Source organism: Kribbella sp. VKM Ac-2571, assembly GCF_004362255.1.
Classification (GTDB): Bacteria; Actinomycetota; Actinomycetes; order Propionibacteriales; family Kribbellaceae; genus Kribbella; species Kribbella pratensis.
In genome coordinates, this window is record NZ_SNWS01000012.1 from 57,672 (window position 1) to 115,342 (window position 57,671).

44 protein-coding genes and 4 pseudogenes (2 of these 48 cut by a window edge) are annotated in these 57,671 nt (G+C 66.7%); 28 read left to right on the forward strand and 20 right to left on the reverse strand.

What is annotated here, in order from left to right; all coding sequences use genetic code 11:
• Together istA and istB are read left to right on the forward strand one after the other, a co-directional pair.
• Window positions 1-1,173: pseudogene (istA, locus tag EV651_RS25260) on the forward strand (IS21 family transposase) (it extends 67 nt beyond the left edge of the window).
• A complete protein-coding gene (gene istB / locus EV651_RS25265) occupies window positions 1,173-1,991 on the forward strand; it encodes an IS21-like element helper ATPase IstB (protein WP_133787735.1) in 819 nt (272 codons plus the stop codon). The pseudogene istA and the gene istB overlap by 1 nt, the downstream one beginning before the upstream one ends.
• 619 nt (window positions 1,992-2,610) lie before the next feature.
• On the opposite strand, the pseudogene EV651_RS25270 reads toward istB, so the two are convergent.
• Window positions 2,611-3,928, reverse strand: a pseudogene (locus EV651_RS25270) (ISL3 family transposase).
• A gap of 1,426 nt (window positions 3,929-5,354) precedes the next feature.
• Entirely contained in the window at window positions 5,355-5,648 is a 294-nt protein-coding gene (locus tag EV651_RS25275; protein WP_133787736.1) for a DUF1330 domain-containing protein, read from the reverse strand.
• Window positions 5,649-5,869: 221 nt separating this feature from the next.
• Here EV651_RS25275 and EV651_RS25280 point away from each other — a divergent pair, with 221 nt between their 5' ends.
• The 6 genes from EV651_RS25280 to EV651_RS25305 all read left to right on the forward strand — a co-directional run bounded on the left by EV651_RS25280 (window position 5,870) and on the right by EV651_RS25305 (window position 17,828).
• A complete protein-coding gene (locus EV651_RS25280; RefSeq protein ID WP_133787737.1) occupies window positions 5,870-6,223 on the forward strand; it encodes a helix-turn-helix domain-containing protein in 354 nt (117 codons plus the stop codon).
• Window positions 6,224-8,303: 2,080 nt separating this feature from the next.
• Window positions 8,304-9,470, forward strand: a complete 1,167-nt coding sequence (locus EV651_RS25285) for a helix-turn-helix domain-containing protein (protein ID WP_133787738.1) — start codon at window positions 8,304-8,306, stop codon at window positions 9,468-9,470.
• A gap of 264 nt (window positions 9,471-9,734) precedes the next feature.
• On the forward strand, window positions 9,735-11,267 hold the full coding sequence (locus EV651_RS25290; protein ID WP_133787739.1) for a DUF2397 domain-containing protein: 1,533 nt from the start codon (window positions 9,735-9,737) through the stop codon (window positions 11,265-11,267).
• Window positions 11,264-12,403: a TIGR02678 family protein gene (locus EV651_RS25295; protein WP_133787740.1), complete on the forward strand. Its 1,140-nt coding sequence runs from the start codon at window positions 11,264-11,266 to the stop codon at window positions 12,401-12,403. Before EV651_RS25290 ends, EV651_RS25295 begins: the two co-directional genes overlap by 4 nt.
• The gene (locus tag EV651_RS25300; RefSeq protein WP_166658779.1) at window positions 12,400-16,584 is read left to right on the forward strand and encodes a TIGR02680 family protein; all 4,185 of its coding nucleotides are present in this window, start codon (window positions 12,400-12,402) and stop codon (window positions 16,582-16,584) included. Before EV651_RS25295 ends, EV651_RS25300 begins: the two co-directional genes overlap by 4 nt.
• Window positions 16,584-17,828 carry a DUF2399 domain-containing protein gene (locus EV651_RS25305; RefSeq protein ID WP_166658780.1) on the forward strand — a complete coding sequence of 415 codons (1,245 nt, stop codon included), beginning with the start codon at window positions 16,584-16,586 and terminating at the stop codon, window positions 17,826-17,828. Before EV651_RS25300 ends, EV651_RS25305 begins: the two co-directional genes overlap by 1 nt.
• Here EV651_RS25305 and EV651_RS43020 read toward each other — a convergent pair.
• Together EV651_RS43020 and EV651_RS43025 are read right to left on the reverse strand one after the other, a co-directional pair.
• Complete coding sequence (locus EV651_RS43020; RefSeq protein WP_166658781.1) at window positions 17,813-18,610, reverse strand: DUF6119 family protein; 798 nt, start codon at window positions 18,608-18,610, stop codon at window positions 17,813-17,815. The genes EV651_RS25305 and EV651_RS43020 overlap by 16 nt on opposite strands.
• 25 nt (window positions 18,611-18,635) lie before the next feature.
• Window positions 18,636-19,619, reverse strand: a complete 984-nt coding sequence (locus EV651_RS43025; RefSeq protein ID WP_133787744.1) for a DUF6119 family protein — start codon at window positions 19,617-19,619, stop codon at window positions 18,636-18,638.
• A 152-nt stretch (window positions 19,620-19,771) separates the two neighbouring features.
• Here EV651_RS43025 and EV651_RS25320 point away from each other — a divergent pair, with 152 nt between their 5' ends.
• The 3 genes from EV651_RS25320 (at window position 19,772) to EV651_RS41540 (ending at window position 22,398) form a co-directional block, all read left to right on the forward strand.
• Complete coding sequence (locus EV651_RS25320; RefSeq protein ID WP_238157179.1) at window positions 19,772-21,328, forward strand: DUF234 domain-containing protein; 1,557 nt, start codon at window positions 19,772-19,774, stop codon at window positions 21,326-21,328.
• Window positions 21,319-21,450: a hypothetical protein gene (locus EV651_RS43030; RefSeq protein WP_255512241.1), complete on the forward strand. Its 132-nt coding sequence runs from the start codon at window positions 21,319-21,321 to the stop codon at window positions 21,448-21,450. The genes EV651_RS25320 and EV651_RS43030 overlap by 10 nt, the downstream gene beginning before the upstream one ends.
• Window positions 21,451-22,260: 810 nt before the next feature.
• The gene (locus tag EV651_RS41540; protein WP_166658782.1) at window positions 22,261-22,398 is read left to right on the forward strand and encodes a hypothetical protein; all 138 of its coding nucleotides are present in this window, start codon (window positions 22,261-22,263) and stop codon (window positions 22,396-22,398) included.
• A 594-nt stretch (window positions 22,399-22,992) separates the two neighbouring features.
• Here the strand turns inward: EV651_RS41540 and EV651_RS41955 are convergent.
• Together EV651_RS41955 and EV651_RS25330 are read right to left on the reverse strand one after the other, a co-directional pair.
• A pseudogene (locus EV651_RS41955) lies at window positions 22,993-23,564 on the reverse strand (SDR family NAD(P)-dependent oxidoreductase).
• Window positions 23,565-23,660: 96 nt separating this feature from the next.
• The gene (locus tag EV651_RS25330; protein ID WP_202870501.1) at window positions 23,661-24,356 is read right to left on the reverse strand and encodes a DUF4386 domain-containing protein; all 696 of its coding nucleotides are present in this window, start codon (window positions 24,354-24,356) and stop codon (window positions 23,661-23,663) included.
• A 312-nt stretch (window positions 24,357-24,668) separates the two neighbouring features.
• Here EV651_RS25330 and EV651_RS25335 point away from each other — a divergent pair, with 312 nt between their 5' ends.
• The 3 genes from EV651_RS25335 to EV651_RS25345 all read left to right on the forward strand — a co-directional run bounded on the left by EV651_RS25335 (window position 24,669) and on the right by EV651_RS25345 (window position 28,891).
• Window positions 24,669-26,234 (forward strand): alpha/beta hydrolase, encoded by a 1,566-nt coding sequence (locus EV651_RS25335; protein WP_166658783.1) that lies wholly within the window; start codon window positions 24,669-24,671, stop codon window positions 26,232-26,234.
• Between the two features lie 629 nt (window positions 26,235-26,863).
• Complete coding sequence (locus EV651_RS25340) at window positions 26,864-27,433, forward strand: tyrosine-type recombinase/integrase (protein WP_255512245.1); 570 nt, start codon at window positions 26,864-26,866, stop codon at window positions 27,431-27,433.
• Between the two features lie 210 nt (window positions 27,434-27,643).
• Entirely contained in the window at window positions 27,644-28,891 is a 1,248-nt protein-coding gene (locus EV651_RS25345) for a hypothetical protein (protein WP_133787747.1), read from the forward strand.
• Window positions 28,892-28,973: 82 nt separating this feature from the next.
• On the opposite strand, the gene EV651_RS25350 is transcribed toward EV651_RS25345, so the two are convergent.
• The gene (locus EV651_RS25350) at window positions 28,974-29,459 is read right to left on the reverse strand and encodes a hypothetical protein (RefSeq protein WP_133787748.1); all 486 of its coding nucleotides are present in this window, start codon (window positions 29,457-29,459) and stop codon (window positions 28,974-28,976) included.
• A 175-nt stretch (window positions 29,460-29,634) separates the two neighbouring features.
• Between EV651_RS25350 and EV651_RS25355 the strand changes: the two genes are divergently transcribed.
• Together EV651_RS25355 and EV651_RS25360 are read left to right on the forward strand one after the other, a co-directional pair.
• Window positions 29,635-30,066 carry a MerR family transcriptional regulator gene (locus tag EV651_RS25355; RefSeq protein WP_133787749.1) on the forward strand — a complete coding sequence of 144 codons (432 nt, stop codon included), beginning with the start codon at window positions 29,635-29,637 and terminating at the stop codon, window positions 30,064-30,066.
• Window positions 30,063-31,016, forward strand: a complete 954-nt coding sequence (locus EV651_RS25360) for an alkylmercury lyase family protein (RefSeq protein ID WP_133787750.1) — start codon at window positions 30,063-30,065, stop codon at window positions 31,014-31,016. Before EV651_RS25355 ends, EV651_RS25360 begins: the two co-directional genes overlap by 4 nt.
• 5 nt (window positions 31,017-31,021) lie before the next feature.
• Here EV651_RS25360 and EV651_RS25365 read toward each other — a convergent pair whose 3' ends face one another.
• Window positions 31,022-31,321 carry a hypothetical protein gene (locus EV651_RS25365; protein ID WP_133787751.1) on the reverse strand — a complete coding sequence of 100 codons (300 nt, stop codon included), beginning with the start codon at window positions 31,319-31,321 and terminating at the stop codon, window positions 31,022-31,024.
• A gap of 111 nt (window positions 31,322-31,432) precedes the next feature.
• Between EV651_RS25365 and EV651_RS25370 the strand changes: the two genes are divergently transcribed.
• The 5 genes and pseudogenes from EV651_RS25370 to trxA all read left to right on the forward strand — a co-directional run bounded on the left by EV651_RS25370 (window position 31,433) and on the right by trxA (window position 34,482).
• The gene (locus tag EV651_RS25370; protein ID WP_133787752.1) at window positions 31,433-31,726 is read left to right on the forward strand and encodes a hypothetical protein; all 294 of its coding nucleotides are present in this window, start codon (window positions 31,433-31,435) and stop codon (window positions 31,724-31,726) included.
• A 211-nt stretch (window positions 31,727-31,937) separates the two neighbouring features.
• Window positions 31,938-32,624: a GAF and ANTAR domain-containing protein gene (locus tag EV651_RS25375; RefSeq protein WP_133787753.1), complete on the forward strand. Its 687-nt coding sequence runs from the start codon at window positions 31,938-31,940 to the stop codon at window positions 32,622-32,624.
• Window positions 32,625-33,027: 403 nt separating this feature from the next.
• Window positions 33,028-33,213, forward strand: coding sequence for a hypothetical protein (locus EV651_RS25380; protein ID WP_133787754.1), 186 nt, complete (start codon window positions 33,028-33,030; stop codon window positions 33,211-33,213).
• 854 nt (window positions 33,214-34,067) lie between these two features.
• Window positions 34,068-34,202, forward strand: a pseudogene (locus EV651_RS42570) (thioredoxin-disulfide reductase); the annotation flags it as partial.
• A 4-nt stretch (window positions 34,203-34,206) separates the two neighbouring features.
• On the forward strand, window positions 34,207-34,482 hold the full coding sequence (gene trxA / locus EV651_RS25390) for a thioredoxin (protein ID WP_133787755.1): 276 nt from the start codon (window positions 34,207-34,209) through the stop codon (window positions 34,480-34,482).
• Between the two features lie 21 nt (window positions 34,483-34,503).
• Here the strand turns inward: trxA and EV651_RS25395 are convergent, their stop codons facing one another.
• The gene (locus tag EV651_RS25395) at window positions 34,504-35,511 is read right to left on the reverse strand and encodes a GlxA family transcriptional regulator (protein ID WP_133787756.1); all 1,008 of its coding nucleotides are present in this window, start codon (window positions 35,509-35,511) and stop codon (window positions 34,504-34,506) included.
• 93 nt (window positions 35,512-35,604) lie between these two features.
• On the opposite strand from EV651_RS25395, the gene EV651_RS25400 reads away from it, so the two are divergent.
• The 5 genes from EV651_RS25400 to EV651_RS25420 all read left to right on the forward strand — a co-directional run bounded on the left by EV651_RS25400 (window position 35,605) and on the right by EV651_RS25420 (window position 39,864).
• On the forward strand, window positions 35,605-36,243 hold the full coding sequence (locus EV651_RS25400) for an HD domain-containing protein (protein WP_133787757.1): 639 nt from the start codon (window positions 35,605-35,607) through the stop codon (window positions 36,241-36,243).
• 113 nt (window positions 36,244-36,356) lie between these two features.
• A complete protein-coding gene (locus EV651_RS25405) occupies window positions 36,357-36,542 on the forward strand; it encodes a hypothetical protein (RefSeq protein ID WP_202870502.1) in 186 nt (61 codons plus the stop codon).
• Between the two features lie 207 nt (window positions 36,543-36,749).
• On the forward strand, window positions 36,750-38,018 hold the full coding sequence (locus EV651_RS25410; protein ID WP_238157181.1) for an NAD(P)/FAD-dependent oxidoreductase: 1,269 nt from the start codon (window positions 36,750-36,752) through the stop codon (window positions 38,016-38,018).
• Between the two features lie 202 nt (window positions 38,019-38,220).
• A complete protein-coding gene (locus EV651_RS25415) occupies window positions 38,221-38,604 on the forward strand; it encodes a hypothetical protein (protein WP_133787759.1) in 384 nt (127 codons plus the stop codon).
• Window positions 38,605-38,703: 99 nt separating this feature from the next.
• Complete coding sequence (locus EV651_RS25420) at window positions 38,704-39,864, forward strand: NADP-dependent oxidoreductase (protein WP_238157182.1); 1,161 nt, start codon at window positions 38,704-38,706, stop codon at window positions 39,862-39,864.
• 20 nt (window positions 39,865-39,884) lie between these two features.
• On the opposite strand, the gene EV651_RS43130 is transcribed toward EV651_RS25420, so the two are convergent.
• The 5 genes from EV651_RS43130 to EV651_RS25445 all read right to left on the reverse strand — a co-directional run bounded on the left by EV651_RS43130 (window position 39,885) and on the right by EV651_RS25445 (window position 46,653).
• A complete protein-coding gene (locus EV651_RS43130; RefSeq protein WP_305000129.1) occupies window positions 39,885-41,504 on the reverse strand; it encodes an ABC-F family ATP-binding cassette domain-containing protein in 1,620 nt (539 codons plus the stop codon).
• Complete coding sequence (gene abc-f, locus EV651_RS25430) at window positions 41,497-43,146, reverse strand: ribosomal protection-like ABC-F family protein (protein ID WP_133787761.1); 1,650 nt, start codon at window positions 43,144-43,146, stop codon at window positions 41,497-41,499. Before abc-f ends, EV651_RS43130 begins: the two co-directional genes overlap by 8 nt.
• A 285-nt stretch (window positions 43,147-43,431) precedes the next feature.
• A complete protein-coding gene (locus EV651_RS25435; RefSeq protein WP_133787762.1) occupies window positions 43,432-45,009 on the reverse strand; it encodes an ABC transporter permease in 1,578 nt (525 codons plus the stop codon).
• Complete coding sequence (locus tag EV651_RS25440; protein WP_238157183.1) at window positions 45,006-45,959, reverse strand: ABC transporter ATP-binding protein; 954 nt, start codon at window positions 45,957-45,959, stop codon at window positions 45,006-45,008. Before EV651_RS25440 ends, EV651_RS25435 begins: the two co-directional genes overlap by 4 nt.
• 49 nt (window positions 45,960-46,008) lie before the next feature.
• Window positions 46,009-46,653: a TetR/AcrR family transcriptional regulator gene (locus EV651_RS25445; RefSeq protein WP_202870504.1), complete on the reverse strand. Its 645-nt coding sequence runs from the start codon at window positions 46,651-46,653 to the stop codon at window positions 46,009-46,011.
• A 342-nt stretch (window positions 46,654-46,995) separates the two neighbouring features.
• Between EV651_RS25445 and EV651_RS25450 the strand changes: the two genes are divergently transcribed.
• Window positions 46,996-47,334, forward strand: coding sequence for a hypothetical protein (locus EV651_RS25450; protein WP_133787764.1), 339 nt, complete (start codon window positions 46,996-46,998; stop codon window positions 47,332-47,334).
• An 11-nt stretch (window positions 47,335-47,345) separates the two neighbouring features.
• On the opposite strand, the gene EV651_RS25455 is transcribed toward EV651_RS25450, so the two are convergent.
• Both EV651_RS25455 and EV651_RS25460 read right to left on the reverse strand, forming a co-directional pair.
• Window positions 47,346-49,907: a glycosyl hydrolase gene (locus EV651_RS25455; protein ID WP_133787765.1), complete on the reverse strand. Its 2,562-nt coding sequence runs from the start codon at window positions 49,905-49,907 to the stop codon at window positions 47,346-47,348.
• Between the two features lie 4 nt (window positions 49,908-49,911).
• Complete coding sequence (locus EV651_RS25460) at window positions 49,912-52,674, reverse strand: sugar-binding protein (protein WP_133787766.1); 2,763 nt, start codon at window positions 52,672-52,674, stop codon at window positions 49,912-49,914.
• 97 nt (window positions 52,675-52,771) lie between these two features.
• Between EV651_RS25460 and EV651_RS41545 the strand changes: the two genes are divergently transcribed.
• Window positions 52,772-53,767, forward strand: coding sequence for a LacI family DNA-binding transcriptional regulator (locus EV651_RS41545; protein WP_166658784.1), 996 nt, complete (start codon window positions 52,772-52,774; stop codon window positions 53,765-53,767).
• On the opposite strand, the gene EV651_RS25470 is transcribed toward EV651_RS41545, so the two are convergent.
• The 4 genes in view from EV651_RS25470 to EV651_RS25485 are tightly spaced (each overlapping or abutting the next) and all read right to left on the reverse strand, a layout consistent with a single transcriptional unit that may run on beyond the window.
• Window positions 53,740-54,609 carry an NAD(P)-dependent oxidoreductase gene (locus EV651_RS25470; RefSeq protein ID WP_202870505.1) on the reverse strand — a complete coding sequence of 290 codons (870 nt, stop codon included), beginning with the start codon at window positions 54,607-54,609 and terminating at the stop codon, window positions 53,740-53,742. The two genes, EV651_RS41545 and EV651_RS25470, sit on opposite strands and share 28 nt — an antisense overlap.
• On the reverse strand, window positions 54,606-55,490 hold the full coding sequence (locus EV651_RS25475; RefSeq protein WP_202870506.1) for a carbohydrate ABC transporter permease: 885 nt from the start codon (window positions 55,488-55,490) through the stop codon (window positions 54,606-54,608). Before EV651_RS25475 ends, EV651_RS25470 begins: the two co-directional genes overlap by 4 nt.
• The gene (locus EV651_RS25480) at window positions 55,487-56,383 is read right to left on the reverse strand and encodes a carbohydrate ABC transporter permease (protein ID WP_133787768.1); all 897 of its coding nucleotides are present in this window, start codon (window positions 56,381-56,383) and stop codon (window positions 55,487-55,489) included. The genes EV651_RS25475 and EV651_RS25480 overlap by 4 nt, the downstream gene beginning before the upstream one ends.
• Window positions 56,364-57,671: the 3' portion of an extracellular solute-binding protein gene (locus EV651_RS25485; RefSeq protein ID WP_133787769.1), read on the reverse strand. The gene runs 69 nt beyond the window's last position; 1,308 of the gene's 1,377 nt are visible here — the last part of the coding sequence; the start codon falls outside the window, past its right edge; its stop codon occupies window positions 56,364-56,366. Before EV651_RS25485 ends, EV651_RS25480 begins: the two co-directional genes overlap by 20 nt.

A 57,671-nucleotide genomic window follows, 5' to 3' on the forward strand; every position in this document is an offset into this window, starting at 1 on the left:
TCGCGCAGCGTTTGGGGATCTCGCGGACGACGGTGATCAAGGCGGTGAACTCGGATGCGCCGCCGCGGTATGTGCGCAGGCCGGGGCCGACGTCGTTCACGGCGTTCGAGCCGGCCGTGCGGGCGCTGCTAGAGGAGGTCCCGGACATGCCGGCGACGGTGCTGGCCGAGCGGGTGGGCTGGACGGGGTCGATCCGATGGTTCCGCGAGAACGTGAAGCGGTCGCGGCCTGAGCATCGGCCGGTCGATCCGGCTGACCGGTTGGTCTGGTTGCCGGGTGATGCAGCGCAGTGCGACCTGTGGTTCCCGCCGCGCAGGATCCCGCTCGAGGACGGCACCGCGAAGCTGTTGCCGGTGCTGGTGATCACTGCCGCGCACTCGCGGTTCAGCACCGCGCGGATGATCCCGACCCGTAAGACCGAAGACCTGTTGCTGGGCACGTGGGAGCTGATCCAGCAGCTCGGGAGGGTGCCACGACGGCTGATCTGGGACAACGAGCCCGGCATCGGCCGTGGCCAGCGCAGAGCCGAGGGCGTCGCATCGTTCATGGGCACCCTGGCCACCAAGCTGGTGCTGCTGCCGCCGAAGGACCCGGAGTCCAAGGGGGCGGTGCAGCGCCGCAACGGCTGGTTCGAGACCTCGTTCATGCCCGGCCGCAGGTTCACGTCGCCGGCGGACTTCAACGACCAGTTCACCGACTGGCTGACCAGGGCTAACGCTCGGGTGGTGCGCACCATCAAGGCCGCACCGGCCGACCAGATCGATGCCGATCGGGCGGCGATGCTGGCGTTGCCGCCGATCCCGCTGCACCTGGGCTGGCGCAACAAGATCCGGCTGGGCCGCGACTACTACGTCCGCCTTGACACCAACGACTACTCCGTCGACCCGGCCGCGATCGGCCGGATGGTCGACGTCACCGCAGACCTCGACCGGGTCCGGGTCCGCTGCGAGGGCCGGTTCGTTGCCGAGCGCCTCTGTGTCTGGGCCAGAGGAACCACCGTCACCGACCCCGGTCCATGTCGAGACAGCCGCCTGGCTACGCAAACAGTTCCAACAGCCGCGCGCCGTCGGTGCCGTCGCCTGCGCAGCAGACGACCTCGCCCGGGATCTCAGCGACTATGACCGCGCATTCGGGCTCAACGACCAACTCAACGACGCCGAGAGGATCAGCTGATGGCCGCCACCAAGCCAACCGCGAAAGCCGCTGCGAGCACCGAGGCGGTCAAGCAGATCACCTACCTCGCCGGCGCATTGAAGGCACCACGGATCACCGAGGCCGCCGCCCGGCTGGCCGACCAGTCCCGTGACGCGGGCTGGACCCATGAGGACTACCTCGCTGCAGTCCTCGAACGCGAAGTCAGTGCCCGCAGCGCCTCCGGGGCTCAGTTGCGGATCCGCGCAGCGGGCTTCCCAGCTCCCAAGACGCTGGAGGACTTCGACTTCGACGCCCAACCGACAGCACGTCAGCAGATCGCAGCCCTGGCCTCCGGCGGCTTCCTCACCGAGGCCCGCAACGTCGTCCTGCTCGGACCACCCGGCACCGGCAAGACCCACCTGGCCACCGCACTCGGAGTCGCGGCCGCCAGACACGGACACCGGGTGCTGTTCGCGACCGCGACCGACTGGGTCACCCAGCTCACCGACGCCCACCGCGCCGGCAAGCTACCCCAAGAGCTCACCCGGCTGCGGCGCTACGGGCTGATCATCGTCGACGAGGTCGGCTACCTCCCCTTCGAGCAAGACGCCGCGAACCTGTTCTTCCAGCTAGTGTCGTCCCGCTACGAACACGCCTCGCTGATCCTGACCTCGAACCTGCCGTTCTCCGGCTGGGGCGGCGTATTCGGAGACCAAGCCGTCGCCGCCGCGATGATCGACCGGATCGTCCACCACGCCGACGTCCTCACCCTGAAGGGCGCCAGCTACCGGCTCCGCGGACGCGGCATCGACAGCCTCCCCAGCAACCGCACCACCACAGACCAAACCGAGTCCTAAACTGCCAGCAACCGCTTACTTTCTGATGCGCCGGAACCGACCAGCTTTGGAGCGCCGTCGACAACACGGCCCCACATGGGAGGGTCAGGCCCTGGCCAGCAGCAGCCGGAAAACGCTCCGGCGATCCCGCGTCGAGATCAGCTCTCAGACCTCGAGTGGTACGCGCTACTTTCATCCAGGGCGACGATGCACTGATCGACGACGCCCGAAACGACGGCCATCGCCGACACCGTGGAATCCAATCGAGAACCTGCCAAGTCGATCATCAAGCGCCTCAACTATAAGGAGGAGCGACGACCGCTGACATCGGCAACTTCGCCGGTCGAGATAGCGGTCCAACCTTGAGCGGCTGTCACGTCGCCCAGGGAACGCAAACTGTTCACGCCCCGGGTCCGGGACTATTCAGGGTCGTTGCCTTCCGGTGCGCCGGACGGCCGCTTGAGATTCGGTGGCAGCGGGAGACCGTACTTCCCGGACAAGAGACTCGTCTGCGCAAATAGGGTGCCAACCAATGCTGCGCCAGCGGAGAGCCATCCGGCGAGTGAGGTCATCAAGTTCCTTGAGGTCGAGCGCCCGCAGGTCCATCAAGGCCGATACCTCATGCCCCTTTGCCGGCTCTTCAGAATCCAGGGTGTAGTTGAGGTCTGAAGCCGCCGGTCTCGAGCAGGGATCTGGCGATGTAGTTGGTGAGGTTGCGGAAGCCGAGGGCGGAGCCGCGGAGGTGTTCGAGGCGGCCGTTGATGGCCTCGGTCGGTCCGTTGGACGTGCCAGGCCGGTCGAAGTAGGCCAACACATCGGCGGCTCGCTTCTTCAACGTCCGGCCGAGGGTGATGACCTCGACCAGCGCCACCGGGACACCGTGGCTGACCGACTCGATCAGGCTGCTCATCATCGCGTGGCCTCGTGCGCGGTCGGGTTCGCGATAGGCGGCGATCATCTGCTGGTAGATCCCCCCAGGTGGCCTCGACCTCGACGTGCTCGTCGTCCGCGACCAGATCGGTTAGCCGGTTCTTCTGCTTGTCGGTGAGCAGCCCGGCGCCGGTGTGCAGGGTTCGCCTGGCCGCGTAGAGCGGGTCGCCTTTGCGGCCACGGTGGCCGTGGATGACCTGCTGGACCCGGCGGCGGCACTCATCGAGCGCGTCGCCGGCCAGGTGCACGACGTGGAAGGGGTCCATGACCGCGACCGCGTCGGGCAGTTCCTCGGTGGTGGCGGTCTTGAACCCGGTGAACCCGTCCATCGCGACCACCTCCACCGCCAGGCGCCAGGACTCGGGGCGGTCGGCGAGCCAGGTCTTGAAGGCCTGCTTGGAGCGGCCCTCGACCATGTCGAGCAGCCGGGCCGGACCGGTGCCGTCGCGGACGCCAGTGAGGTCGATGATCACCGTCACGTATTTGTCCCCGCGGCGCGTGTGCCTCCAGACGTGCTCGTCCACGCCGATCACGGCAACGCCGTCGAACCGGCCTGGATCGTCGATCAGCACGCGTTTGCCTTCGGCAAGAACCGCGTCGTTCGCGGTGTTCCACGACACCCCAAGACCCTCAGCCACCCGGGCCACGGTCAGGTGCTGAACGACGATGGCTTCCAGAGCCCACCGCAGCCCACGCCGCGACAGCTTCGCCCGCGGCTCAGCTGCCTTGGACGTGTCTTGGCGCCACACGCGCCCACACCCACTGCATCGGTAGCGGCGCACCGTCACGTGCAGGGTCGTGGGACGCCAGCCCATCGGTTCGTGGGCCAGCCGCCGGACCACGCTGTCGCGAACAGTTCCTTCGCAGCCGCAGCGCCGGCACCAGCCGTCAGCATCGTCGGTGCCGGCGACTCGGCAGGCCAGCACCGCCCGGCCGGGCTCGAGTCGCTGCCCGACGACTTCGAGACCGAGCTCGTCAAGGCGTGTGAACGTGGTCAGGTCAGGGCAGATGAAGGTAGCGTCAGACACGTCGAGGCCTTCTGGATGAGGCGTGTAGGAACCTTCATCTTCGGAAGGCCTCGACCCCTACCCCGGCAACGACGCGCCCACCCGCTCTACACCCTCAACTGCGAAGAGCCCCTTTGCCCCGTGTGCGCCAACACCTTTTGGGGTTCATGAGTTCGGCCGTCCAGTCGGTGGCAAGCTCCAGGAGATGGACAGCGCCCTTCGCAACTGGAGCAATCGCGGCGCCGAAGGTTAGCTCGGTAGCGTCTTGGACCCGCTGCGGGGTGAGTGCACTGAATCTTTCGCCCGGCCTTTGTCGCTGCGCCGCGTGCGGATCTCCCAGCTGCATCCATCGCGGAGCGGACCTTCGGCGGGAGTTGAGAACCTCGGCTTGTTTTCACGCGCCGTCGACACGGCTGGGCTTCCTTTTGCCCAGTGCTCTTGCAACTCTGTCGACCGCTCGCGCGCGTAGGCCGACAATCTCCGGAGGCAAGCTGCCATGCTGATTCACGACGATGACGCTAGGGCAATCCGAATTCATGTCAAGCTCTGCCAGTGCGCTGCGCCGCTCCCATCGACTTCAGGCAGCTTGATCAGGCGTAGCAATCCTCATCAACCGGCCACACAAGGGTGAGCCGCACTGCACGACTGGCGATTTCGCCGATGCCACCAATCGTGGGACCGACCCATGGTCGGCTCGGGTGACGAGCCCGGGCGGTCTCAACCGAAGGGTATCCATTCATTCGACAGGCTGTCACCGGCGGCGGTGGGGAGATGTCGCATCAACGTTCCACGGCTTCCTTCAAGCCTCGTTCGAGGGTCGTGGAGCGACACCGCGCTCCACAACTGGCCTCCGTGTGGCGCTGCCTTCCCCGTGATGGGACAGATCATCCGCCGTGGCAGGAATCCTCGCAGACGCGGCGGTGGGATGGGATGGGTGCCTGACGCGGCAACTCGCGCCCGCGCAACGACTGCTGCTGCCCTTGGGATCGTTTCGCCGTCCGCGGTGCCTTTGCGTGACAGTCGGGTGAGCCTGGACGGCCGGCGGGGCGTCCTACCGGCTCACGTCGTCAGAGCGCTGGGCGGGCGGATGCGCCGCCGGGCTGCCGACCACGCGCGTGATGAGCGGATGCTGGCCGAGACTGTCGCCACACTGGGCACCGAGACCGCCGAAGTCCGCGACGAGTCCGGGCCCGATGTCGCAAAGTTACGCAGCCCGGGTAAGGCTCTGGTCCAGGACCTCGAAGGTGCCGACGACGCCCAGAAGCAGGCACCGACCGCGTTGAGCAGGATGGGCTTGGTGCCGCCGCTGGACGACAATTACCAGCTCCGATCATGTCGGGGTCGTGCGAGTCGAGTTGGGGTTGGCTGTCAACGCCATAAGACTCGGGAGTGGGCCGGGAATACCCAAAGAATCCTGCTGCTTCGGTGAAGTCCGACTGGACCTCGGTCAGTCGATGCCTTCGACGATGCGGAAGTCGCGCTCGACGCCGTCGGCGAGGGCGATCAGCGCTTCGTGGTAGGCCGCACTCTCGCGCGCTGCGACGGCCTGCTCGAAGCTGTCGAACTCGACCAGGACGGTGCGTTCGGCGATTCCGGCGTCGTGGGCGACGACCCGACCGCCACGGACGAGGGTCCGTCCGCCAAACGCCTGGACGGCCGAACGGGCCAGCTTGTTGTAAGCAGCCAGCTTCTCAGGGTGTGAAATGGTGCGGTAGGAGCTGACCCAGTAGCCCTTGGGCATAGAACCTCCGGAGTTGGGATGAGTGCATCTGACTTACGGTTTGGTTTCGGACGAGCGCCGGCGGGCGAGAGCGAGGCTTGTCAGCGTCGTGATCGCCATGGCGCCGACGCCGACAAGCGTCTCGATGGTGTACGCGCTCCCAAAGCGCTTCGGAAATCGAATCGGTGGGACCTACGATAGCGTGTCTGATATCGAAGCAGCAAGAGGGGACGGTACGACGGATGGCGGCACCCAGGCCGGGACGGGTGGTCCGAGGGTCGAGCACCGGCCGGCCGCTGATGGCCGCTCTCGACCTGCTGGGCCGTAGGTGGAACCTGCGGATTGTCTGGGAACTGCAGCACGGGCCGGTCGGGTTCCGTGCGTTGCAGGAGCGCTGCGACAACATGTCCTCCAGCGTGCTGCGGCAACGGCTGACCGAGCTGGTCGACGCCGCCCTCGTCGAGCAGCATCCGGACACCACCTACGCCCTCACCGAGCTGGGCCACGGCGTCTACCGCGCGCTGCGCCCCCTCGTCTGGTGGTCCGCAGAATGGGCCGCGACCCTCTCCGCCGCCGATTCCGAAGACGCCCGCTAGCACTTCTGATATCGAAGCGGTAACGCCATTCCGGAGTGCGACCTACCAACAGCGATAAAACCGGCGGGTCCCAAACTCACGCTCAACGAAACCCGCGATCAGGCCGATCGGGCGATGCTTGTCGCGTCGTGGATCTGAAGGGCGCCCTAGCACTCCAGCTGCAGCAAGAATGCACAGAGGTCTCGCAGGTCGAACGTATACGAGCGCACAGTTTGCAGCGACGGTCCCACCGCACTCAGATGCGCCAGGAACCGATCAAACCGGACCGACAACCGCGAACTGCTCGTCCAGCACCGCCCACGACACCCTGCCGTCAGGCGGATCCACACGTTGGACCACCAAGCTACAGACGCCTCCGAGACGTCAACAACACCCTAGATAACCACCCACGGTCACCGCGCCTACATATTGCGGATCGTTAAGAAGGTTTAAGGGAACACATCTTCGATTATGTATCCGAGTCACGACACCACGCGCGTCAAGTCGGGCCCATGACCAGCAGTCAAGGTCGACGACGGCGCTCGAGTCAGAGCTGCAAGAACTTGAAAGATGCCGCGGAAGAGCTGGACAGCGACTGACGCGGAGAATCTCGGTGGTGCTCGTGGCCGGCAGCGGACAACGCTCGCCAATACGGCCTCTGACCTTCGACTCGCCACGGCAGCGCCTGATTGAGGACGCTCAGCGTTCGAGCACGAGAAGCACGACCTTGCCGACTGGCTCGGTCGTAAAGCACAAGCGGAGCAACAGCCTGAACGACTTCACCCCTTTGATCCGCCCCTATGACCCCTTGGAAGGGCGTCAACCCAGTCGCGCCACCCGACTCCGACCGGGCCCTGACGAATTCACCAAGGCCATTCGGCATCAACAGCGCGCGACGGCCACCGGACAGTGGGCCCGTCCATGTCGCTCCAGTTCTCGCGAGCCGCGCGCCCAGGCGGATGGACAACCCAGCCAGCACGGTGCGGCAACCGCACCATGGCCGGCCGCTTCGCCGACTGCCCCGCCGCCGAATCTCAGACAGCTCCCTGACTCACCAGGACCACAGCCTTGATCGTGCGCCAGTAACATTCAGTCGATCGTTGACAACAGTTTGCCGCAGAGGCCAACGACATGTCCCCAGCCAGGCCGTCTCGCATTCGTCGTCTGACGCAGCGACAGGTGCCCGCTCCGTTCCAGTACAGCGTCATCGACCTCCTCGGCGCCGTCCTCGGCGACTGACCAGACTCTCCTCGGCACGCGCAAGCGCCGTGCGGAGAGATTTGATTGCTGCGGGCAATCCCTGTGCAGAGGGGCATCTGCAGCCTCGCAGCCGCGCCTGTGACAGCAGGATCAAGGTGAAGGTGACCTAGATGTCGTCCGAGAGAACGAGGCGGCACCGCAATTGCCATCTGATGGGCCAAACGCGCTGGACGGCAGCATGCCGAGTCACCACGAGACCCCGCGCCAGGAAGCCAACGCACCCTGCTGCTCCGGTTCATGCGCCCGCTGATCCGCGCGCAACGCGCCCTGCCCAGGCAAGTCAGCTTGCCTGCAAATCTGCCGGGCGGTGGCTGCAAATATGCCGCGGCACTTGCTGCAGATCTGCCGCTCCTCTACCTGCTCGGTGCGCCAGCATCTCGACACCCATTACGCCACTCTATGTAGCCAGCAACGCGATCCCGGATGCGATACGAGGCTCAGAACGATCTTGGACCTGGAAGGCCCGACCCCGCAGTCCCGACAAGGCTCACCGCTCACCTCTTACGCACCTCAATCAGAGCGAGAGGATGACGATCGATGAGAACCAATGCGACTCAGACCACCCACGAATCCCCTACCAGAAAGAGCTTTCGCGCACCATCGGCAAGTCGTGATCAGTCTCGGGTGGAATTCAGCGGGTTCGGGGTTCGAGTCCCTGGCGGCGCACAAAAGCCCAGGTCACGCAGGTGGCCTGGGTTTCTTCATGCCCGCAGGTCACCGCCACCGGCACAACCAAGACCGCCGCCCGAACCGCGCTGCTCCTCAAGCTCCAGAACCGCGCTAAGACCAACCACTCCGGCGATCTCACCGCGGCTCACAAGGTCAACCATCTGCTCGATCTGTGGGAGCGACGGTTCGAAGGACTGGTCGCCGACGGGACACGCTCACCCACCTCGCTCGCCACCAACCGGCGTCCCTCAAGAACCATGTCCGTCCCGCCATCGGCGAACTCCACATCGGCGAAGCCACCACGCAGCGCCTCGACATCGTCCTCGCCGACATCAAGAATCACGCCGGCGCAGCGACCGCCAGAACCTGCCGTGCCGTCATCTCTGGTGCGATGAAGCTTGCCGTCCGCTACGGCGCCATCACCGTCAACCCCGGCCGCGAAGTCGACGCCATCGAAGCCAAGCCCAAGAACTCACCCCGAGCGCTCACTGCGAAAGAAGTCGCCCTCCTGCAGAAGACACTGACCGCCGACGAACACGCCGTCGAGGCCGATCTTCCAGACCTGGTCACGTTCATGCTCGGCACCGGAGTCCGCATCGGCGAAGCACTCGCCGTCCTCTGGCACCAGGTCGACCTCGAAGCAGGCACCGCTGAAATCACCCACACCATCGCCCGGCCACCCGGCGAAGGCCTGATCCGCAAGACCACCAAATCCAGAACCGGCGAACGCGCCCTCACCCTCCCCAGTTGGGCTGCAGCCATGCTCCGCGGCCGCCACACAGCCGGCTCCCGCCCCGACGACCCCGTCTTCCCCGACACGATCGGCGGCTACCGCGACCCCTCCAACACGCGCCGGTCACTCCGTATCGCCCTGTCCCCTGTCGGCAGCACCGCCCGACGCGAGCTCGGCCGAACCCTCCGCGGCCTCCGGCGCCAAGCCGGCCTCAGCCGCAAGCCAGTCGCACAGACCCTGGGCTGGCCCCAAACCAGACTCGAACTCATCGAAACCGGCCGCATCAAACCCAACCACCGACTGGGCTCTAGCCTCACCAAGACTTACGGCATCGACCTCGACAACACCCCCGACCTCCTCGCCCAACTCACCGACGCCGCCCAGCCCGCCGAATCCGACAAACTCGTCTGGATCCGCACCCACGCACTCCGCAAAACCACCGCCACCGCCCTCGACCAAGCCGGCCACACCGCCCGCCAAATCGCCGACCAACTAGGCCAAGCCAAAGTCTCCATCACCCAAGACACCTACCTGCACCGCCAGCCCGCCAACCCCGCCGCCGCCCAGGCCCTCGAACACGCCTTCAACGACCCAGACATCATCTGAGTAGCGCTCCGCGGGCCCGCACGGTGAATCGGCAACAGACCGGGACCAGTTCGCGGAAGCCTTCGAACACCTCGGCGACGCCTATCCCAGTGGCGAACGGCACGACGCAGCTGGCGACGAGCGGCCGCCAGCAATCGACATGCTGCACAACCTGTCCACTGGACCGGGCTCTGGGCGATCGAATTCGCGCCTCTGACAGGACCGAAGCGCTTCACATCGGTGAAGGCAGTGACGTGAATGGTCACCGACCGTATGCTTTAAGGGATGACTGAGGGTCACGAGTTACCGGAAGCGGCGGAGGGGGGCGATCCGTGGTCAGCGGTACTGGCCGGCCAGGAGCTGGTGCCGGCGTACCTGACGTCCCCGCTAGCTGCACAGTACCGGGCGATCGTCGAGGTTCTCCTCGCTGAGCAGGACACCAGCCTGACTGGTCTGTCGTACGACATGGTGGACGCGGGGGTGCGCGCCTATCTCGGTGAGCGAGTGTCTGTTGACGTTGCGGACCGGCTGCTGGATCCCTCCGTACTGCATCTCGACGCTCGGCTCGAGCGGCTAGTGCAGTGGAAGGTCATCACACGATGGCAGGAGCCGGCCCGGACCGGAGAAGACTTTCTGCGACGACGAGACCGCTACCAACTCACCCCGCGGGCTGCGAGCCTGCACACGTTCTGGGCTGCCGCCGACGACGTCGAGGAGACAGCCGGCGACCTGACCCTCGCGCCGCGGGCGATCCACGACCGGTTGATCGCGTTCGCGGGCGCCGTACAACGCCAGATCTACACGGATGCCGCCACCGAGTTCCAGCAGATCTCCGCGCTTCACATCGCCATGGCAACGGCGGCCCGCAGTTGGCAACGGACGCTGGCTCACGCGCTATCGGGCGGTCCGGATCCGGCGAAACAGGAGCTGCTGTGGAACACCTTGCGCGCGTATGTCGGCATGTGGGGCGAGCAGGTCGACGTCCACAGCCCCGGGATCGCAGAGCAGATGCATCAACTCCATCCCCTCTTGACGGCGGAGGTTTGGCGGGCGTGCGTCCGCGCAGCCGTCGACACCGACATCGACGATCAGGTGGTAGCGGACCAGGCACAACGCTGGACGCACACCTGGGACGCACTATCGGCATGGTTCACCGGGGAGAACAGCCAGGCCCGCCACCTCCGCCGGCAGCTTCGCAACCTGGTGGCACCGTGGGCGCGCAACATGAACATCCTCCTCGACACCGGCGGCGCGGTGACCCGGCGGGCGGAGCTGATCCGGCTCGCCGGAGCGATCGAGCGTGCGCCGAGCGACGAGGCGGCGTGGCAGATCTGGGACACGGCCGCGGGGTTGTTCTCGGCCCGGCACGTGCTGCTCGTACCGGAGTCTGCCGACGATCACGGGCTGAGCTGGCTCGACGCTCCCGCAGCGCCGGTCACGGCACGGTTCCGTGAGCACGGGCAGCGGGCCGCGGTGGGCCGTCGTACGAAACTCCCGAACTATTCGTCGGGCAAGAAGGCCGCCCGGCAGGCACGGCTCGCGGCCCTGGCGGCGCGCAGCGCGGCCGAGGCGTCCTTGCGCCAGCGGTCGGGAACGAGCCTGTCGACCTGGGGTGAGGTCAGCGAACCCGAGCTGGATCTCTTGCTGGAGTATGTCGGCGTGGCTCGGCGGTCCCCGGCGAATGTCTCAGTCACCAGCGACGGCCGCTGGCAGATATGCCTGCGCAGGCCCCAGAACATCTCGGAGACCACGACTATCCGGACGCCAAATGGCCGGCTCGCCACCCTCAATTGGCACTTCGAGATGGAGCCGGCATGAACCGCGACGGTACGGCGCGGCAGACGGCGTTCACGTCTCTGCTCCGATCGCCCGTGCTGGACCGGCACTCGCATCCGGAGATCTGGCCGCTGGTACGCGCCAACCGGAACACCTTGATCGAGTGGTTTGCGCACCGGCTTGGATACCGGCTCGTGGTGACGGATTCCGCCGCCCGGCTCTTCCGATTGCCGCTGGACGGTGTCGTACTCGCCCCGGGCCGGTTCCGCCCGGTGCCCCGGCGAGTGCTCGTACTGGCCATTCTCGCCGCGGCCGCCGCAGAGGACGCCGAGGACATCACCACCACGCAGGACCTGTCGGATCGGGTGCGAGCTCTGTCCGACCACGAGGACGTGGCGCTCGCGCCTTACGATCCGGACCGGTTCGCCGAGCGGATGCTGTTCATCAAGGCAATGCAGATCCTGGTGCTGGCCGGCGCCCTGCAGCCGACCAATCGCGATGACGACGAGCAGCGGGAAGGGTGGGCTCATCACAAGAACCAGGTCGGCGGCGCCTACGAAGTACGGCGAGACCTGCTGCTGCGGATGGTCGACCCGGAGTCCCTGCGCGCCGCTCTCGGTGAACAGATTGGCGCACCCAACGAATCGGAGGCCCGGTTCGGTGTGCTGCGCAGACTCATCGAGCTTCCGGTCCTGCTGTACGACGACCTGACCGAGGCGGAACGTACCTACCTCAACAGCCAGCGGCACCGGGTACTGGCGTGGTGTACCGAGATGACCGGCTGGATCGCCGAGCAACGAGCCGAAGGCATGGCACTCGTAGCGTCCGAGGAAAGCGGCACCGATCTCCCGTTCCCGGGACTTCGGGCCACCGACTTCTTCGCGCTGATGGTTCTCGACGAGCTCGTCCGGCGGCACGGCACCGGCGTACCGTTCACCGATGACGATCTGACGACGGCGGCCGAAGGCCTCAAGACCAGCTATCCCAAGGCATTGACCAACGATCTGAAGCCCGGCAAGGCGATCGAGTCTGCGACCGTGGAGATCCTCCGCGCCCTGGATCTGCTCCGGCCGGCCGAGAGGCCCGGCGCCTGGGTTCTGACGCCGCCCGCGGCGCGGTTCCGCGATCCGACGGTCGTCACGGTGACAGCCAGGCTCGACGAGGGAGGCGACGAGTGACGTTCCACAACCAGGACGGCGAACGGTGGCTCGGCGCTGCACTCTCCGGCGATCTCCCGAGCCCGGCCCGCGACCGCTGGCAGCCGCTGCGCGTCGGCATCGTCAACCTCTGGGAGTACGACGACACCGAGTTCTGGTTCGCCGACGGCCGGCTCGTCCTACGCGGCGGCAACGGCGCCGGCAAGACCAAGGTGCTCGAGCTCACGACTCTTTTGCTGTTACGGGGCGAGATCTCTCCGTCGGTCCTCGACCCGTTCGGCTCGCAGCACCGCACGATGCGGTTCAACTTGCTGCCCAGCGGCGACGACGACGATCCGCGCCCACCGTCGGACGCCGGCCTGGGGTACGCCTGGATCGAGTACGGCCGCATCGACGAGGAAGGCCGGGAAGAATATTTCGTCTGCGGGCTCGGCCTGAGCCTGCGACGCGGCAGCGGCACGACGTCCCCCACCCGCTGGCACTTCGTCACCAGAAGGCGCCCAGGGCAGGACTTCCGGTTCGTGACCGGCCAGCGGCCGCTCGACAAGAAGGATCTGCTGAAGATCTCCGGCATCGAGTACCTCGACAGCTCCACCAAGTACCGGGCCCGGTTGGCTGCCGAGCTGTTCGGACTAGGCTCCGAGGGATTCGACAACCTCACCACGCTGCTGAAGGAGCTCCGCCGACCGAAGCTCGGCGAGCGACTGAATCCGGCGAGTCTCGCGGACACGCTGCGTGCTGCGTTGCCGCCGTTGGCCAACACCGAGATCAACCAGCTCGCCGACGGCTGGGACAACCTGGAGAAGCTACGCAAGTCCGTTGACGAGATCCGTACGGCGGCGACTCGTGTCGCCACCTTCGCCCGCACCGGGTGGCTCCCATGGGCCCGCACGGTACTGCGGTTGCGGGCCGATGCCTTCGCGTCAGCCACCACGAAGCTGGACAACACGACGACGGCGCGACGCAATGCCGAGCAGGCACTCTCAGACGCGCAGGCAGTGGTCCTCGAGCTGAACCAGGAACTCGACAAGACAAAGCAGCAGCGGAAAGATCTGTCGACCGAGCTGCGGGAACTTCAGGAAAGCCCTGCCTATCAAGACGCGGTCAGCGCGGCGGATCGCGTCCGGTCACTGACCTCGCACCTCGGGTCGCTCAACACCCAGCAAGAGACCGTCGAGGGCCGGCGGACGGACGAAGAGAACGAGCTTGCCGAGCAGGCGGAGGCCGCGGCCGAGGCCACCGCCAAGGCCGAGGAGGCCGAGCTCGACGCCGGTGCGGCGGCCGACGCGACGGCTGGGATGGCCCAGCCGATCGGCCTGCAGGATTCCGCCGTACGTCATCTGCCCACCCGGGACCTGCCCGGGTTGCGTTCGGATCTGACCGTGCGGAGCGAGCGATTCGGCAGGCTGCGCGATCTGGCCCGCGAGCACGGCATCGCGGAGCAGGCAGTCGATCAAGCCGCCGAGCTGCTTGCTGGCCGGGTGAAGGACCTCGACGAAGCCAACGACGAGCGTGCGCGGGCTCAGCAGGAGCTGGACGATGCCGAAGACACGCTCCGCACGCAGATCCGGGACTGGAACCTCGGCGCCACGATCAGCATGGCGACCGACGAACAGGTCGAGGACTGGTGCGACCTCGTCGCCGAGCTGGCCGCTGCCGACCCCGACGACTCGGTCACGACACCTGCGGTCGCCATCCGACGGCACATCGACGGCGTACGGGACAAGATCCGCGACCGGCAGGCAGGTCTCGTCCAGAAACGGGATGCGCTGGCCGGAGAGCATACGGACCTCACCGGCGAGCTCACGAAGGTCCTTGAAAACGTCGAGAGTCCCCCGGATCCACCTGCGCTCTGGCAACGACGCGACCGCTCGACAATCTCCGACCGAGGCGCGCCGCTCTGGAAGTGTGTCCAGCCTCGGGCCGAGGTCGACCCGCACCAACTGGATCTCTTGGAGGCAACACTCGCGGCAGCCGGCCTGCTCGACGCCTGGCTCCTCCCCGACGGAACCCTGCAGGCCGCCGACAGTACTCCGCCCGACACCTTCCTTATCCCCGCTCCGGAGCTCGAGACCTCCAACCTGACCGTTGTCCTGGAGCCCACGCCGACGGACGGCGTACCGGACTCCGCGATCCGCGGTGTGCTCGCGGCGATCGGTTGGTTGCCGACGGCACCATCTGGCGATGGTACGGCGCACACCTGGCTGGCCGCGGACGGGACCTGGCGCTGGGCCTCGCTGACCGGCCGCGCCACACCGAGCCAACCGGCGTCGTACCTCGGCGCCACCGCCCGGGAGGCGGCCCGGCAACGCGCGATCTCCCGGCTCCGCACGCGATTGGGCGAACTCGACGTACTGATTGCCTCTATCAACGAACTGATCGAGGCGACGGGCACCGACCTGTCCACCTTGCTAACAGAAGAAGGCCGAGTGCCCACGGAACGCCAGCTGACGCACGCGGCCGAACGGGTTCGCGAGCGCGAACGGCGGGTCGCCGACTCCGGCCGAAAGGCCGACGACGCCCGGCGGCTGCATCAAGACCGACAATCCGAGCGCGACGCAGCATGGGCCGAGTTCACGAGCTATGCCGGCGATCACGCGTTCCCGGTGCGGGAACTGGACAGCTATGCGGAGCGTCTGGCTGGGTATCGCGTTGCCCTGGACACCCTGGCCGCGAAGGTCGAGGTGCTCGGCGTCCATCAGACGCAGCGCAACCGCGCCGCTGAAGCGGTCGGCAGGGCACAGCGACGCCTCGACGGCACTCAGCGGGAGTGGAACAAGCTCCGCGACGACATCAGGCAGACCCAAGTCCGGCTCCGCACCGCGGAGGAGGCGCTGGGCCTGGACGCGAAAGCTCAGCTGGCCCGACGAGGAGAGCTCGACGAACAGCTCACTACGACCGAGGAACTGGTGGAAGACATCACCAGCCGGGTGACGGACGCGCGAGTCGAGGCTGCCGGCGCCGAAGAGACACTGAACCGGCACGAGGACAACCGCCAGGCCGCCGAGGAGGTCCGGGACGCCGCGATGGCCGCCTGGTGGGAGACGTACGACGCCGGTCTCGCCGGTCCCGCTGGACTGTCCGAGCCCGAACGCCGAAGCGTCGATTCCGCCCGCGAGTCCACCCGCGCGGCGCGACGCGAGCTCGGGCCGGCCGTCGACCCGGAGCGCGCCTGGCGCGCCTGTTTCCGCGAGCTGGAAGCACTTCGGCAGATCCTGCTCCCCGACCGCGACGCGCGGGTGCTGGAATCCGAGACCGACGACGCGCTCCAGCAGGTTGTGATCCTGGCCGACAGCACCGCGGGCTGGCAGGGCCCGGCGGCGGCTGCCGATCTGCTGGCAGAGCAGGTCCGGCAACAGGAGGAGACGTTCGACGCCGAACAGCAGCGGGTCCTGACGACGCTGCTCGGCTCGACCTTCATCGAGCATCTCAAGGACCGGCTGGACTACACGGCGCGGACGTTCACGAGGATCAACACTCAGCTCGAGAGCCACCCCACTCGGCACGGCAACGCCGTACATCTCAAATGGGGTCCAGACCCCGGTGACCAGGACGCCGGGAAGGTGGTGGAGGCACTCACCCAGGGCTATCACCTGCTGACCCCCGAGAAGCAGAGCGATGTCCGTGCGTTCCTTGCCCGTAAGATCGACGAGGCCCGGGACGACGCGTCGGCCGACGGTACGGCGGACTGGCGGGAGCAACTGTCGGCCGCGCTCGACTATCGGAGCTGGCTGCGGATCACGTTGCAGTACAGGCCGAGTTCGGCCAGCAAGTGGATGCCGTTCGACGCCGCCAAGCACGGCGCGAAGTCGGGCGGTGAGAAGGTCGTCCTACTGTCCCAGCCGCTGTTCGCAGCGGCAGTCGTTGCGTACGACGCCGCGTCCGAGCACGCACCGCGCTGCGTCTGGCTGGACGAGGCGATGACCGGTGTGGACGAGGAGATCAAGGCCTCCTTCATGGGATTGACAGTCAGCTTCGACCTCGACGTCATGCTCACCGCGCACGACGAATGGTGCAAGTACACCACCGTGCCGGCGGTCGCGGTCTACGATCTCGCCCGCCACAAGGGACTCCCGGGCGTCGACGCCGTCCCGTACCTGTGGTGCGGCGGCGAATGGACCGCGGTCGATGTCGGGGCCGCTGTCACCCCGGCGGACGACCTGACGATCGCGGACGGACTGTTCGCCGAGGCGGACAGCTGATGAGGCCGCTGCCGGCCGCGCTCGAGGACTGGGTTCGCATGCCCGGGCCGGCCGCGGTTCTTGAGGCGATCGTCGGCCGGGCACACCGCGGATTCAAGACCGAGTCCGGTTCGCTCGGGACAGTCGCATTGACCGAAGACGAACGCCGCCAGGTCGCACAGCTTCTCGGCACTCCCTGGGAGTTGTCGGGCAGACCCGTCCGGCTTCAAGACCTCGCGGCGCGGCTCGGTGAGCACGGTCTGTCAGTGCGAGAGCTCGCGGAGGCATCCCACGGCAGGACGATCGAGCCCGACAGTGTACGACGCAAGCGAGCAGCCAGCGCGGGCCAGCGCGAACGCTCGGCGGCCGCTTCGGCGCTGGCAACCGCGGGAGTGGATCCGTCCATCATCGAGCAGTGGATCGACGACCGCGGGCTACCGCGACCAGGCACCGGCGACCTGCAAATCCTCGCAGAACAGGTCGCGGACGTGCTCGGGCACATCAGGCGATCCGGCCGCAGGATCTGGCTCGCGCAGCTGGCCGCAGACGTCTTCAACGACGCACACAGACTCGACGCCAACGAGCCGCTCGGCCGAGCTGTCGCACGCCTCGCCGCAGTCACTCACCGTCTGCCACGCCCGCAACGCGCCGGGCGCGACTGGCGCGCCGCCTGGGCAAGCATCGGAGTAACCTGCGACGCAGTCTCCTCGCGCGTGCTCGCCCTCAACCTGCCTCTCGACGGCGACTCCCCCGCCACACACCAGTGCAGCAACGCCCCCGGCGAGCCTGTCTGGCTCACTCTCCGCGCCTTGACCAGCAGCTGGTCCGTACATCACCCAGCCACGATCTTCGTCTGTGAGAACGTCACCATCGCCCAGGCCGCCGCGGATGAACTCGGTCCAGACTGCCCGCCGCTGGTCTGCACCGACGGCATCGCCTCCGGAGCCGCATTAGACCTTCTGGCCGGCCTGTCCGCCAGCGGATGCACCATCGAAGCCCGGGCCGATTTCGACCAAGCCGGCTTCACCATCGCCGACCAGATCCTGTCCGTCGCTCCGGACGCCCGCTCCTGGCGGTACGACGCCACGACTTACGCAGCCATCTGTGACCTCCCCAACCCGCCCGCCACATCACGCGGCCTCTCCCAGGCACTCAGCGATCTTCGCGTTCTCTACGCCGGCACGCGGACCCCGGTCCACGAAGAACGCCTCCTCGGAGACTTGCTGGCTGACCTCACTGCCAGGGCACCTCACCTGGCTGGATGAAGGCGAGCAGCCGGTGAAGCCAGCTCAAGTTCGAACCCGTGCTCGCTGATGCGTTGCCAGGTCTTCTGGAGCAGCAGATGGGACACCAGCGGCAGCGACCGGACGTTGGGCTCGCCGTTCCAGGTGCCTAGCAGCAACAGACAGATCTTCAGGCAGCCCCGCTCACGTCCCTCAAGCCGCCCCAGGCGATCCTGGATCGCGTCCAGAATCTGCTGGCCGGCATCCGCATCCATTGCCCGGCTCAGAAACTCGATCCGCACCTGCGGCTCGCGGACGAGCATTTCCGCCGCCACCACCGCCTGAGTGCAGAGGTGACTGAAGGTTGCCGATCGCCCCTTCATCTTCGCGAAGACCAACATGCCTTCGTCGGTCAGCACGTCGCAGGCTTCGAAGGCACTCTCCCCCGGGAGCTTGATGTTCAGCCGGTCGAGCACGGCGAGCCTGGGGTTTCGCGAACGTTTGATCTCCTCGAGATAGTCCGGCTCGTTGCCACCCTGGTAATCGGGGAACGGGAACGTCGACCAGGGAATTCGTTCCAGCTCGTCATCGAGACGTTTGAGGAACCCGTCCTCGACGCGGTACACCTCGCCGTCGCTGACGACGTATAGACACTCGTCGATATTCAGCTCGGTCACGATGAGATCGCTGATGGCGAGACTCTCGACATCCCCGGTCGGTATGCCCTCAAGGCAGGCCCGGACCCGCTTGCGCATGAGCGCAGACGGGTCCTCGTAGTCAGGGGAGTTCTTGATGATCCAGGAACGCAGATGCTTCCAGGACATGAGGACGCGCTGCGGGGCCTTACGCTCACCTGGCAACGCGATCAGGAGCCGCTTCGACGGGATGCTCGTTCTGCGCCGCCCAATCGGGGAGGACCAGGTCCACAGCCGGTTCATCGGATGTCCCGATCCGGCAAACGACCTCTCGCAGCACGCGGTCCGCCTCGGCTCGCGTCTCGACCGGAACGATCTGGTCGATCCAGCCCCAGTCGGCCTTGTAGTCGGTTCGGTCCCGAAGATCGACCAGATAGTCGGCCAGTACGACGAAGTCGTCGAGCGAGTCGAGGTAGGTCGTGAACCTGAGCGTCCTGCCGCCCTCGACGTCGCGCATCAATTCGTCGTTCGTGCGGACGCTCAGACTCCGCAACAGGTCGGACACCTTGTCGAAGCGCAGCCCCTGTAGCGGAGACGCACTGTCGGCGCGGGCATCCATCCGATGCCGGAAGACATCACGGACCTCACCTGACACCCTCCGCACCCGGGCAGTCGGGTCGCCGACGACGCGCCGCCTTCGTACACCGACAGGCACTTCCCGCCACGAATCGACACCGTCCCCGACGGCGTGACGATTGAGCGCTGCGACAACACCGAACCGCGTGTCTAGCAGGTCGGTCGGCATCGAGCGTGAGGCACCGCCGAAGCAGTACACCACCCACCTGTTCTGCTGCGTCACTGTCGATCTGACAACCACCAGCACAGCCAGGCTCTCGTCGGCCGAGTCCGCCGGCAGAGGCAGTCCGAACTGTCGCAAGAGCGGCCGCCAGGTGGGCGGCCGTTTACGGCTCCGGCGTACAGCGACCTGCACATCGACATCATTGGCCAGCTCAGCAGACTCCACGAGTCCAGCACCACGGTCGCAGTACCAATCGAGTACGTGATCCTTGTCGGCCAGCGCCTGAAGTTCGGACACCTCCGCGTCGGGAGCGAGCAGAAGCACGCTGAGCGGAAGGTCTGCGCCGATCTTTTCCGACGACGTCGGCGGCAGAACCTCACCCACCAGTTCGGACTCCATCTGCCACCCTCCCCACAAGCCCTGTCACCTATCGTGACCGACTCCGGTGCGCCTCCGCCCGTCGACCGCGCGTGTCGCGGCCGGGTCAGCCCGCCGACACCTCTCACTCGGCCGCAAGTGCCGCGGCCACTGGCAGAACGGATCGCCAGTCGATGCTCGAAACCGCATCCGTCGAGGATCCGGCGCCGGCGATCCGCCTCGATCGCGCCCCTTCTAGATCACTGCCGCTTGCGAAACTTTCATCTATGAAACTATCATTCATGAAAGCATTCTCAGGAGGTTCTCACGTGGACGGATTCGTCGGACGGCATACCGAACTCGGCCTCCTCGACGAGTTACTCGGATCCGTCAGCGCCCGCGGCCGCGGGACGCGGCGGGGGCGTGCTGTCCTCATCCGGGGGCGCCGGCGAGTCGGAAAATCCCGGCTCGTGGAAGAGTTCCTCGACCGCAGCGGACTCCCCCACGTCTTCTTCACCGCGGTCGGCGGCTCCCGGGAGGGAGATCTGGCCGCCTTCGGCGCCGAGGTCGCGGCATCGTCGCTACCCGAAGCGTCACGCTACGCGGACTTCACCGTTCCGCAGACGTGGGACGCAGCGCTGAGCCTGCTCGCCACGGCGCTCCCGACCGACAGACCCAGCATCGTCGTCATCGACGAAATGCCCTACCTCGTGCAGGAAGACCCCACCTTCGAGGGCGCACTGCAGAAAGCCTACGACCGGACCCTGTCCAAGCTCCCGGTTCTGCTGATCCTGATCGGCTCCGACCTCGCCATGATGGAACAACTGAACACCTACGGCCGGCCCTTCTACCAACGCGGCACCGAACTGGTCGTCCCTCCACTCAACCCGGCCGAAGTCGCCAACATGCTCGACCTAACGCCGGCCGATGCACTCGACGCCTACCTCATCAGCGGCGGCCTCCCGCTGATCCTCGAGGAATGGCCCTCAGGCGCAGGTCCGATGGACTACCTCGAGCAAGCAGTACACCGACCGACCTCTGCGCTACTCGTCAGCGGAGAACGCACCCTAGCGGCCGAGTTCCCCACCGAAGCCCAGGCACGTCGGGTACTGACCACCATCGGCCACGGCGAGCGCACCTTCACCTTGATCGGACGGGCGTCTGGCGACCTCAATCCAGGCGCGGTCAAGCGCTCACTGGACCTGCTCACAGCACGCCGCATCGTCGCCGCCGACACGCCCCTGTCCACCCGGCCGAGCCGCGAGACGCGCTACCGAATCGACGACCCGTACCTGCGCTTCTGGCTGTCCTTCGTAAACCCGGCAATCCCGCTGATCGAACGCGGTCGAGGCGACCGGGTCCTGGAGACGATTCGTGCGAGCTGGACGACATGGCGCGGCCGAGCTGTCGAGCCCGTGATCCGCGACGCCCTCTGGCGCCTCACCGACGGATCAGTCCCCGAAGGCACGAACGCGATCGGCGGCTACTGGACCCGCACCAACGACCCCGAGATCGACATCGTCGGCGCCGACCGGGCACCGATCGCCAAGAAGATCACAGCCGTCGGATCGATCAAGTGGCTCGAAAACAAACCATTCGACACCCGCGACCTCGCACGCCTCATCCACCACAGAGCACAACTACCAGGCGCCGCCGACAACACACCTCTCATCGCAGTCAGCCGCAGCGGCTGCACCACACCAGACATCACCCACCTCACCCCCGACCACATCCTCGCCGCGTGGAACTGAAGCGCTACCGCGACAACCCCGCCACGTTCGGCTACAACAACACGATCGGACGAGATCCGGTCAGCAGGCACCGCGTGGCAGCAATGGAGCTGGCTGCGCCTGCAAATCTGCCGGCACCTTAACTGCAGATCTGCCGCCCATGTGGTCCCGTCAACAACTGCTCTCGCCACGTCTCGAGCAGACCCACGGCCGTGCGCCGCAGCCGGTCTCCAAAAGCGACCCTGCGGAATCCAAGCTCGGCTTCGGCTGGCAAGCCGACCTCGCGTTCCGGGGTAGGTCTTCCGCACCTCTTTACGCACCTCAATCAGCGCGAGAGGATGGTTGCCGATGAGAACTTATGCGCAACATGCAGCTGCGGAATCCGTTACCTGTAAGAGATCCCGGGCATCGTTGACAACAGATGATCAGCGTCAGTTGAAATTCAGCGGGTTCGGGGTTCGAGTCCCTGGCGGCGCACAACAGCCCAGGTCACGACGGTGTCCTGGGCTTTTGCATGTCCGTAGGTCATCTCGAACTCATCTCTCTGCGCTGATTCACCGCCCAGCGGACCCCGGCCACGACTCTCCGCGGCACCGTCTGAGCCCCGATCTGCTCGTGACTGTGCGTCACGTCACATCGCTTCGCAGCGTTGCCGACTTATCCAATTCGGCGCTGCAGCCAGCGTTGAGCTTCCAACCGTCAGACAGGTTGGAGGCCTGACATGTCCAGACCACCGCTGCCCATCGGCACTTGGGGAAGCATCTCCACCAAGGTCATCAAGACCGACAAGAACGGCAAGCCCTCAAGCATCAGTCGCAGACCAAGTTCCGCGACCACGACGGTCACGTCCGCCAAGTCAGCGCGGTCGGCACGAGCAGACAGGTGCTGAGACCGCGCTGAAGCAGAAGCTCCAGGAGCGCGCCAGGACCAACCAGTCCGGCGCCCTCACCGCGATGCACAAGATCAACCATCTGCTCGACCAGTGGGAGAAGAGATTCGAAGGACTGGTCGCCGACGGGAGACGCTCACCGACCTCTCTGGAAACCTACCGCCGTGCCCTGAAGAACGACGTCCGCCCAGCCCTCGGCTAGCTCCGCATCGGCGAAGCCACCACCCCACGAATCGACACCGTCCTGACCAGAATCAGGACCACCGCCGGTGCCGCCACCGCCAAGACCTGCCGCGTCATCATCTCCGGCGCCATGAAACTCGCCGTCCGGTACGGCGCCATCTCCGACAACCCCGCCCGCGCGTATTCGTGCGGGCGGCTTCAATCGAGCCCTTGATGGGCTCGCGTTGCCGGGGGCATCGACGGGTGCACTGGAATGCGTCGTCGAGTGCGGTCAAGCCCTGGCGTGTTTGGGGGCTGTGATGAGAAGAACTCCACGCTACTGAGCGCTGCCGATCACGCCGCGCTGTTGATCGCAGGGACCGCATGCAGCGGCAAGCCGACGAAGACCGAGACGATCTCTCGGGCGGGCCGCCTGGTCAGGTGGTGGGCGCTGGTGCGGCGAGACCGACCAGGTCGGCGCTCACTGCCCACAGTCGTGCGGCGAGCATCGCGTCGTAGCTTCGTTTCGAGGATCTCGTGGATTTGCTCTTTGCGAAGTACCGTCCCGTCGTCCGATCGAGATCGGGTGCGGAGGCCAGGTGGATCGAGGTTGCGGCGCCCTCGGCCGGCGATTTCATGAAGGGCCGCAGGACAGGAACGAAGAGCCGCTGGGCGCGGCCGGGTCGCCTGCGCCGAACGCGGTGCTCACCAAGCCGGGGTGCACCACGTTGGCGGTGACAGAACTGGTGCCCAGTCTCCTGGCCAGTTCGTAGGTGAACAGAACGTTGGCGAGTTCGGACTGGTTGTAGGCGCGGGCGCCCGAGTACGACCTCTCGCCCTGGAGGTCGTCGAAGTCGATCTGTCCCATCGTGTGCGCGTTGGAGGCGACTGTGACGACACGCGCCGCGGTGCTTTGCCGCAGGCCCTCGAGGAGGAGGTTGGTGAGCAGGAACGGCGCGAGGTGGTTGAGCGCGAAGGTGTGCTCGAGTTCGTCGGTGGTGACATGGCGGGTGTTCCAGTAGCCGCCACGTTGTTGATCAGTACGTCGATGCGTGGATGATGCTCGAGCACCTCGTCGGCCAGTCGCCGGACGTCGGACTGCGAGGAAAGGTCCGCGACGAAAGCCTCGACCGCACCACTCGTGGTCGCCCGGATTTCGCGGGCTGCGTCCTCGGTGCGTGGACGGTCTCGCCCGGTGATCAACACGTAGGCACCATCGTGGCCAGTCCGAGTGCGGTTGCCTTCCCGATACCTCCGGTACTGCCCGTGATCAGCACTGTTCTGCCGACAAGGTTCGTGGGCCTACGGTCGGCGGGCACTTCCGTTCACCCGCTTGAACAGCAGGACACCTAGCACGATCAGCCACGCTGCCCAGAGGTAGCTTCCGAGGAGGCCGCCCAGTTCCCAGACGGGGAATCCGGACACGGCTGTGGCGAGGATGTCGCCCTGGTTGACGAAGTACAGGGCGCTCGCGACCAGACCGAGCCATCCAGCCCAGGCGGGCATCACGTGAGAGCGCAGGATGATGACGCTGACCGTGGCCGACCAGCCGATGGCCAGGAGCTGTCCGAGGTGCTCGCCCAGTAGCGCCCCGCCGTACTGGTGCTGAGCCGTCCACGCCGCGGCCACCGCCGAGCGAGTGCCTTCGTCACCACTCAGGTACGAATCGGCCAAGACCGGTACGACGAAGACCCAGCGCAGGAACCCGATCAGTGCCAACAAGACCGAGGCAGCGCCCAAATAGGTCGCCACCCGCAGCGCGGCGTCCCCACGACGAGCCAACGCGGTCGGCAGCAACAAGATCGGCACCGCGAGTACGGCGTACGTCCAGGCGACCGCAAACCACGTCCACACCAGACTCGCCCCACCTGCCGCGAACTCGGGCAGCACCACGTCCGCCGGCTCGCGCAGAATGTCAGGCCAGTCGAACGTCATCGACAACACCGTCGCCGCGATCATGAACGCCACGGTGGAGGCGATGAACAAACTCCCCGTCACCACAGCGGTTCTGCGCCGCCCCACCGAGACGAATCGCTCTGTTGTCTCACTGCTGTGCTCTTGACTACTGACAATGCCCATGCGAACAGCCCCCCAGCACGGCGACAAAGGCTGTGGCGACCCGACGGGTCACAAGCACAAGATCTGACCGCACTGACCTCAGCATGGGCCCCACCATCAACTCTGTCCACGACCAGCAAGCCTCAACCCACCGCCCAGCCTTCGGCTAGGACGGTTGATTCAACGTTGACAGGCAGTGTCCTCCCGAGGATGGTGAGCGGCACGGGGCGTATGTGGGTGGGGGTGTCGGGCGTGTCCGTCGTCGACGGACACGGACGCCGGGGTCTTGTGCTGCCTGCAAGGGGAGCTCAGACGCATGGCGAACATGAGCGCACTGAGACGCACCGCGATTGTCGCGGGCGTGTTCTGCCCGGCCATCGAGGTCGCCGCGATCCGGGCGTTGCTCGGAGGGGTCGACCACACGGCGCTGCTAGGCGGTTCGTCATGATGTTGCGAAACGACATTGCGCCCACGAGTGGCGACAAGGTCGCACCTGTCGCCTCGGCGCCACGACGCTCGCACCTTGGCGGGGTTGTGGCGGGATCGCTGGCCGCGGGCTTCGTGGCAGCGGTGGCCCTCCCGTTCCTCCCAGCGGGCACGGTGGATACGAACTTCTCCACCGCCATGGTGCTGCTCGGCTTTGCCCTCGGTTGGGCGCTCATAGCAGTTCTGTCTCTGCGGTTCACCGACCAACCACAACGCTGGGCCGTTGTGCCGGCGATCTTCATGGTGGTGTCCGGGATGCTGGTGCTCTTGGCTCCGGACACCGTGGTCGACGCGTTGGGGTGGGTATGGCCCCTGGCCCTGTTGGCCTTGGTGGTCTGGGTCTGGACTCACGCCAGGCGCGAGCTCCACAGTCGGACCAGGGTATGGCTGCTGAACCCGGTTCTGGTCATCCTGATGCTCCTCGCCCTTGGCGGCGGGTACGAGACGATCAGCCGATCGACCGACCCGACGGTGACCATGCGCGGTCAACTCGTCGACATCGGACCCTATCGACTCCACCTGGAGTGCACTGGCTCAGTCGGTCCAACCGTCATTCTTGAGCCCGGTGGCGGGGGCTCCGCGGCGTCGATGGGGCTGATCGCACCTTCTGTGGCTCGCGACAGCCGAGTGTGCGTGTACGACCGGGCAGGGCGTGGCTGGAGTGATCCCGCCTCGAGCCCGCCCGATGGTGCGCAGATCGCCACCGATCTGCACGAGCTGCTAGCTCGCGCACACGTTCCCGGGCCGTACGTGCTGGCCGGGCATTCCTTCGGCGGCCTGTACGTGAGAGCCTTCGCCGCGAGGTATCCCGAGGAGATCGCCGGCCTGGTCCTGGTCGACTCCACCGGCGCCAAGAACACGCCGGTGTCCCCGCAGAAGGCGAGTTCCTACAGCGTTCTGAAACACCTGTCCTCATTGGCCGCAACAACGTCTCGGCTGGGCGTCGGGCGCCTCATCGCCGGCACCGGATTCTCGGAACTACCACCGACGTACCGAGACGATGCGCGCACAACTGCCGCCACCGGCAAGGAGATGAGCGGCTTCCTCGATGAGTTCGGCGTCGCGAATCGATCCGAAGCCCAGGCCGGGGAACTCCGCAGCCTCGGCGCGAAGCCACTGATCGTCCTGACCGCCGAACTCGACAACTCAAAAGGATGGATGGCTACCCAGAACCAGACCGTCACGCTGTCAACCAACAGCCTGCATCGCGTCGTGTCAGGCGCGACCCACGCTTCCTTCGTGGAAAGCCCAGATCACGCCGCCGCAGTAACCCAGGCAATCCACGACGTGGTCGCTTCGGTCCGGACCGGGGAACCGCTGAACGGTCCCTGACACGGAATTCGTGACAAGGATGAGCGCCGCCGATCTGGATACGGCCACCGCCGGCGGCGGCCAGAGTTCTCCGACGGTGCCGTCCACTTCAACGATCGGTCCCCTACTTCTCGACCGGAAGAACTCCAGAGGTCAGGGCCGCCTTCAAGAACGAGGACCCAGAGCGCCTGCAGGCATAAATACCGTCCGCGGTCAGCGTGTGTTCCGGCGGGTAGCCGGGTGGATCGCGCCCTGCACGGCCCACCAGGCAGGTTCGCATCGACTGCGCCGACCACAAGTCGCGCAACCTGAGCTACGAAGAGGACGCAGCCTTCTGGTCATGGGCGCTGATTGAGACATTTCGGCTCACCGGAATCCGCTGCGAAGAGCTACTCGAACTAACCCATGTGTCGATCGTTCCTTACTCGTCGCAGGTCCCGAACTCGTGCACGTCCTGTCCGAAGTGATCCACCGAGTTCGGGGCGGCCACCAAGACATCCCACTAACACCACGATGGGACCCGCACGACCACGAATGGAGTCCCGCGCTGCCGCACCTGTTCGCCAAGTACTGGGGGCCTGAACTCCGGCCCATCTCACCCGGCACCGTCTGGACATTGCTACGCAGATGCGGAACGCGCCAACATCATCATCGACGGCGAACAAGTCCACTTCACCACCCACGACTTCCGCCGCATCTTTGCGACCGACGCCCTGGCCAGCGGCCTCCCACCCCACATCGTGCAGGTCCTGCTCGGTCACAAGAGCATCGCCACCACGCAGGGATACGCGGCGATCTATCCCCAAGACGTGATCCGCCATCACCGCACCTGGATCGGCCAGCGACGACTCACCCGGCCCAGCGAGGAATACCGCCGTCCGACCCCCGCGGAATGGGAAGAGTTCGAAGACCACTTCGTGAAGCGCAAGGTCAGCCTCGGCAGCTGCGGCCGCGCCTACGGCACCAACTGCCACCACGAACACGCCTGCCTCCGCTGCGCGCTGCTCAGGCCCGACCGCGACCAGGCCGACCGGCTCCGCGAGATCATCACCAACCTTCACTCCCGCATCACCGAAGCCGAACAGAACAACTGGCTCGGCGAGGTCGAAGGACTGAAGGTCAGCCGCACCGGAGCACACGAGAAGCTTGAACAGGTGAAACTCCACACCGCCGCCGACGGCCCCGTTCTGCTCGGCCTTCCTACCATCAACCACGACTGACATGTCCGGCTGCAAGACGCTCGATTGCGTTGTCGAGGATGATCTGAGAGATTACTCTCGAAACATGTCTCTCACGGCTCGTCGGCACGGCGGCGAGCCGGGTCGTGCATTCCGGTGAGGATGCCAGGGAGGTAGAGCCGGGGCTGGAGCCGACCTGCCGATGCGGCACTCAATGCGTCCGGAAGCCACTCAGTAGAGGTTGGAGGACAGATGGCAGACACGACGAAGGACCCGAGCAGACCGCCCGGAATGTTCGCCGCAACAGCAGCCGACGATCGACAGGGACCGACCGCTGCCGAGAGGTTGCGGCTCATGGAGCCGGACGACTGGCACGCAGACCTCGACGCCCTCGCCAGCGGCCTCCTCGAGCGGCACCGCAACCCTTTCCACACGATCTCACCGGAACAGTTCGACGCCACAGTGGCTCGCCTGCACGATCGCATTCCAGATCTGCCCGGCACCGCAATCCTGGTCGGCTTCGACGAGGTCGCAGCAATGATCGGCGACGGCCACACCAGCGTCGAGACCGACGACCACTACCGACGCTTTCCGCTGGAATTGTTCTGGTACGGCGACCAGTTGCGCGTAGTGAAGGCGCTCACTGACAACCCTCGAGTGCTCGGTGCCCAACTGGTTGCGATCGGTGGCATCGCCGTCGAGGAGATAGACCGGCGACTCCAGCCACTCATTCCACAGGGCGAGAACGCCTGGCACGAGCGGGCCCGCAGCGCGGATCGACTCACCCGCGCCGACGTGCTCGCTGCCCTCAACTGCCTGCCCGACACCACCGCCGGCGAGTTCAGCTTCGTCGGCCAGGACGACGCGTCTTTCACAGCCGAGGTGGCATCCCTATCACCTGGGACAGCACCGTCATGGCCGCCGCCGTCGCCGGACGCCCCGCTCCGGATGCGGAACCCCGACGAGCCGCTCGCCTACACCGAACTTCCCACAACAGGCGCGACGTACGCGAACTTCCGCCGCTACGACGGCCTCGAACGGGCTGCTGGACAACTGATTGCGCACCTGCAAGACGCCGCACCAGCCCGACTGATTCTCGACCTTCGCGACAACGGCGGCGGCGACTACACCCTCGCCCGCCACAACCTCATCTACCCGATCTGGAGGCTGCCGACCATCAACCGACCCGGCGGTCTGTACGTACTGATCGGCAGGAACACCTACTCCGCCGCGATGGTCACCGCCACCGACTTCCGCCGCGAAACCGAAGCCATCCTTGTCGGCGAGCCCACCGGCGCCCGGCCCGTCGGCTACCAGGAACTCGGCACCTTCGATCTCCCCCGATCGGGCCTGCGTGCGCACTGCGCAACCCGGCACTACCGCTTCTCCGACGCCAATACCGCCGCCGTCTTCCCCGACCAGCGAATAGATCCAGACTGGAACACCGACAGATCCGGACACGACACCGCCATCGACTGGTGCCTCGCGCACCCCAAATAGCAACACTCCCGACAGAACGAACTGACCGGAGACCGCGGAACGACAACCGCACGGTGCCGCAACCGGAGGCACTACAAACTGCCTAATCCGGATAGGGCCGCCACGCCGCCGCGAGCGTTTCCAGGCGGGCTCGGCCAGCCGTCCAGCGCATCGGACGGACATCGACGCTGCCGACCGCGAGCAGGTCGAACACCATCAGCGAGGCAGGCTGCGCGGGCGCCAGGCCGCGCCGCACCGTCGCGGCAGTGTTCACCATCCGGTGCTGCAGCGCGTCGAAGTCCATCCGCTCCCCGGCCAACACCACCAGCTCGCCGTCCAGCACGCAGTCGACGTCGACCTGCGCGGCGAGCGCGGCCTGGATGTCGGGGAACTTCGCGGTGAAGTCCTTGCCGTTGCGCGACCACAGACGCACCTGACCGGCGACACACACCGCGCCCACCCTGAACCCGTCCCACATCAGCTCAAAGCGCGCTCCGCCCGGCATCGCGTGCTCGCCAGGCAACTGCTCGACCGCCTTGGCGAGTTCCAGCGCGACCGGCCCGGTCAAGTCGGGCGACAAGTTGCCCATGGCCACAGTTTCGCGCCGATGCACCGCCCTGGGGCACCCGCACTCGCGTCCCAGTTCAGCAACGGAGCCCGTTGTGGACGCTACGCGTCCACGCTTGGCGCTGCGTTTGTCGCAGACAGTGGTCTCGGCTCCGGGACTTGACTCTGTAGTTAGGTCCAGGGTTGAGGATGGGGTTATGCGAACCAGCGAGCTGGCCGGCCAGGCTGGTGTGAACACCGAGACGCTGCGCTACTACGAGCGCCGCGGTCTGCTGACCCAGCCGCCTCGGACTCCGGGCGGCTACCGCGACTACCCGCCCACGGCGGTGGAGTTGCTGCGGTTCATCAAACGAGCCCAGGAACTCGGCTTCACCCTCGACGAGGTCGAGGAACTGCTGCACCTGGACACCGGCGGCCCGGACAGCTGCGACGCAGCCCGGGCGCTGGCCGAGCACCGCCGCGCCGACCTGGAGCGCCGGATCCAGGACCTGCAACGGATGCACGACTCGCTCGCTGACCTCGTCGCGACCTGCGACCTGCCCCGCGCCGACCGCAACTGCGCGCTGCTCGGCGCGATCGACGCGATCGACGCGATCGACGCGATCGACGACAGCCAGGAGACATCGTGAAGCTCGAAGTCCTCCACGTCCCGGACTGCCCGAACCTGGCCCCGATGCTGCAACGGCTGACCGAGGCCAGCGACCTGCCCGTGACCACCCGGTTGATCGAAACCGACGCCAACGCTGCTGAGTTCGGCATGGCCGGCTCCCCCACCCTGCTGATCGACGGGGTCGACCCGTTTGCCGCCGGCGACGACTGCGGCTGCGGCTGTGGGGTTTCGTGTCGCCTCTACCGCGACCGCGACGGGCGCATCGTGCCGGCGCCGTCAGTCGAGCAGTTACGTGCGGCGATCGGGGCAGCCGGCCAGCCTCACGACACCACTGCCCCCGGGGAGGTGCTGAGCGCGTGGCGGACCCGCGCCCTGCCGCTGGACCCCACCGAGAAAGCGGTGCAGCAGGCGATCCTGCGCGCCTTCGCCACCACCGGGCGCCCGCCCACACCGGGAGACCTCGACGCCCTCACCGCCGACAGCGGCCGCGGGACCACCGAGATCCTCACCGCGCTGCACGACGTCGACGCGATCCAGCTCGCTGCGAACGGTGACATCGCGCTGGCCTACCCGTTCTCCGCGACGCCGACCCGCCACCGGGTCCGCATCGATGACCGGGTCGACATCTACGCGATGTGCGCGATCGACGCACTCGGCATCGCTGCCATGCTCGACCAAGACACCCGGATCGAGTCCTTCGACGTCACCACCGGCGACCAAGTCACCGTCACCACAACCGCCGGCCGAGCCGTCTGGGAACCGGTCGGTGCGGTGGTGTTCGTCGGCGCCCACGCAGGGGGCGGGCCGTCGGCCGACTGCTGCTGCGACTACCTCAACTTCTTCGCCTGCAACGCGGCCGCCCAAGCCTGGACCACCGAACACCCGCAGGTGCCAGGCCAGATCCTCAACCAGGCCGAAGCCGAGGAACTTGGCAACCGCCTCTTCGGGCACCTGCTCACCACAGCCTGACCGGGCTACGGCAGCCACCGGTCGATCCGCCGCAACACGCCACCGATCACCGAAACCTCGTGCCAACGGTGGCCGATCACCCACTCCCGCGCCGAGCGCACCATTCCCCGCAGCCGCGTCCCGCGCGACGGACGCAGCTGATCTTCCCGCTCGTCGGCCCTGCGTTGCAGGAACCGGGCGCACCCCAGACAGACACCGACCTCGGGGTGGGCACCCAACCGCACCAGGTCTCGATCATCGAACTCACGGGCACAACACCAGCACACCGGTGTCGGTTGCTGGACACTGTCCGGCGCAACAGTCATACGCCCATCCTCCGCGCCGCCACCGCCTATAGCTACCCGAACGAGCCCAGCCACACCGCGCTCCCGAGTCCTAAGCTCGAAGAAGGTCACCAAACCAGCGAGGTGGAAGCGATGCTGACGCGAACTCCCCAGTTACGGATCTCCGGACACGGTGCAGGCCTACGGCTCAGGCACCCCGGCAGCTGGCAACGCGATCCGCTCCAGGCGGTCCACGAATGCTGCCGAGCGTCGATCGCGCTCGACAAGGCGCTCGGCGAAGCTGTCCGAGAAGCCCTCGCGACAGGCGCCTCATGGCGCGACATCGGACTGGCACTCGGTGTCAGCGAGAACGCCGAAACACATCAAGACGTCATCAACGCACTCGGGCAGGCAAAGAGCGCCGCCTGGAGCCGGTACTGGAAGTAGCCCTCCGGCGTCGTACTCGGCCGATGCCGATGCCCCGAAACTGATGCCTACCTGACGACTACATGTGTGCTCAAAGGATCGTCGCGATGACGGAGCGTCAGCCCTCGAGGCGAACACCCCGGATCTCGGGACAGGTGGACCGCCGGGACAGGATTCGCAGTGCATGATGGTGACACCGGCTCCCGCCGGGCGGTGTTCAAGGAGGGGCCGAATGGATGAGACGTCCGCCGAGACGTTCACTCGCATCGCGCAAGAGCTGCACAAGCAGCCAGACACCAGGCACACGGTGCAAGCAGTCGCCGAGTTCGCTTTGGCCTCAGTGGGTGCCGATCATGCCGGCGTGATGCTCGTGCACGGTGGACGTCGGGTGGAGATCGCCGCCACGACGGGGCCGAAGGTTGACCGAGCCGACCAGTTGCAACTGGAACTCGACGAAGGGCCGTGCCTGTCGGCGATCGAGGCCGGCGAGACGTTCCTCATCCCAGACACCAGCTCCGAGCAACGCTGGCCCCGGTGGTGCCACGAAGTAAGCAAACTCGGGGTCGGCAGCGTACTGAGCATCAGACTGGCGACCGACGATTCGAAAGTCGGTGCGCTGAACCTCTACGCCGACACAACCGAACGGTTCACTGACGACGACATTGCTGTGGCGCAGATCCTGGGACAGCACGCCTCGATCGCGCTGGACACCGCTCACCGGCTCGATACTCTCCAGCAAGCCGTCGATGGCCGCACCGTGATCGGACAAGCTCAGGGCATCCTGATGGAGCGCTACGACCTCGACGCCGGCCAGGCCTTCTCGGTCTTGCGACGCTACTCCCAATCGCAGAACACGAAACTCGGCGAGGTCGCACGAAAACTGGCCGCCACCCGGGAACTGCCTCAATGGGATGACTGAGACCAGGAACCAACCTGCGAGAACGCGGCAAGCAACTGCCCACCATGTTCAGGCGGGCTATGCCAACCGACTACCAGCCATGGCGTGGCACGCGCCCTCGGCCCTGGATGGCTCACCCACATGCGGTTCGACGACGGCAAGGTGACGTTCCCTGCCGGAAGCTGTGCGAGCTGAGATCGACCGGAGACGCAACACAAGTCCGGTATCCGCGATCTCAAAGTTGAATCGGCTCCAGCGAGAGACGTATTACGTGGCGTTAAGCACACCATATCTCCACTCTGCTCCGCCGCTCCGGTCCTCGCACGACCAGGCAACCGAATAGCAGGAGAGATCGTTGGGTACCTGCCTTACTGTCTTCGAAGATGCCGACCGTTTCGAGTCGGCCGCGATGACGGGAGGCGAGATGACCACCACCCCGAGCAACCCGATACCGCCGCCAGATGAAACCACACCTTTCGCTGACCCGCAGCGGCAACCCGATCTGGATCCGGCCAGCCCGCTCATCGACCCTCAGCCGAGTTCCGACCCGCCGACCACACCGGACGCGGAGCCGGACAAACCACTGCCGCCCGACCCCGAACTCGACTGACCATCGGTGCGGTCGCCGCACGATGACGGCGCCTTGAGGGCAAGGGCGATCCGAGACAATCCGCCGTACATGCCGCATGGGGTCAAACCGCCGCGCCGTACCGAGGCATCGGCGAAGCCTACCCGGCACGCCGGCCCTGACTGCGGCTCCTTTGCAAGCCGAAGAGTGCAATTGCGATGGCCGGGTACGAGCGCTACCCCACGTCAGCGCCCGGCCCATGAAGATGATGCCCGATCGCATGCTGTAATCAGTCAATAGACCCGACTTGTGCTCCGCAGATTGGTGCTGGATCCGCGGCGTCCTGGACATGGCCGACCAGTTGATTATCTCGCGCGAACGCGAATTTCGAAACTCGAGTTACCGCATTTCTGACCGTGCGGTGTTTCCCTGTCGATAAACGCGCCCGTTGGCCCCGAGTTCGACCCGGTTGTGGATTATAAAATGTCGATGTGGGCACCTCGAGAACATGCCGCATTCGGTGTTCAGAAGCGCAGCGCCGAGTATTGCGTACTACCCGCGGCCCCCGACCATCCGCACCCCTACCGGTCGGGGGCCGCACCACGATCGGCGACACTGCGGCTGCGTTTACCCTGTTGTGCCCGATGCCGGACGCCTTCGCGTGTACGTCGTGGCTGCGGAAGGCGACGCGCGGTCGGGCAGGACTGTTGCCTCAACCTGCCCGACCTGGTGGCACCATTCCGTACGCGTCCGGTAACCACCTGACGACCATGTGCCCCGATCCACGCCATTGAAATCGACTGTCAGCACCGAGGAGTCGGGCGTGCGTGATCCGTAGTACTGGGTGAAGGCGTTGCGTTCGCGGGGCATGACCTTGGAGTGGACGAAATGGCGGCGATCACCGCTACCGGCAGGCCATCAGGGCCGCCGGCACCGGCTGCGCCGCCGCCCTCGACGCCGAGCGCTTCCTTTCCGCACTTGAGTACCAAGCGATCTCCACCGAACCCATCTCCGGCCTGACCCGAAACTGAGGAACTGCCCGTCGTCGTCGACTTCTGGGCCGAATGGTGCGGCCCCTGCAAGCAAGTCACCCCGATCCTCGAGGCGCTCGCCGGCGAGCACGGCGACAAGATCACCTTCCTGAAGATGAACAGCGACGAGAACCCCGCTGTCCCCGGCATGTACGGCGTCATCAGCATCCCGACCGTCAACGTCTACGTGCGCGGCGAACTGGTCAAGTCCATCGTCGGCGCCAAGCCCAAGGCCGCACTGCTCAAAGACCTCGCGCCGTACGCCGACCTCAGCGCCTGACCTCCGTTGGTCGCCGAGCGGCTAGCTCGAGCCGCGGCGCGCCGTGCTGAACCGGCGCTGGTACGCGGCCGGCGAGATCGCCAACTCGCGGGCGAAGACTCGACGCAGACTCTCGTAGCTCGGGAAGCCGGCGCGCGCAGCCGCCTGCGTTGCCGTGTGGCCCTGGTCGAGCAACGCCTTGGCCAGGTCGAACCGGATCAGCTCCACGTACCGCGTCGGCGTGGTGGCCAGTTCGTCGTGGAAGAGCCGGGTGAGGTGCCGCGGGCTCACGTTGAGGTGCCGAGCGAGTTCGGCGAGGGAGTAGTCGCCGGAGGGATCGGCCGTCACCAGATCGACGATCGTGCGCAGCGCCGGCGTCCTCGGCGGCGGGCCCTGCAGAGGGACGGAGAACTGCGACTGACCGCCCGAGCGCTGCAGGTACACGACGAGGTGACGGGCCGCGTTCCGGGTCAGCTCCGGCCCCTGGTCCTCCTCGACGAGTGCCAGCGCCAGGTCGATGCCGGCACTCACACCCGCCGACGTGTACGTCGTACCGTCGCGGACGTAGATCGAGTCGGGCTCGACCGTCGTCGAGGGATGCCGGTTGGCGAGTTCGTGGGCCACCTTCCAGTGCGTCGTGGCCCGCTTGCCGTCGAGCAGTCCGGCCGCGCCCAGCACGAACGCGCCGGTGCAGATCGATCCCACCCGGCCCGCACGTGCAGCCAGTGCCCGGGCCGCCTCGACCACGTCGCGGTCGATCGCGGTTCGGGGGTAGACATCGCCACCGGCGACCAGGAACGTGTCGGCAGCCGGCGCCGCGCCGGTGTCGCCGTCGACATCCATGCGGATGCCGATCGACGAGGTGACGGGCTGACCAGTCGGCGACACCAGTACCACCTGGTACTCGGCGCCCAGCCGATTGGCTTCGGCGAACACGTCGGCCGGACCCGCGACATCGAGCAACTTGACGCCGTCGTACACGAGGATCGCCACCTGGTGCGGGCTGGACGACGCCTGGGCGGCAGGCGTGTCCGGATGCGGGTGGTTCATGGCCGTACCGAGGCGGCGCGCGAGACGGGGAGTGCGTGACTGTGGAGACCGGGCGAACCGTTCGCCGCAACGACGCCGGAAAGTGCAAGGTCCATGACCGAGATCATCGCAGCAGTGCGCATCCCCGAGACACCAGCGGCCGCCGAAGCCGCACAGTGGGTCCGCGAGCACTCCAGCTCGCTCATCTATCACCACTCCCGGCGGGTCTTCGTCTTCGGAATGCTGCACGCCCGGCTGCTGGGGCTGGAGCCGGATCCGGAGCTGGTCTACCTCTCCGCCCTCTTTCACGACGCCGGCCTGCTGACGCCGTTCTCCGATACCGAGCAGCGGTTCGAGCTGGACGGCGCGGATCACGCGCGCCAGTTCCTGCTGGAGCGCGGATTCAGCAAGGGCGCGGCGGATGTGGTGTGGACGGCCATCGCGCTGCACACGACGCCGGGGGTCCCCAGCCGGATGGGGCCGGAGATCGCCGTCACGACGTACGGCGTACTGACCGACGCGATCGGCTTCGGTCTCGACCAACTGGAACCGGCGGACGTGGCGGCGGTGACGGCGGCCGATCCGCGCGGGGATTTCAAGCAGGAGTTCCTGCAGACGTTCGTCGACGCACTGAAGGACCGGCCGGACACCACCTTCGGCACGATGAACGCCGACGTGCTGGCGGAATTCGTACCGGGCTTCCGTCGGCTCAGCGTGGTCGACCGCATCCGGTCAGCCCCCTGGCCGACCTGAGCCGCCACGTGCCGAGCTCAAGATTGACAACCGACCAGTCACTCGACGTTGCTCTAGGCACCATTTCCCGGAAACCCCTCGGCCGTAGGGCCAACCGAAGAATCGGAGGAATCATGACGAACACGCTGCCCGCCTGGGAGGAGACCGGCTACTTCTCCGGGACCGACCGCGCCGCCCTGCGTCTGACCGAAGCGATCACGCTCGTGTCGGACGGACACGTCAGCGACGCTGACTACGACGCCGCCGCGGCCGCCCTCACCCGGTCCAGATCTCGGCCGTCGCCTGGCTGGTCACAGTGATCAACGCCTTCAACCGCGTCGCCATCACCAGTCGGTACCCCGTCGCCGGCTGACCGCGAGGGTCTCACCGGAACTAGCGCAAGCAGACCGTAAGTGTCGTCGCCAAGTCATCAGTCATGCTTGGCTGGTGTTTGGTCGTTCGCGAGTGGACGAGAGGAGGAGGGGATCACCGGTTGGTGGCCCTGACAGCTGATGAGCAGTGCGCGAGTGGTAATCGTGGGTGCGGGGTTTGCGGGGTATCACGCGGCGCGGGGGTTGCAGCGGGTCGCGCCTGAGGCCGAGATCATGCTGATCAATCCGACCGACTACTTCCTGTACCTGCCGCTGCTGCCCGAGGTCGCAGCCGGCGTGCTGGAACCGCGGCGGATCTGCGTGTCGCTGCCCGACCGGCTGCCGAACGTGAAGCTCAAACTCGGCATGGTGACGGCCATCGACATCAACGGCCACGGCGTCGAATGGGTCGACCCCGAAGGACGACGCAGTACGGCGGAGTTCGACCGGCTGGTGCTGGCGTCGGGCAGCGTGAACAGGCTGCTGCCGATTCCCGGCGTCGCCGAGTACGCACACGGATTCCGGAGCATCTCCGAGGCGCTGTTCCTGCGCGACCACATCACCCGGCAGCTGGAACTCGCGGCGGCGACCAACGACCGCGACCAACGCGACGCGCGATGCACCTTCGTCGTGGTCGGAGCCGGATACACCGGCACCGAGGTCGCCGCCCAAGGCCAGCTGTTCACCCGCCGGCTGCTCAAGCAACTACCCGCACTGCGCAACCAGCGGGTGCGGTGGGTGCTGGCCGACCTTGCTGACCGACTCCTGCCGGGACTCCACCCGCGGATGTCAGCAACCGCCGAACGCGTACTACGCAAGCGCGGCGTCGACGTCCGCACCGGCGAGTCCGTCGAGTACGCCGCACCCGACTGCCTGCGCATGACCAAGGGCGAGGAAATCCCCACCCGATCGCTCATCTGGTGCGTCGGCGTACGGCCGGACCCCTTGGTCGATGGGCTCGCACTGCCCACCGATCGCGGCCGGCTCCGGGTTCACGAGACGCTTGTCGTAGAGGGCCGCTCGCACGTGTTCGCCGTCGGGGACTGCGCCGCCGTCCCCGACGTGACCCAGCCCGGGTCGGTCACCGGGATGACCGCGCAGCACGCCCAGCGCCAGGGCAAGCTGGTCGCCCGCAACGTCGCGGCCTCGCTAGCAGGCGCCGAGCTCGAGCCGTACAAGCACCACGATCTCGGTTTCCTGGTCGATCTCGGCGGATGGCAGTCGGCCGCCAACCCGCTCGGGATCCCGCTGTCCGGGCTCCCCGCCAAAGCGGTCACGCGGGGATACCACCTGCTCTCCTTGCCAGGGAACCGCACCCGGACCGCGACAGACTGGACGATCAACACCGTCATGCCGCCGCAAGCGGTGCAGTTCGGCCTGATCGGCGCCGACCAGGTACGCCTCGACTGCACCGCCCCCAGCTGACGCTCCAGGATCCACGCCCTCTGCAAACCCCGCCGCCGCCCAGGCCCTGGAACGAGCCTTCGAAGACTCCCACCTCCTCTGACGACATCGGACTCGCGGTCGACCCGGTCGATTGACCGATCCCTTCAGCCCACTGACAGACCAGCGAGTCGGTGGGTGGCGTGCTGGCGTCGCCTGGCTCGCCGCGCACTACTCTTCTCGGATGGTCGAGGAAGTAGGGCCGCTGAAGGATGAAGTCCAGACTGCTGTACCGCACGTTTGGCAAGAGACACTCGCCGCGATCGTCGATTCCCTCATTCGAGGAGAGTCCCGCATCGGCGAGAGCATCGACAACGTTGAGCCGATGTCCGAGGAAGTGTCGAACCGATGCCGCGACAATGTCGCGAGCTATGGATCGACCTTGATCCGGCTGCCTGAGGCAACTTGGAGCACGTCAGTCGCGATGTGGCAAGGAGACCACTGGGCGTGCCTCGTTGACCTCTGGACCGCCGAGGAAGGTCGCAGCGACCTCGTACTGGACGTCGCAGTCTCCGAAGACAGCGAAACGGCATTTCGATTCCGCCCCTACCTGGTCTACGTCCCGTAGCGAGGAGGGTGGTGCGCCGCCGGGCTGCCAGTGGCCGTGCCGGATCACCAGACGAGCGGTTGGCCCGCTGTGGTTTCCATTTCACGACGGTCCCGCGACGTGGATCAGTACGGATTCTCCGGGGAACAGAGCGGTACGGCGATGCCTGGTGGCCAGATCCGGGACCCTGTCGACAAGGCGTTCAAGGTCCGTGAGGCCGGACACGCCACGACGGTCCTGCTCGCACTCGGCTACCCCGACAGAGGAGCAGTAGAGCAACCCAAGCTCGCGGTTCGAAACGGACGAGCTGTTCACTTTCGTCTGATCGCGGTGAAGGCTACAACCGAGTACAGGAGGCACCTGATGAAGGCGATTGTTGTGCAGGACCAGGCTGGAGGGACAGCCGGGATGACGCTGACCGAGCGTCCGGAGCCCGCGGCCGCCATCAACGATGTCGTCGTCCAAGTTCATGCGTCGGGCTGGATCTCGACGGAGCTGGACTGGCCGTCGACCTGGACCGACCGAGCCGGCCGCGACCGTGCACCTTCGATCCCTGGGCACGAGCTGGCCGGAGTCGTGAGTTCCCTCGGCTACGGTACGACGGGATTGTCCGTCGGGGAGCGCGTGTTCGGTATCGCTGACTGGCACCGCGACGGTTCGCTGGCGGAGTACGTGGCGGTCGAAGCCCGCAACCTCGCTCCGCTGCCCGACGACCTCGACGTCAGGGTCGGCGCGAGCCTTCCGATCTCGGGGTTGACCGCGTGGCAAGGGCTGTTCCAACACGGCCGCCTGAAGTCAGGGCAGAGCGTCCTCGCGCACGGTGCGGCCGGCGCGGTCGGAACGATGGTGACGCAGCTGGCTCGCGAGGCCGGCGCCCACGTCATCGGCACCGGTCGCGCCGCCGACCGTGCGAAGGCGCTCGATTTCGGCGCCCATGAGTTCGTCGATCTCGAGAAGGACGCGTTGGAGGACGTCGGCGCGGTTGATCTGGTGTTCGACGTCATCGGCGGCGACATCCAGAAGAGATCCGCGGCCATGATCAAGGCGGGCGGTTCGCTGGTATCGATCGTCGGCCCGGTCGAGGCCAGGCCGGCCGACGGCCGGGCGGTGGACTTCGTCGTCGAGGCCGACCGCGGCCAACTGACCGAGATCGCTCGGCGGGTGCAAGACGGAAGATTGCGCACGAACATCGGAACGACCACGACCCTCGACGACGCCGTCGCCACCCTCAACTCCACCGAGCGAGCCAAGGGCAAGACGGTCGTTCTCATCAAGCCGTGAGACAGGACCTCTGATCAACCTCACAGGCGCAACTGTTGGTGAGGCCAGCGGGTGCGGAGCCAGCGGTCGTGGGTCGCCAGAACCGTCGTACCGGGACTGGTAGACAGTGCCTGCTCCAGTTCGTCGGCCAGGCTCGGGGACAGATGGTTCGTGGGCTCGTCGAGGAGGAGAAGTTCAGGCGGCTCGGCGATCAACAGCGCCAGCGCCAGGCGACGGCGCTGGCCCACCGACAGGCGGCCCACGGCTGTGTCCAGGTCTCGTGACGCCAGGAGACCCAAACCGGTGAGCGGAACCAGCTCGGACCGCTCCGGGCCGAGGGCCAGGTTGTAGGTCTCCCGTGCGCTGCGATCGGGGTGGCTGAACACCGTGTCCTGGGTGAGCAGCCCGATGGTGAGTCCGGCGCGCCGGCGTACGAGGCCGGACGGCGTCAGGTGGCCCGCCAGTACCGCGAGAAGCGAGGACTTGCCGGCGCCGTTGGGACCTGAGACGAGCAGACGGTCGCCGGGTTGCAGGTCGAGACGATTGAGTGTGAGCCGACCTGGGACGTAGATGTCGCGAACGGAGACGAGGGGTTCGGTCGTCTCTACGACCCGTCTCGTGAGGGGCGCGTGAAAGCGGAGAAGGTCAGGCGGCTCGGGAATCTGGTTCCGTTCCAGCGCGTCCAACCGGACCGCGGCGCTGCGGACTCGTCGCGAGATCTGGTTCTGGACCCGCCCAGCAGTGTGCCCGTACCCCATCTTCTCGTTGTCGCGCTTCAGTCGGCCCGGCGCGACATCATGCGCGGTCTCCGCGACGACGAGCCGGAGGTGGGCCAGCTCGGTCTGTTCCTCGTCGTACCGGCGTCGCCACCGTTCCCGGTCGGCCTGCTTCTGCTCCTGGTAGTCCGTGTAGTTGCCGCCGTAGCGCACCGGTCCGTCGACCGAGGGATCGAGATCGATCAGATCCGTGCAGACCGCGTCCAGGAAGGCCCGGTCGTGACTTGCGACCACGACAACACCCGGTAGCTCGCGCAGGTGCTCCTCGACGAATCCGGCCGCCGCATCGTCGAGGTGGTTGGTCGGCTCGTCCAGCAGCAACGCGGTGGGCCGGCGCACGAGAAGTGCCGCCAGCGCGAGGCGTCCGCGCTGGCCACCGGACAGCGTTTTCAGTTGCCGATCGTGCCGGAGCTCCCCCAACCCAAGGCCCGCCAGAACGATCGCGGCCCGGCGATCCGCATCCCAGGCCTGCCGATCGTGGGCGCGTTCCAGTCGATCGCCGTACTGAGTCAGCAGCTCGTTGTCGTCGGGCCGCTCGGCGAGCGCCGCGGTCAATCGATCGAGCGCGGCGAGATCGGCGCGTGCATCCCGGAGAGCATCGTCGAGTACGTCGGCCACCGTCTGCTCGGCCCCGAACGGCAACTCCTGCTCGAGAAGCCCCAGATCCGCGGGCCGGACGACGTCGCCGCCGTCGGGATCGTCCGCGCCGGCCAACAACCGCAACAGCGTGGACTTGCCGGCACCGTTCTCCCCGATCAGACCGATCCGCTGCCCGGGTGACGCGGTCATCGATACACCGTCGAGCACTCGCCGAGTGCCGCACGTGCGGACCAGATCCCGAGCGATCAAGGCCGGTCCGCGACCGTCCGCCGCTGGATCAGCCACGGCTGTCGGCGCCTGGAACGTCCTGTGCGCTTGCCTCGAGCAACCGCCGTTCATCGATGCGGAGCCATCTGGACACCTTGATCTCGGTGAGGAAGCGCTCGTCATGGCTCACGACGACGAACGCACCTTCGTAGGCGTTCAAGGCGCTTTCGAGCTGGCTCACGCTGAGGAGGTCGAGGTTGTTGGTCGGTTCATCCAGGAGAAGCAGCTGCGGCGCGGGTTCGGCGTACAGGACGCAGGCGAGGGTCGCGCGAAGGCGCTCGCCGCCGGACAGGACACCGACCGGTAGGTGGATTCGTGAGCCGCGGAAGAGGAACCGGGCCAGGAGGTTCATCTGTTGTGCTTGCGGCATGCCGGGGGCGAAGGCGGCCAGGTTCTGGGCGATGGTGCGGTCGAGGTCGAGCAGATCCAGGCGTTGGGAAAGGTAGGCGACGCGGCCGTCGGCTCGTCTGATCTCGCCTGCCGAGGGCGTGAGGTCGCCGTGGATCAGCCTGAGAAGGGTGGACTTCCCCGCGCCGTTGGGACCGATGAGGGCGATGCGTTCCGGGCCGCGAATGGTGAGGTCGGCGCCGGCGAGGATCTCACGGCCGCCCAGCTCGACCCGAACGCCCTCGCTGTGGAACAGCGTGCGGCCTGCCGGCACGTTGGTCGCGGGGAGTTGAAGTGCGATCTTCTGCTCGTCCCGGACCGCCCGGCCGGCCTCGTCGAGCCGGGCCTTGGCATCGTTGACCCGCGCGGTGTGCGTCTCGTTCGCCTTACCTGCCGACTCCTGCGCGTTGCGCTTCATCGTCCCGGCGAAGATCTTCGGCAGACCCGCGTTGCCCAGGTTCTTGCTCGCGTTGCTGGCTCGCCGCGCGGCCCGTTCTCGGGCCTGCTGGAGTTCGCGCTTCTCCCGCTTGACCTCCTGCTCGGCGTTCCGCACGTTCTTCTCGGCGACCTCGCGGGCTGCTTGCACAGCTTCCTCGTACGCCGTGAAGTTGCCACCGTAGGTGTGGATCTCGCCGCGATCCAGCTCGGCGATGCGGTCCGTCCGGTCGAGCAGCGCGCGGTCGTGGCTGACCAGAACCAGGCAGCCGGTCCAGTCCTCCAGTACGTCGTACAGCTTGCGCCGGGCAACTAAGTCGAGGTTGTTGGTCGGTTCGTCGAGGAGCAGGACGTCCGGTCGCCTGAGCAACTGGGTCGCCAGGCCGAGTGAGATGACCTGGCCACCGCTGAGCGTACTCAGACTCCGCTCGAGCTCGAGATGTCCGAGGCCGAGCCGATCGAGCTGGGCAATTGTGCGCTCCTCGATGTCCCAGTCGTCGCCGACGCTGGTGAAGTGTTCCTCCGCGACGTCGCCGGATTCGATCGCGTTGAGCGCCTGGATGATCGGCGCGACGCCCAGCACCTCCGCGACGGTCAGATCGCCCGCCAGGGGCAAGGTTTGCGGCAGATAGCCGACCACGCCTTCGATAGAGACATTGCCCGCGGTGGGGCTGAGTTCGCCGGCGATCAGCTTGAGCAGCGTGCTCTTGCCAGCGCCGTTCGGTGCGACGAGACCGGTGCGCCCGGCACCGATCGCGAACGACAGCCCGTCGAAGACAGGCGTGTCGTCAGGCCAGGAGAAGGACAGATTGGACACAACGACAAAGGCGTCAGACATGCGAAAGACCTCGAGGTGAGACGCCGGGCAGGCAACAGCCGCTCAGCGGGAGACGGGATGATGGAACGACAAGACGGCCACGGCTGCACGAGCCAGCGGCCTGTCACCTCGGGACTCACCCGGAGATGTCGTCTTCACCCACCACGTCTGATCTCCTCCAGAAATCTCGCCCTCCACGGTAGCAAACGTTCCCCCGAGCATGCGGCAACCCGCTTCCGTACGTCGGAGGTACCCGGCCCTACCAAGACTGAAGGTTGTTCGCCGGTATCGAGGGAGACGCTTTGACTACACCTGCGGGATGCCACGTCGACGGAAGCTGGCGTATCCGGCCACGAGACAGGCGGCTGTGAGGGCGGTCAGCAGGATGACGTTGCCTGAGTCGACCGCCTCGACCGGTGGATTGCCGATCAGGTGGAACGGAGAGAGGTCGCGGACCGCTCCGGCCAGGTTCAGCGAGTCGCCGAGGTAGGCGATCGCTGCGCCGGCCGCGTAGACCAGCCACACGACGGATCCCCACCGCGGTACGACGGTGAAGACGAGCAGGGCGAGGCCACCGAAGAACGCGACGGCCGGCAGGAAGTCGATGACCGCCCGCACGACCTGCTGGGTGATGTTCATTCCCATCGACCACGAACCGCTCGCTGCGAACATCGCCCCACCGGCAACCGATACCGCGACGATCCCAGTAGCGACGACTGCCAGTTGCACGCTGAGCCATGACCAACGGCTTCGGTCGCCCGACAAACGGGCCTCGAGCCGCCCGGACGACTCCTCGGCTCGGAGCAGGCCCACGGCCTGGACGGCGTACCCGGCACCGAGGAGCGCGAGCAGCAGCGCGGTCATCGCGAGAACGGAGTCCAGCCCCGTAGTGCCGGCGCCGCCGCCCATCGCCGAGGCGAGCGACGGGTTGCCGTTGATCGCGTTGACCAGTGGTTTCGCGACCGATCCGAACGTGCCCGCGACTACTACGGTCGCGGTCGACCATCCCAGCAGCGATCCACGGTGACACCGCAGCGCGACCCCGAGTGGCGTACGCAGAAAGCGCGACGCGTGCGGATCGGCGGACCCTGCGTGGAGCAGCGCGCTGCCGATGTCTCGCCGTGATGCGAGGGCGAGCGCGGCCGCGGCGAGCAGCGCGAAGACGATCAGCGGGATCAACAGCGGCCACCAGCGCTGGTGGCCGAACGCCCGGGTCTGTTCCTGCCAGCCCAGCGGTGACAGCCACGTCAACGGCGACCACCGCACGTCGCCGATGCCGCGCAGCGCATAGGCAGCGATGATGCCTGCGAGCCCGATCGCGTAGACGCCACGGGTGTGCGCGACGAGCTGCGCGGCGATCGAGGCGACGCCGATGAAGGCGAGCCCGAGCGCACCCATGGACAGCGAGTAGAGCGCGGCGTCGCGACCGGGAACCCCGACGCCGGCGAAGCTGGCGAAGAGCGCGGCGGTGATCAGGAGCTCAGCCACGACAGCCACCAAGATCGCCGCCAGCAAAGGTGTAGCGCGGCTGATGCGGCCGGCGAGCACGGCCTCGAGCCGGCCGAGTTCCTCGTTCTTCCGGGTGGTCCGGGCGATCAGGCTGACGGCCATGAACGGGATCGCGAAGGACGCCAGGAACCCGAACTCGTTGGCGATGATCCCGCCCAGCGAGTCGATGCCGGCGATGTGGCCGTTGATCATCATCAGCGCATCGTCATGAACGGCAGCGGCGTACGAATGTATCTTCTCCGTGCTGTCGTACAGGCCCTTGATCGCCGAGACGGTGAGCGCCATGGTTCCACCGACGACAACCACCCACACCACCACCGCCAGCCAACCGGTGCGCAGATGCACCCGCACCATCGTCGCCAACTGCCCGCTCATGCCGGGCTCCCCTGCCGGCTCCCCTGCCCGGAGTAGGTGTCGGTGTAGGCGTGCAGGAACAGCTCGTCGAGACTCGGCGGGGCAACGGTCAGGGTATCCACGCCCGCGGCGTGCAGCCGGCCCACGACGTCTCCGAGAACGTCGGCATCGACGCTCAGCCTGGCGTCGAAACCGGCCTGGTGATCGGCGACCTCGAGGTTGACCACACCGGCCACCCCGTCGAACCGCGGACGTTGTTCGGTGACCGCGTGGATCCTCGTGCGGGTGTGCCGCCGAAGGTCGGCCAAGGTACCGGTCGTGACCGTCTTGCCCTTGCGGACGATCGTGACCCGGTCCGCAAGCGCCTCGACCTCGGCGAGGATGTGACTGGACAACAAAACGGTGGTGCCTTCGGCGGCGCGCTCGCGGATGATCTCCTGGAACGCCTGCTCCATCAGCGGATCCAGGCCGGACGTCGGCTCGTCGAGAACCAGGAATTCGACGTCGGCGGCCAGGGCCGCGATCAAGGACACCTTCTGGCGATTGCCCTTGGAATAGTCCCGTGCCCGCTTGGTGGGGTCGAAGTCGAACCGCTCGATGAGCTCGTCGCGCCGGTCGGCACGAATCCCGCCGTGCACCTGGGCGAGTACGTCGATGCACTGGCCACCGCTGAGCCCCTGCCACAACGTCACGTCGCCGGGGACATAGGCCAGACGGCGATGCAGCGGTGCCGAACCATGCCAGGGATCCTTGCCGAACAGACTCATCTCACCGCCGGACTTGCGCATCAGACCGAGCAGGATCCGGATCGTGGTGGACTTCCCGGCCCCGTTCGGCCCGAGGAAGCCGTGCACCTCGCCGCGACGGACCTCCAGGTCCAGCCCGTCGAGCGCCGTGACATCGCCGAATCGCTTGACCAGACCGGTCGCACCGACGACGACCTCCCCACCTGGCTCATCAGCACGACTCACTGTGGAAGCTGCTGTAGGCATCGACATTTCGCGGTCGCCTCCTGGGTTGTCAGTCTTCGTCTTGTTCACCGGTCTCGGCGGTGGGAACGACCAGTACGCCTTCGCGGTAGATCCGAGTGACCTCCGCGGCCCAGCGAGCCAGGCCGTCCCCGGACAGCGGGTCGAAACCTAGGACGTCGGCCAACGGCTCGCGCAGGAGCAGCAAGATGAGGTCGGCGGACAGCATGAACGCCGCCCGCACGTCCAGGTCAGCTGCCGGCGAAGCGAAACCCGCATCGACGAGCTTCCCGAGCAGCAGGCGCGACACCTCGTACCACCGACGGAACAGCGCCCGACCGGCTGGGTCCCCGCTGAGGACCAGGCGCCGCAGGTACGTCGGCAGCGGCGAATCCGCTGGCAGCGCCTGAGAGAACAGCTCGGCGATCGAGGCATTCGACCCGGCGGTCAGGACCTCGCCGATCTCGTCGACATCCTCCATCAGAGCGTCCAACTGCGCCGCGGCGTACCGATCGACCTCCTCACGCAAGCCGGCCTTGCTGCCGTAGTGATGCAGCACCAGCGCCGGTGAGACCCCCGCCGCCTCCGCGATCTGCCGCACGCTGACCGCATCCGGCCCATGATCGGCGAACAACCGCAGCGCGGCGTTGCGAATCACCGCCCGCCCCGTCAGATCCTCGTCATTCCCTGATCGCACGTTCAGCATACTAAACAATCGTTCAGCGTCATTCAAGCTGAAACCGTGCTGGAGGACCGTGGCACGCAGGTGACGGGTTGGCGAAGCCCAAACCCTAGGTAGGCAAGGGCCTGGTAGCCGGCGGTCAAGCCGCCTAGGGACTCTGGCGTCGCGATCTGAATGACTTCCCGCATGCCGTGGACCTGGCATGCGCCGTACCCGGCCCCGAGAAGGAGGCATGCGGCGAGCGCCCGCCGCGAACGTCACGGCGCGAGGGCCACGTACGATCCCTTCGCAGCTGTGATGTGACCAGCTCAGAAGTGGATCGACGGGTTGCGAAGTGAGTAGGACGGGAGGACTGGTATGCCGGAGGGTATTGACCAGGAGGTGCTGGACCGGGCGTACGCGCGGCTGGCTGAGTATCACAACGAGGATCTGCCGCAGGGCATCCCTCCGGTCGCCGCGGAGATGTTCGCGGGCTACCAGGTCACGCCGTACGAGGAGTGGCTGATCTTCAACTCCGCGGACGGTTTCACCAACCAGACCTTCCTGGTCAGTGATCAGATGGTGTACGAGTCGCCGGGCTGGCAGTCGTACGACGACGCTCTCACCGAGGCTCGCGCGCTGAAGGCGGCCGGCGCCACCCGCCGCCCCGAGGCCCCGGACGACGAGGACGACCAGGACGACGAGGACGACGAGTGATCTGCGGCCCTTCAGGGAGTCGTCACTGAGGTGACGGTGGATCCGGTGATGTATGTCGGCCAGACGCCGACCGGCAGGTTGACCTTGCCGTTCGTGTCCGGGGTGTAGGTCGTTGAGACTCCGTAGAGGTTGGTGACCTGGATCGGGCCGGTCGCGTTGACTGTGATTGTGGTGCCGGTGCCGCCGGCGGCCCAGATCGCGCGAAGTGGTGTGCCGTCGTTGGTGGCGAAGACCTGGTCGATCAGCCCATTGCCGGGGAACTCCTGGCCGAGGAATGTCGCGCCGCGGAGCTGGCGAGCGCCGGTGGCATAGGCGACGTACGACGGTTTGGGTGTGTATGCACCGAGTGCATCGGCCGGGTTGTGTACGAGACCGAAGTTGTGCTCCTTGTCCGCCAGGTCGATGCCGTCGTTCATGAAGTCGTAGAGGTAGTACCGATCGACGCCGCGGCCGAGGACGGCGAGCTGGGCCCGGGCGACGTACATGGCCTGGGTCGGCTCGCTGACGTTGCTCTGGTAAGTCCCCGTGTACCAGCCGGACTCGGTGACCCAGATCGGCTTGTCCACACCGCCGTTGTACTGCCGGATCAGCGCCCGGATCCGGTCGATCGCGGCGCTGAGTCCCTCGGGAGCGTTCAGGAAGTTGTACGGGTGGATGGACACCACGTCGAGGTACTTCAGCCCGCCGAGTTGGCAGAACGCCTCGAACCAGGCGACCTGGGTGACGTCGGTGTCACCGCCGCCGACGATGGTCAGTCCCGGGTGGTTGGTCTTCAGCTTCGCGTACGTTGCCTTGAGCAACGCGAGATAACTCTCCGGCGTCTTGTTGGACGGGCCGGACGCGTTGACGTCCCACTCGTTCCAGATTGCCAGGTTCTTGATCTGCGGGAACTGCGTGGCGAGGGCGTCCGCGTAGTTGGCGAACGCGGCTCGGCCGGTGTCGGTGAACGGTGCGTCGAAGTAGTCGTTCGGCCCGACGTCGTCGTACAGCGGGTTGCCGTAGTCGGCGATCAGCAGCGGGTCGATGCCGCTCGCCTGCCAGGACTGGAGGTAGTTGGTGACCTTCGCCGGGAAGGCGTACGTCCCACGGGTCGTCTCGGCCTGATACCACTGCGCTTCGTCACGCCCGCCGCGGGCGCCGGACTGAGTGAGCAGTGGCATCGGCGTCGTGCTCCACGACTGGCCGAAGTGAGTGCCGGCGCCGAGCAACGATGTAGCCGTGGTTGCCGCGACCGCGTCGACGTTGACCGTGGCCGTCGTACCGCCGCCGATGATCGAGCTGCGGTCCAGCGTGATCATGATCGATTTCGCCGGACCGTGCCAGATGCCGTCGTCAGCGCCACCGAAGTGCAGGTAGCCGGTGCCGCCGTCGAACCGGGTGACGTTCAGTGGCTGCCAAGCCGTCGAGCTGGACACAGGCAATCGTTGCTGGTGGACCTGCCCAGTCGCGTCGGTCAGTCGCAGCCCGATGGCCGACAGTTGGCTGGTTTTGACGGACAGGCTGAGGGCGGTCAGATCGACAGGGACCATGGTTCGTTGAATGGCGACGTAGTTGCCGCCGCCCGAAAAGTTCCCCGAGAGCTTGGCCGACTGGGTCCCGCTGGCGGCCGAGGTCGCGTCGAGCGCCAGGCTGCCCGTCGCGCCTGGGAACTCGCTGCCGGGATAGAACGACCAACCCTCGGCCGCGCTTTCGTAGTCGCCGAGCGACGTCGTCGGCCTGCCGGCCGGCGCCTTCAGCGCGAGGTCGTCCAGGCTCAGGGTGGTGGTCGTCGCGCCGGAGATGGCCGCCTTGTCCAGCACGACCTCGACCGACTTGGCCGGGCCGTGCCAGACACCGTCGTTGGCGCCACCGAAGTGCACGTACTGCTTGCCACCGTCGAACCTTGTGACGGCCAGTGCTTGCCAATCGGTTGCCCCCGACAACGTCAGGCGCTGCTGATGGACCTGGCCGGTCGAATCGGTCAAGCGGAACGTGAGGAACGACAGGTTCGGCGACTTCGCCCAGAAGCTCACGCTGGTCGCGTTGACCGACGGCAACGGCCGGTTGACGCTGACGTAGGCGCCGCCGGCACCGAAGTTGGCGGAAAGCTTTCCGGAGCTCGAGCCGGAGTGGTTGTCCGTGCTGTCGAGGGCGAAACTGCCGGTGGCTCCGGGATATTCGCTCCCGGGATAGAAAGTCCAGCCTTCGGCGGTGTTCTCGAAGTCGCCGATCCGGTGGGACGTGAGTCCGGCGATCGGCGACGTACTGACTGGACTGACGACGGCGAACGTGGTCTGCGCGGTCGTCGTACCGGCTTGGACCGTGAGCTTGTACCAGCCGCGGGTGGTGAGCGGGATCTGCAAAGTGCTCGCGGCGGCTTGGCTGCCGCTGGCGACGACGGCGCCATTGACGTCGGCCGCCGACCAGCTGACCGAGGCCGCGTCGGTGTTGAGGCCGAACTTCACCGGTTGGCCGTCGGTGAAGACGTTTCCGAGGGTGATCGGCGTGAGCGTCAGTACGGCGGCCTGGGCGGTGGCAACCGTACCGAAGCCGAGGATGCACACTGCGACGACGATGGCGAGTAGGCGTTTCATGGCATCAGTGGGTCGAGGGGTCGAGGAAGACGGGGTTGAATCCGGCCGGGTTCTTGGCCTCCGCCACACCCTTGCCCCAGGTCAGCCAGCCGCGTCGGCCGGTGCCGTCGTTCTCGTTGATCACCACGGTTGCCGACAGCAACCGATCCTCGGGCGCGAACTGGAGTGTCGTCCACGGGATGGCGATCTCGTACGTCGTGGTGTGCGCGGCCGCGTCACGGACGACCTTGGCCTGCACGCCGGATAGCGTCCCGGCCTGACTCACCGGCGTCCATCGCCAGGTATCGACCGTCCCCTCATCGGTCAGTGCGGCGCCAATTTCCTGGACCTGTGGCGCTTCACCTGGTGCGCCGGCCGACATACCCAGCTGCAGACTGTCTCCGGCCCAGATGTTGCCGCTCCGGTTCGGCTGTGCGAACACGTCGTCGGTCACCCGAGCGGACACGTAGAGGTTCGTGTCGTCATGGGTGAGCCAGAGCGATCCTGAAAGGTCGTCAGGTCCGCCCCATCCCTGGACAGGCGGTGTTCCGGTGCCGGTCAGGGAGAGAGCAGGCAACGCGGCCACACCAGGGTCGATGACGCCGTCGAGTGCGACCGTGCGCCGGACACCGTGCGTCGCTGCGATCACCGGATTGAGCTTGCCCGTTGCGCGGATGCCGGCGGCACCGGTACGTCGGATGGTGGCCGACCAGGTGGACGCCGCGGTAACGGGCAGCTCCACATCGGCGTACGACGTACCGTGGGATGCGACCGTGACACCTGCCAGCAACGTCCCGGCGGCAGAACCCGATGCCCAGTCCACTCCGTCGATCGTCAGTGGACGAGAGGACGCATTGGCGACCCGGAACCGGAGCAGGTCCTTGCCGGCTCCGTTGAGTACGTGCGAACCGGTGATCGCCAGTGGCGGGGTCGCCGTACCGGCTACTGTGAGCAGAGCAACCGATCGGCCGTCGACATTCACCGAGGCCGAGTAGGTCCGCGGACCGGTCGATTCCTGAGCCGGATAGGTCACCGGGACAGTCACCGCGGCACCAGCCGTCACCGAACCGCTCGTCTGGCCACCGCCGGCAGTGACGGTGAACACGTGCGTGACCGGGTCCGGGTTGGTGAACGTCAGCGTGCCCGTGGCCGGGTCACCGGAGACCTCCGGTGCAACCGACAACGCGAATCGGCCGGACGGCAGCATGGGACCCGTGATCGCGCCACGCAGGTAGATGGGCTCCGGTCCAGCGGTGACCCAGACGTGCCCGCCTGCGTCTGCGGTCAGTGTCGTCTCGACGCCGTACAGGTTCGTCACCTTGACGGTCGAGCCCGCAGGTGCGGTCGCGGCCACGACTCCGGGGGTGGCGGACCAGACTGCGTGGACGCTTTGTCCTCCGCCGGCGTTGAACGAAACGTCGTACCCGTTGCTCCCGAAGCGGGTCTGGCCGATCAACGGCAGCTCGTCGATCTGGCGGGCCAGGACGGCGGTAGCGACGTACGACGGCTTGGGTACGAGCGCACCGCGCGAGTCGAGCCGGTTGCGCACCAGGCCGAACCGGTGCTCGACGTTCGACGGGTCCGTGCCCGAGTCCATGAAGTTGTAGGAGCTGTACCGCGCCACACCGTTGCCGTAGGCCAGCAAGTGGCCGCGCACCAGGTCGCGGGCCTGCGTGGGCTCGGACACCGAGCTCGGGTTGGTCCCGGTCGCCCAGCCCTGCTCTGTGATGTAGATCGGCTTGCTCGAGCCGTGGGCCGTCATGATGTTGCGGATGGTGTTGACGTAGGTGACCGAGGCCTCCGGGTCCAGCGGCTGCACGTACGGGTGAATCGTGACCGCGTCCACGTAGTCCAGCCCGCCGAGGTCGGCGAACTTGGTGAACCAGCCCTGCCAGTCGTTGATGACCGCCAGCGACGGACCGGTCAGCTTCACGTCCGGATGCTTGGCCCGAACCGCGGCGCTCACCGTCTTCAGCAGCGCGACGTAGTTCTCCGGGCTGGCTTTCGCGGCGCCGTTCGGGTCACGCAGGTTCCACTCGTTCCACAGCTCGTACGTCGTGTGCTCGGTGCCCCACTCGTCGACGGCCGCAACGGCGTACCGGGTGAAGGCTGCACGCTGCTCGTCGGTCGACGGCGCCTCGTCCGGGTAGTACAGCGAGTTCCCGTAGTCGAGGATGTTCAGGAAGTCGATGTTGTTGGCGTCCAGCGTGGCCTTGTAGTCCTTGTACCGCTGCGGGAACTGAATGACGCCCTTCGTGGTCTCCGCGGCCGACCAGAACGCCTCGTCGCGGTCGGTGGAGATACCGCCCTTGGCCATCAGCGGTACGGCTTCCAGACCTGGATTGGCCGCGCCGCCGAACGCCAGCGCGCCCGCGACTCCGATCCGGGTGTCCGTGGACGTCGAGAAGTCGTGCGAACTCAGTACGGCGAAGTCCGTGCCACCGAGCGTCGTCGTACCGTCGGAGCCGACCGCTGTCAGATCGGTCTGGTACCAACCAGGCGTACTGATGGCCAACGTGAGCTGCCCGTTGAGTGTGGCGGCCGGCGCGGAACCCTTGGCCACCTCGGTCCCACCGGCGTCACGGACCGTCCAGTTGAGGGTGGTGGCGTCGGTGCTGAAGCCCAGCTTCACCTGCTGCCCTGCGGTGAAGGTGTTGCCGACCGTCGTCGGCGTGATGGTCAGGGTCGGCGCAGCGGTTGCCGCCGCGCGGGCGGGTGACTGGAGTACGGCGGCCAGCAGCAGACCGGCCGTGAGAAGACTGACTACGCCGGAGCGGCGACGGGCCATGGGTGCTCCTCCTCGGAAGCGAAAGCGGTTTCGCAAATCACACCTTGATACCGCCGGAGCCCGCTGTCAACGGCTCGAAGCTGACTACGATGTGCACATGGCCGATTCAGTGATCACGCTGTCCGATGTCGCCGCCGCGGCCGGGGTGTCGCTGTCGACGGCTTCCAAGGCGCTGAACGGCACCGACCGGATCTCGGAGGCGACCAGGGAGCATGTCCGCGTGACCGCGGACCGGCTCGGGTTCCGGCACAACGCCCTGGCCCGCTCGTTCGCCCGCGGTCGCAGCCAGACCATCGGCGTGCTCACCCACCGCGCGTCGAACCCGTTCACCCGCGTGGTGCTGGCCACCGCCGCCACCGAGTTGGGCGCCAAGGAACAGGCCATCCTGCTGTACGACGCACGCATCGACGAACATGACGTCACCGAGAGCATCCTGCAGCTGCGGGCCCGCCGGATCGACGGCGTGATCGTGATCGGCACCGGTACGTCGTACCCGACGCCGTCGCTGACCAGCCGCTTCGACGTACCGGTGATCTACGCGTTCACGTTCACCGAGGACCCCGACGACGTCACGATCACCGCCTACGACAACGAGATCGGCCGGCTCGCGCTGGGGCATCTGCTGTCCAAGGGCCGCCGGAAGATCGCCCACATCACCGCGGAACCGCGCGACAACGCCGCCCAGCGCCGGGCGGCCGGGGCTCAGGAGGTCCTGGCGGACGCCGGGCTCGAGTGGGCGAGCCCGGTGCGGTTCGGCCGCTGGCGGGAGGGCTGGGGCGCCGACGCGGCCGCCGAACTGCTGGCCGAGGTTCCGGACGTCGACGCGATCTTCTGCGGCAGCGACCAGATCGCCCGCGGTGTCGAACGCGTCGTCCGCGCGTCCGGCCGGGACGTGCCCGGTGACGTCGCGCTCATCGGCGTCGACAACTGGGAGCAACTGATGCACGACCAGCGCGTCTCCCGGCACCTGACCACGATCGACGTCGGCCTCGAGGAGATCGGCCGCCAGGTAGCGGCCCAACTCCTCGAGCCCGGCACTCAGCCCGGCATCCAGTACGTCGCTCCTCAGGTCGTGACCGCGGAGACCACCTGATCCTCGTCGTGGATCGAGTACTGCGGCCGGAAGCCCAGTAGCTCGCGCGCCCGGGTGGTGTCGACCAGCGATCCACGTCCCGTGACGGTCCTCCGCAGCGGCACTGTCGGTGCGTACTCGCGCAACAGTTCGTCGGTCTGCCGGTCGATCAGGATGTCGTCGGCCGCCAGACCGACCACATGTGCGCCGCCGGCCGATGACTCGAGCGCGGCGATGATCGCCCGGACGCCGTCGCGCAGGTCGAGGTAGGCCCAGCCTTCGCGAGCCATCACGGACGGGTCGCGTTCGGCCATGGCTGCGAACTTGAACAGTTCCTCGCGGGTCTTCACCAGTGGGAACCGCAGCGCGATCACGTTGGTTCCCCATCGCCGCCACGCCATTCGCGCACTCTGCTCGTCCACGCTCTTCGACAAGGAGTACGCATCCGCGATGTCGGCCTCCACCTCCTCGTCCAGCGGGTAGTAGGCCGGCTGCACCTCGTTCACGTTCATCGGTACGCCGAACGCGTTGATACTGCTCGCGATCACGACCCGGTCGATCCCCTGCTGCCCGGCCTGCGCCAGGACGTTGAACGTCGCCGCGACGTTGTTCTCGAACACCTCCTCCGGCGTACCCAGACTGGGATGCGGAATCGCCGCGAGATGCAGTACGGCGTCCACACCGTCGAGTGCTGCCGCCACATCCTTCGCAGATCGCGCATCACCGGCCAGCGGGCGGTCCGCCGTACTGGTGTGGTCGTAGCGCAGCGACAGGCCGGTGACGTCGTACCCGCTCTTCTGCAGGCCGATGACGGCGGCCCGGCCGATCGAGCCGTCCGCACCCGTCACGAGAACACGCTTCACGCCTTGATCCCCCCAGACAGGCCCACGCCACGCAGAAATGCTCGCTGGAAGACCAGGAACAGCAGCACCGGGATCAGCAGGGCCAGGAACAGACCCGCCAACTGGATGTTGAGCTCCGTCACCTTGGCGATCTTCGGCAACGCCACCGAGACCGGCTGAAGATCCGGATTCGTCAGCACCAGCAGGGGCCACAGGTAGTCCTTCCAGGAAGAGATGATGCTGAGCAGCACGACCACACCGAGGATCGGTCGCGACAGCGGCAGCACGAGCGAGGTGAACACGCGGATCGAACCGGCACCGTCGATACGGGCCGCCTCGAAGTATTCGCGGGGGATGCTGTCGAAGAACCGCTTCACGATCAGCACGTTGAACGCACTGGCCGCGGGTGGCAGCCAGACCGCCCAGAACGTGTTCGTCAGATTGGCGTGCACCACAGGCACTTTCAGTACGGTCAGGTACAGCGGGACGAGTGAAACGATGTGCGGCACGAACAGCGTGGCGAGGATCGCTCCGGACAGCACGGCTCCCCACCGCGGCCGTAGGACGCTCAGCACGTAGCCGGCCGTCGTACAGACGATCAGCGACGCAACCGCCGTACCTGCCGCGATCATGGCGGTGTTTCCCAGGTAGTAGCCGATATGGCCCTGTTGCCAGGCGGTGGCGAGGTTGCCCCACTGCACATCGCCGGACGGGAACCACGCGAGCGGCGAGCGGATGCTGTCCTGTGTGGGCGAGATCGCTGCCTTGAGCAACCACAGCAGCGGACCGAGTCCGGCGATCAGCAATCCGACGAGTACGACGACCTGTCCGACGACGAACGGGACCCGGATCCGGGTGAGCCTGCGGTCCGAATCCGACAGCGCACCCCGTTCCCCGCTCACTCGGTGCTCCAGCCGCGGGTGGCCAACTGGAAGACAGCCGACAGTACGGCGAGCCCCAGCGCCAGTAGGACGCTCAACGCGGTGGCCGCGCCGTAATCCCCGTTGACGAAGGCGTAGTTGTAGATGAGCAGCAGAATCGTCATGGTCGAGCCCTGTGGTCCGCCACCGGTGAACAGCAGCGGCTCGGTGAACAGTTGCATCGTCCCGATCACCTGCAGAAGCAGCATCAGCAGCAGGACGCTCCGTAGATGCGGCAACATCACGTGCCACACCCGACGGACCACTCCGGCACCGTCCAGCTCAGCCGCCTCGTACAGGTCCGCGCGTACGGACGTCAGTGCCGCCAGGTAGATGATCACCGCGTTGCCGGCGCCGGCCCAGGTCGCTTCCAGCACGATCGACGGCATTGCCGAGCCCGGACTGTCCAGCCACAGGAACGGTCCGAGTCCGACGTGGCCGAGGATGGTGTTGAACATGCCATTGGGCGACGGGTCGTAGAAGAACCGCCAGAGCAAGATGGCGACCACCGGCGGCGTGATCACCGGCAGATAGGCCAGCATGGTGTACAGCCAGGACCTGCCGCGCAGCTCGGACAGGAACATCGCCAGCAGGATCGGCACCGGGAAGCCGAACAGCAAAGCGAGCAAGGTGAACCACAGCGTGTTCAGCGACGCCTGGCCGACCGCCGGATCGGTCAGCACGTACCGGAAGTTCTCCAGCCCGACCCACTTGACCGGATCGATCAGGTTGGTCTGCTGAACGCTCATCACCAGACCCTTGACGATCGGGCCCCACGAGAACACCAGGAAGATCAGGAGCACCGGCAGCGCGAACAGCACTGCCGGCACTCCGTTGCGCAGGCGGCGGAGCAACTCAGCGCCCGAGCTTGGCATTCACGGTGCCGGCCGCCTTGGTCAGCAGTGCCGGGATGTCGGCCTTCGCGTTACCCAGTACGGATTGCACCACCTGGTCAAGAGCGGCGTACACCTCCTGAGCCTTCACCGGCGGCTCCGGAATGATCTTCTGGTCGGCCGCCACCTTGGTGTACGGCGCGAAGTTCTCCTGCGGCACGTTGACGTACGGCTTGATCCACGACTGGTACGTCGACCATTGGTCGGCCGCGACCACCGGAAGGCCCGGCACACCGACGGGCAGCTTCGCTGCCACATTGTTCTTGGCGCTCGTCACCGCCGCGTCCTGGTTCACGTACTTGTTCAGGTAGGCGAACTTGATCCACTTGACCGCCGCCGTCTTCTCGGCGTCCGTGGCGTCCGGACTGACGATCTGGACGCTGCCACCGCTGAGGGTGCCGTGGTCACCGCCCTGCTGCGGCAACGAACCGATGCCGAACGCCGACGACTTCAGGCCGTTCGTCTGGACCAGCGTGCGGTACTGGTCAGGCGCCGCCATGTACATACCGACCTTGCCGGCCGCGAACGCCTTGGAGATGCCGTCCATGTCGTAGAGCACCGCCTGGCCCATCGACTTGTCGGTCCACTTCATGTCGTGCAGCAGCTGCAGTGCGGCCTTGGACGGGGCGTCGTCGAACGTCGCCTTGCTACCGTCCTCGTTCTCGATCGAGCCGCCGAACGCGTAGCTCTGGGTGGTGAACATCCAGCCGCCGGTGTTGTTCGTGGTCATCTGCGCATAGCCGGCCTGCCCGGTCTTCTGCGCGATCGCCTTCGCGTCCGCCCGCAGCTCGTCCCAGGTCGCCGGCGGCTTGTCCGGGTCCAGTCCGGCCTTCTTGAACAGGTCGCGGTTGTAGATCAGGCCGATCGAGTACGCGGCGGTCGGTACGGCGTACACGTTGCCGGACCGGTCCTGGGCGATCTTCAGGACGTTCGGGTTCAGCTCGTCGAGCAGGCCGTCGTCCTTGAGCACCTTCGTCAGGTCAGCGACCTGCTTTCGAGCGATCAGGCCCTGCGGCTCGGTGAACGGCACATTCAGTACGTCGGGAAGCTGTCCGCCGGCCGCCTGCGCCTGGAACGTCGTCGCGTCCCAGACGGTCTCGACCGGGTTCAGCTTGATGTCCGGGTTGGCCTTCTGGAAGTCGGCCACCTTCTTGTCGAAGGACGCCCGGTTGGCGGGATCGGAGCTGGACGGACGGTCACCGACCGTGAGCGTCACCTGCCCGGAGTCACCCGACGCGGCAGAGGAGGACGAGGGGGCGCTGGAGCAGGC

Bases quoted from the DNA above. Each gene is read 5' to 3' on its own strand.
- istB (WP_133787735.1), top strand. From the start codon at position 1,173: ATGGCCGCCACCAAGCCAACCGCGAAAGCCGCTGCGAGCACCGAGGCG.
- EV651_RS25275 (WP_133787736.1), bottom strand. From the start codon at position 5,648: ATGCCCAAGGGCTACTGGGTCAGCTCCTACCGCACCATTTCACACCCT.
- EV651_RS25280 (WP_133787737.1), top strand. From the start codon at position 5,870: ATGGCGGCACCCAGGCCGGGACGGGTGGTCCGAGGGTCGAGCACCGGC.
- EV651_RS25290 (WP_133787739.1), top strand. From the start codon at position 9,735: ATGACTGAGGGTCACGAGTTACCGGAAGCGGCGGAGGGGGGCGATCCG.
- EV651_RS25295 (WP_133787740.1), top strand. From the start codon at position 11,264: ATGAACCGCGACGGTACGGCGCGGCAGACGGCGTTCACGTCTCTGCTC.
- EV651_RS25305 (WP_166658780.1), top strand. From the start codon at position 16,584: ATGAGGCCGCTGCCGGCCGCGCTCGAGGACTGGGTTCGCATGCCCGGG.
- EV651_RS43020 (WP_166658781.1), bottom strand. From the start codon at position 18,610: ATGTCCTGGAAGCATCTGCGTTCCTGGATCATCAAGAACTCCCCTGAC.
- EV651_RS43025 (WP_133787744.1), bottom strand. From the start codon at position 19,619: ATGGAGTCCGAACTGGTGGGTGAGGTTCTGCCGCCGACGTCGTCGGAA.
- EV651_RS25320 (WP_238157179.1), top strand. From the start codon at position 19,772: ATGCTCGAAACCGCATCCGTCGAGGATCCGGCGCCGGCGATCCGCCTC.
- EV651_RS41540 (WP_166658782.1), top strand. From the start codon at position 22,261: ATGCACAAGATCAACCATCTGCTCGACCAGTGGGAGAAGAGATTCGAA.
- EV651_RS25345 (WP_133787747.1), top strand. From the start codon at position 27,644: ATGGCAGACACGACGAAGGACCCGAGCAGACCGCCCGGAATGTTCGCC.
- EV651_RS25350 (WP_133787748.1), bottom strand. From the start codon at position 29,459: ATGGGCAACTTGTCGCCCGACTTGACCGGGCCGGTCGCGCTGGAACTC.
- EV651_RS25355 (WP_133787749.1), top strand. From the start codon at position 29,635: ATGCGAACCAGCGAGCTGGCCGGCCAGGCTGGTGTGAACACCGAGACG.
- EV651_RS25365 (WP_133787751.1), bottom strand. From the start codon at position 31,321: ATGACTGTTGCGCCGGACAGTGTCCAGCAACCGACACCGGTGTGCTGG.
- EV651_RS25370 (WP_133787752.1), top strand. From the start codon at position 31,433: ATGCTGACGCGAACTCCCCAGTTACGGATCTCCGGACACGGTGCAGGC.
- EV651_RS25375 (WP_133787753.1), top strand. From the start codon at position 31,938: ATGGATGAGACGTCCGCCGAGACGTTCACTCGCATCGCGCAAGAGCTG.
- EV651_RS25380 (WP_133787754.1), top strand. From the start codon at position 33,028: ATGACCACCACCCCGAGCAACCCGATACCGCCGCCAGATGAAACCACA.
- EV651_RS25395 (WP_133787756.1), bottom strand. From the start codon at position 35,511: ATGAACCACCCGCATCCGGACACGCCTGCCGCCCAGGCGTCGTCCAGC.
- EV651_RS25400 (WP_133787757.1), top strand. From the start codon at position 35,605: ATGACCGAGATCATCGCAGCAGTGCGCATCCCCGAGACACCAGCGGCC.
- EV651_RS25405 (WP_202870502.1), top strand. From the start codon at position 36,357: ATGACGAACACGCTGCCCGCCTGGGAGGAGACCGGCTACTTCTCCGGG.
- EV651_RS25415 (WP_133787759.1), top strand. From the start codon at position 38,221: ATGGTCGAGGAAGTAGGGCCGCTGAAGGATGAAGTCCAGACTGCTGTA.
- abc-f (WP_133787761.1), bottom strand. From the start codon at position 43,146: ATGTCTGACGCCTTTGTCGTTGTGTCCAATCTGTCCTTCTCCTGGCCT.
- EV651_RS25435 (WP_133787762.1), bottom strand. From the start codon at position 45,009: ATGAGCGGGCAGTTGGCGACGATGGTGCGGGTGCATCTGCGCACCGGT.
- EV651_RS25450 (WP_133787764.1), top strand. From the start codon at position 46,996: ATGCCGGAGGGTATTGACCAGGAGGTGCTGGACCGGGCGTACGCGCGG.
- EV651_RS25455 (WP_133787765.1), bottom strand. From the start codon at position 49,907: ATGAAACGCCTACTCGCCATCGTCGTCGCAGTGTGCATCCTCGGCTTC.
- EV651_RS25460 (WP_133787766.1), bottom strand. From the start codon at position 52,674: ATGGCCCGTCGCCGCTCCGGCGTAGTCAGTCTTCTCACGGCCGGTCTG.
- EV651_RS41545 (WP_166658784.1), top strand. From the start codon at position 52,772: ATGGCCGATTCAGTGATCACGCTGTCCGATGTCGCCGCCGCGGCCGGG.
- EV651_RS25480 (WP_133787768.1), bottom strand. From the start codon at position 56,383: ATGCCAAGCTCGGGCGCTGAGTTGCTCCGCCGCCTGCGCAACGGAGTG.